Origin of the sequence: Arthrobacter bussei (assembly GCF_009377195.2) — a bacterium.
GTDB lineage: Bacteria > Actinomycetota > Actinomycetes > Actinomycetales > Micrococcaceae > Arthrobacter_D > Arthrobacter_D bussei.
The window spans coordinates 227,115-284,785 of the sequence record NZ_VJXX01000003.1; the positions used below are offsets into that span (position 1 = coordinate 227,115).

Below are 57,671 nucleotides of genomic sequence, written 5' to 3' on the forward strand. Positions count from 1 at the left end.
CGACGCCATGACCTCGATGCCCAAGCCGCTCAGGTAGGCGTGAATGTTCCCTGCAGGGAGGTACAGCGCCTCGCCGGGATGCAGGGAGACGCGGTTCAGCAGCAGGGCGACGAGCACGCCCGGGTCACCCGGGTACTGCGCCGAGAGCTCGGCGATCGTGCCGAGATCGCGGTCCACCGCACCCGCCGGTTCCGCAGGGGATACGGTGCCGGCCACTCGGCGGGCCGACGCGTCTGCGACGTCCCTGACGATCTCTGCGGGAGCTTCGAGGAGCGTGGTGAATGCCGAGCGCAGGGACTCCTCGCCGCCCGCGGCGAGGAGTGCCGAGACGGAGTCGACGAGGTCGTGCGACGGTGAACCCGGCTCGACGGCGGCAGCGAGCACGGTGAAGATCCCGACGGACTCGGGTAGGGGACGGAACCCGCAGAGCGCCTCGAACGGCGAGAGCGCGTAGATCATCTCCGGCTTGTGGTTGCGGTCGCGGTAGTTGCGGTGGGGGGCGTCCGCGGGGATCCCCGCCGCTTCCTCGGCGTCGAACCCTGCTCCTGCCTGCTCCAGGCTCGGATGAACCTGCAGCGACAGGGCGGAACCGGCGGCGAGCACCTTCAGCAGGAAGGGCAGCCTGCCGTCGTAGCGCCCCGCCACGTCGTCGCCCAGCAGCGCCCGGGGATCCTCGCCGATGAGGTGGTCGAGACCGCGGCGCGAGCCGTCCGCCCCGACGACGGCGGAGGGGGAGTCGGGGTGCGCCCCGATCCACAGTTCTGCCTCGGGGCCGCCCGAGGGCGCGCGGCCGAGCAGGTCGGCGATGGCCCGTTCCGAGCCCCAGGCGTAGGGCCGCAGGGTGTTGTCGAGGAGGTGCATCGTCGGGGTCCTTCGGCTGGTGGGTTCTGGCGGCGTCCCGGCGGCTGCGCCGGCTGTCTGGCTGCGGGCTGCGCCGGGTGGTCAGCCGGTCGGGCGGGGGATGCCGCGGCGAGCGGCCGTCATGCGGGGGAACACTGCCCGTTGTCCGAGAGCAGCTCACCCAGCGTGGCGTCGTCGCCGATCGTCGCGAGTTCCTGCAGGTACTCCTCGGTGATGCCGTCGTCGGTGGTCTGGACGGGCACCTGAGCGGGTACCCGGGAGACGGCGCCGGCCCGTTCCAGGGGTAGTGGCGCCGCGGCCGCGGGGTCGGCGCCCTGCGCGACCATGTCCTGCACCCGGCTGTGGATCGCGTCGAAGTCGGGATAGGTCACGAAGTTCTCCGCCGGCGTGCCGAAGTCGGGCGGGCCTATGGTGAGACGCCTCGTCTCCTGGCCCTGGGCCTTGAGCCCCAGGTCCACGAAGCTCGCCAGCTGGTCCTGGGGGATGTCGGTCTCGACGATCTGCGTGCCGGCGGCGGCGATCGACTGGAACCGCGTCAGGACGGTCGCGGGGTCGAGCTGCGCGATCATGGCCTGCTGGACGCACTGCTGGCGGGCGATGCGGTCGTAGTCCGTCACGAACTCCCGCGATCGCGCGTACCAGAGGGCGTGGTAGCCGTCGAGGGTCTGGACACCGGGCTCGATCCAGCCGTCGGGCGGGTAGTGGCGGATCGGATCGGTGCCGGGGATCTCGCCCGCGGTGATCGGGACCCAGCCACCGGCGTCGATCCGGATGCCTCCCATCGCGTCGACGAGTTGCTCGAAGCCGCCCATGTCGACCAGGAGGTATGCCTGGACGTCGATGCCCAGCACGCCGCTCGCGGCGTCCATCATCGCCTCGGCCCCGGGGTCGTCCGCGTCGGGGTAGAGGTCCGTGTAGTTCTGCGCCACCTCGGTGTAGAGGCTGTTGATGATGCAGGGGTCGCCGCAGTTGTACCCGTCCGGGTAAATGTCCCACAGGGGCGAGTCGGCGGAGAACTGGGCGTTCTGGAAGTTGCGCGGGATGCTGAAGGTGACGGTCGATCCGCTCTCGGCGTCGACGCTGATCACCGAGATGCTGTCGGGTCTGCGCCCCGTCCGGTCCTCCCCGGCGTCCCCGCCCATGAGGAGGAAGTTGTACCGGCCGTCCACGGGGTCGAAGGCCGGCCCGGACTGGAAGATGGAGCCGACCGTGGACCGTCCCACGCTGAGGACGTAGGCGCCGTACAGGAGTGAGCCGCTGGTCAGCAGCATCAGGAGCGCCAGGGTGCCGGCGACCAGCGGACGGACCCTCCGCTCGAGCAGGGGCAAGCGGATCAGCCGCAGTGTGTTGACGAACAGGAGCGCCCAGCCGAGGGCGATGCCGAGCAGGACGACGATGAGGACGAGCGACCACCAGCGGTGGGTCACGATCCCGACCACGAGGGTCCGGTCCGTCACCGCGAGCACCAGTCCGAGGACGAGGAGAGCCCAGGCCGCGAAGGTGGTCCTCAGGGAGCGGCGTCCGAGCCGCCGGTCACCGGCGACGATCTGTGCCGAGCCCGGCAGGACGAGGGTCATGGCGAGCAGGACGAACGCCCGCTTGGTGCGGACGGCCGGTGGCGCGGATTGCGGGTACCGCACCGGGTCGGTGAGCTCCCTCGTCCCCGTGCCGAGGGAACCCTGCACGCGCGTGCCGGCAATCATGCGCCGTCCACCGTCGAACCGGCGATCCGGGTCCTGAGCGCGGCGCCCTTCCCCACCGCGGTCAGGCGCAGGGCGTCCGCGAACCGGACGAGCCGGTCACGGAGCGCCAGCGCCTCTGCGTCGGTCCCGGCCGCGAGCATCCGGACGGCGAGGAGCCCGGCGTTGCGGGCCCCGCCGATGGACACGGTGGCCACGGGGACCCCGGCCGGCATCTGCACGATCGAGAGCAGCGAGTCCATACCGTCGAGGTACCGCAGCGGGACGGGGACGCCGATCACGGGCAGGGGAGTGACGGAGGCAAGCATCCCGGGGAGGTGTGCCGCGCCGCCGGCGCCGGCGATGATGACGCGCAGGCCGCGCTCGTGGGCGGTGCGCCCGTACTCGATCATGGCCGTGGGCATGCGGTGCGCGGACACGACGTCGGCCTCGTAGGGGATGCCGAACTCGGCGAGGGCTGCCGCTGCGGCTTCCATGACCGGCCAGTCCGAGTCCGAGCCCATCACGAGTCCTACCTGGGCGTTCGTCACTGCGTTCCCTTCGGTCAATCCTGGTGGGTCGAGGGCGGCGCCGTGCCGTCGCGGAGGATCGCGGCGACCGTCGTGGCCCTCTGGCGGACGGAGGCGAGCGGTTCCCCCGGGCTCGCCAGCGCGTTCACGTGGCCGATCTTGCGGCCCGGACGGACGCCCTTGCCATAGAAGTGCACTTTAGCGGATGGTCCTGAGGAGAGAGCCGAGGCGTAGGCGGCGTAGATGTCCGTGTTCTTCCCGCCCAGGACGTTCTTCATGACGGTGTGCTCCGCCACCGTGTCGGTCGATCCGAGGGGGAGGTCGAGGACGGCGCGGAGGTGCTGCTCGAACTGGCCGGTCAGGGAGCCGTCCATCGTCCAGTGGCCCGAGTTGTGCGGCCGCATGGCGAGCTCGTTGACCAGGAAGCCGGGGCCCGTGCCAGGCGTCTCGAACAGTTCGACCGCCATCACCCCGGTGACCCCCAGCTGCTCCGCGAGCTGGAGCGCCGCCCTGGTGACGGCGTCTGCAACGCCCCGGGGGAGGTGCGGCGCCGGTGCGAGCACCTCGTCGCACACGCTGTCCACCTGGATCGACTCGACGACGGGCCAGGTCACGGCCTCGCCGGAGGGTCGGCGGGCCACGAGGACGGACAGTTCGCGGCTGAAGGGGACGAACTGCTCGACGAGCAGTTCCCCGCCCGTGAACCACGGCTCCGCCGCCGTCAGGGCTTCCTCGTCACGGAGGACCAGCACGCCCTTGCCGTCGTAGCCGCCCCGCGGCGTCTTGAGGACCACGGGCCAGCCGGACTCGGCAGCGAACGCCGCGAGCTCCGCAGTTCCCGACACCGCACGCCAGCGCGGATTCGGCAGCCCGAGCTCCTCGACCGCCCGGCGCATCACGAGCTTGTCCTGCGCGTGCAGGAGCGCGGCAGGTGACGGATGGATCACGACACCCTCTCGCGCGAGCTCCTCGAGGAGCTCCCCCGGGACGTGTTCATGGTCGAAGGTCACGACGTCGACCCCGGCGGCGAAGGAGCGGAGGGCGTCACGGTTCCGGTAGTCGCCGATCTCCGCGCGCGCCACGGCGGCGACGGCGGAGACGTCCGGCCCTTCCGCGAGGACACGCAGTTCGAGGCCGAGTTCTGTGGCGGGGCCTGACATCATGCGCGCGAGTTGGCCGCCGCCCACCACGCCGATCACGGGAAAAGTCACCATCACAGGGTACCCACGCAGTCTTCGGAGGCCGTCATCGGGCGTCCGGCGCGCGCCCCGACGGTAGGCGGCAGCGCGGGCGGGGGCGGAGCGACTCCCGGCGAGCTCCCAGCCGGTGTCCAGCCGATTCCCGACGCGGCGATGCGTTCGTGCCCGTAAAATGGTCCGAAACACGCCATGCAAGGGTCAGCCGGGCGGTCAGCCCAGCCGACCCCCATGTCGGTTGATCCAGTTGAGCGCAGGAGCAGCACGCTTCCGGCGGTGCACGGTGTTCGTCCCCAGACCGCGGAGGTAAGCAGTGGCAGGAATCATGGACAGGATCAGGGGCCTCGCGTCCCTCTTCTGGCGCGAGGTGGCGAAGTTCGGCGCCGTCGGAGGTGTGGCCTTCGTCATCGACAACGGCCTGTACTGGTACCTGATCCACGGGCCGATGAGCGGCAGCGAGGTCAAGGCGCGTTTCGTCTCGGCCGGCGTCGCGACGATGTTCGCGTGGGTGGCCAACCGCTACTGGACCTTCCGTCGGCGGCGCCAGCCGAATGCGGCGCGTGAGCTCGTCATGTTCGTCTTCATCAACGTCATCGGTATGGGCATCGCCGCCGGCTGCGTGGCGATCGCGAAGTACGGCTTCTCGGTGTCGGATACCAGGACCATCTTCGTCGTCGGCATCGCCGGCACGGTCCTCGCGACGCTCGTGCGCTTCGTCGCCTACCGTTTCTGGGTCTTCAACGTCGAACTCGACGAGGAACCCGAGTTCAGTAACGACCAGGAGATCCTGCACCCGCACGCCGCACCTGCCCGGTCCACCCCGGAGGCGACCCGCCAGGGCGATCACCGTCCGGTCAGGAAGGCCCCAGCCGGTCAGTGACCCGCTCGCCGGCGAGCATGCGGTCGGTGACGGGGACGCCGTCCTCCACCAGCACGAGAGTCCCCTCCTCCTGCCATACCGTGAGGGCGACGGCCAGGGTGCGCAGCGGATCGGTCCCGGCTTCGAGCAGCACCGTGGCAGGGCCCGCCGATCCGTCCGCGGCGGGGATGCCGAGCGGTGCCGGCAGTTCCCGGGCCGTGATCGCCCGCCCCCCATGGACGACCAGGACGGGGTCGACGGCGTCGTCATCCTGCGGGGACAGCGGATCCCCGAAGAAGACGTCCCCGTGGGAGCGGACCTCCGCGGCGTAGTCGACCGCTCCGCGGGGGAGCGGCCCGTCCCAGCGCAGGGCGAGCGATCCCAGCGCGACGCAGGCCAGCAGCCTCGGCGGATCGAGCGGCGACCGCTCACGCGAGGTCAGGACGATGTCGGCATCATCCGTGTCACCGCCTGTCGCCGGACCGCCGCCGGGCGCCTCCCCGGCATCGAGGACGACGACGGCCCCGACCTGCCAGCACGCGAACGCCAGTGCCAGCGTCTTCCAGTGGGGAGGGAGGTCGAGGGAGATCCTCGTGGACGCGGTGGCATCGAGCTCATCCACCAGGAGGTTGGCACTCTTGGCCACCCAGTTGTCGAAGACACGGCCCGAGAGCTCGATCCGGCCGTCGGCACCGTGCCAGACGAGCCGGGGTGACGAGGTGCTGACCGACCGCATCCTGGTCAGGACTTCGGCGGGTGTACGTGGCATGAGAGCCTCTTTCGGAAGGGTCGGGCGACGGCGGCGGCCGGCGCCGGGAGGGGCTGGACCGTTCGTCCGACGCGCCCACCAGATCAGGTAGTCGGATCGGCGTGGCGCCCGTGATTCTCCGGATCCGACTCTATAAGATCACCCCCGCCGCTTGACGTGAATCGACTTACACCCGTGTAATTAGACATCGGATTTGTTCCAGCAGCGGGGCGCGAGGGTCGACCCATGCTTGATGTTGGAACGGCAACACCGGGAAGGCTGACCATGGGGCAGGCAGAACGCACTCAGGAACGACCAGACATCGCAGCGCAGGCCTCTGCCCGCTACGGCTCCAGGGGTGTTCCTGCCGACTGGTTCCTCGACCCGGCTGATCCGCTTGCCGGCGAGCGCTACCGGGAGGGCTCGCTGTCCAGGCTCGAGGACCAGGCCACCGCCTTCCTCGCCGCCCACGAGGCGCTCGCCGACCTCCCGGACCTCGAGCAGGGCCCCAGCAGCCTGCTCGTCCTGCCGACCCCGGGTCCCGCCACCTCTCCCGTCCTTCCGGGCGTCCACGAGGACGCCACGCCCTCGGCCGCCCCGGCAGGGCGCCCCACCTGGATCGGGCTTCCCCTCGCACCGGGCAATGTCGACGACGACGGCGAGCTGTCCTGGCAGGCCGACTCGCTGTGCGCGCAGACCGATCCCGAGGCATTCTTTCCCGAGAAGGGCGGCTCCACGCGTGACGCCAAGAAGGTCTGCGGTTCGTGCATGGTGAAGTCCGAGTGCCTGGAGTACGCACTGGAGAACGACGAACGCTTCGGCATCTGGGGCGGTCTCTCGGAGCGCGAGCGCCGCAGGTTGCGGAAGCGAGCGGTCTGATCCGGCACAACCTCCGCGTCACCGCCGTTGTCGTAGCCCACAACGGTGCCGAGTACCTTCCGGAGACCCTGGAGGCACTCGAACGCCAAAGCCGCCCGGCCGACTTCTGCGTCGGCGTCGACGCCGGATCAACGGACCGCTCCGCTTCGATCCTGCAGCTCGACCTGCCGGTCGGGAGCCCCGTGGTCGGCGCGCCTGCCCGGGCGGGCTTCGGCATTGCCGTCCGCTCGGCGGTCGCCGAGATCCCGTCCCGCCCGTCCGGTGTGGAGGCCGACGACGACTGGCTCTGGCTGCTGCACGACGACGCCGCCCCGGAACCGGATGCCCTCGCCGAGATGCTGCTCGCCGTCGAGCGCGCGCCGTCCGTGACGGTGGCGGGAGCGAAGCAGGTCGCCTGGGACGATCGACGCGAGCTGGTCGACGTCGGGCTGTCCATCAGCAGATGGGCGGAGCGCCTGACCCTGATCGACGTGGACGAGCACGACCAGGGCCAGTACGACGCCCGCAGCGACGTCTTCGCGGTGAATTCCGCCGGCATGCTGGTCCGCCGCGACGTCTGGGACGAGCTCGGCGGCTTCGACCCCGCACTCCACGGCGTGGGCGACGACATCGACCTCTGCTGGCGGAACCGCGTCGCCGGTCACCGCGTCGTCGTGGTGCCCTCCGCCACGGTCCGCCATGTCGTCGCAAGGCCCCATCCCGTGTCGACGCCGCGCGCCGCACGCTCGGCCGAGGTGTACCTGAGGCTCAAGCACGCGCGGCTCTGGGCGGTGCCCTTCCTCGCTGTCGGCGCGGTCCTCGGCGGGTCGGGACGATTCCTGCTCAGCCTTGTGGCCAAGGACCCGGCGCACGGCGCAGGGCAGCTGCTGGGCAGCCTCGCCGGCGTCTCGCGGCCCGTCAACCTGTTCCGTTCGAGGCGCTCCGTATCCCGCACGCGGCGTCGGCCCCGTTCCATCGTCAGGCCTCTGATCACTGCGCGTCGCGACGTCTGGTCCCATCGGAGGTCGGTCCTGGACGCCTTCACGTCGCGCGGCTCCGCCGGACAGCAGGGGCCCCAGCACGTGGAGGAGTACGTCCCGTCGGGCGACAGCAATGACGACTTCGCCGCCCTCGCCGCCCCTGCGAGGCTCTGGGTGGGCCTGGGAGCCGTGGCTGCCGTGGTGCTGCTGCTCGCAACAGCCTTCGTGGGCCTGCACAGCCTGATCGGCGCCCCGGCGCTGGCCGGCGGCGCCCTGCTCCCCGTCGCGGCGACACCGGGTGCCGTCTGGGACAGCGCGACGTCGTGGTGGACAGCCCTCGGCACGGGCCTGGCCGCCCACGCGTCGCCCTTCGCCTTCGTCCTGTGGCTGCTGTCCCTGCTCGGTCTCGGTTCCGCCAACGCTGCCGTGGTGGTCCTGGTGGTGTGCGCCCTGCCGCTCGCAGGCCTCTCCGCCTGGTTCGCCGCCGGCGGACTGACGAAGTCCCGCGGGCTCCGGCTGTGGGCGGCGCTGCTCTGGGGCGCCGCACCGACCCTTCAGGTGGCGCTCGGCAGCGGCCGTCTCGGTAGCCTCATCGCGCACATCCTGCTGCCCCTGGCGCTCCTCGGGGCGGTCCGGGCTGTCGGCGCCGCGCTGGGGTCGCGCCCTGTTCCGGACGGCGTCTCCGCACCCGGGACCGGTGGGGTCCGCAGCTGGACCGCCGGAGCCGCGACCGGTCTGCTCCTCGCCCTCGTGACGGCATCCGCCCCTTCACTGTTGCCCTTCGTGGCCGTAGGACTGGCCTCCGCCCTGCTGATCGGACGGCGACGGACCCGCACGCTCTGGTGGGCACTGCTCCCGGTGGTCGCGCTGCACCTGCCGTACGTGCTGTCGGCGATCGGGGATCCTCGGGGGCTGCTCGGTGATCCCGGCGTCCCCAGGCCCTTCGAGGCGGCAGCTCCCTGGCAGCAGCTCCTCGGGTTCCCCGTCGCCTTCGACCCGATGCTGCCGCTCGCCGGAGCGGATCTCCTCGGGGACGGTCCCTGGGCCCTCGTCGCCGCTGTGGTGATCGGCGCACCCGTGGTGCTCCTCGCCGCCGCCGCCCTCTTCCTCCCGGGTGGACGCGGCACGGCGGTGCGGTGGTTCTGGGGCCTCGCCGTGCTGGCCTTCGCGCTCGCGGTGGCCTCGTCCGCGCTTCCCGTGGCCGCCGGCGCGACCAGCCTGATCGGAATCTTCCCCGGGCCGCTGGTCTCCGTCCTGGTCCTGTGCCTGCTCGCTGCGGCCCTGTCGGGGCTGCCCGGGAGGACGGACGACGTCGTCCGTCCACGCCAGGAGCCGGCACGACGACGCCTCGCTATCGTCGCGGGAGGGCTTGCCCTCGCTGTCGGGCCGGCGCTCAGCCTCGCGCTGTGGCTCGCCCCGGAGCTCGCGGGTCCGCCCGCGGGCGTCGTCGAACCCGTCGTCATCCCGGGCAGTCCCACCGAGGCCGCGCCGCTGCCCGGGCCGGGCACCACCGCCTTCGGCACCGCGCTCGGCCTCGAACCCGCAGCCGGACGTCCGCTGCCCGCCACTGCCGCGGACCGCGGGACCGGGGCCGACCGGACGCGCACGCTGGTCATCACGGTCGACGACGACGACACCGTGGGCGCCTCGCTGATGCGTGGTGCCGGGACGACCCTGGACGCGCTCAATCCGCTGTACGCCGCGAGGGACCTGCAGGGTGGTAACCCCGTCGCCGTGCGCGAGGACAGTGCGTCGACACGGATCCTCCGCACGAGCGTCGCCGTGATCGTCGGCGCTACCGGCGCGGATCCACGTGACGACCTGCGGGACCTGGGAGTCGGCTTCGTGGTCCTCCAGCAGTCCGACACCGCAGGAGATTTCCTGAGCGCCCGGATCGACTCCGTGCCCGGCCTCACCGCCGTGGGTGACACGGATTCCGGCCGGCTGTGGCGTGTCACGCCCGCCACGCTCGAGGACGGGACCGAGGATGCCGGCGGCAGCACGGCCCGTGTCAGGGTGCTCGCCGCCGACGGACTCACCCTTACCGCGGTGCCCTCCGGTCCGGTCCAGGCAGAAGGCGTCATCAGTCCCGGGCCCGCGGGCAGGACGCTCGCCATCGCGGAGGAGGCCGATCCGGGGTGGCAGGCGACGCTCGACGGTCGACCGTTGGATCGCGTGTCCGACGGCTGGCGCCAGTCCTTCGCGCTGCCGGCCGAGGGCGGGAACCTCCGGGTGACCTTCGCGAGCCCGTACCAGCCGTGGTCCGAAGCCGTCCAGGCCGTCGTGATCGGACTGACCCTGCTCCTCGCGATCCCGCTCCCGACGAGGCAACCGGTCACGAAGACGCGGAGCGGGCGCGGCGCCCTGAGGACCCCGGTCCGCCCACCGGTGGTCGGACGCTCCGGATCCCGCCCGGCGGAGCGTGACGGCCGGACATCGCATCCGCAGACCGTCGGCGACGGCACGGGACGCGATGACGACAGGGCGCAGCCGGTGACCAGTGGAAGTGGGTCGGTGTGATGTGGGGACGCAAGAGGCAGGCCGCGCCGACCGGTGACGCTCGCCCGGATACAGCTGCGCAGGCTCCTGACGGCGCGGCCGAGGAAGCAGCAGCGGATCGTTCGGCTGCGGGGGCGCCGGCCGCGTCGACGACCCTGTCGACGAACCCATCGACGACTGTTCCGGCGGACGACGACACCGGCACTGACCCTGCGGCCACCTCCCCTGACCTTGTCGCGTCCGGCGCTTCCGATGAATCAGCCGATCGGGCTGATGACGTCGTCGGGCCCGACGCCGAATTTGTCGCCGAGCCCGTGGATCGCGCTGATGACGCCGCCGAGCCCGACGCCGAACCTGTCGCCGGGCCCGTCGATCCCGCTGATGACGCCGCCGAACCTGTCATCGAGCCCGCCCCTGGCGCCCGTGACGCCCCCGATGCCCCCGAGCTCGCCGTCGTCGAGTCCCGCACCGTTGACACCGCCTCCCCATCCATCGACTCCGCGGTGGCCGCGCGCGCCGTCGCCCGGGACAGGGCGGCAGGAACGGGTACCGCTGCCGGTCGCCGGGCCCGACTCGGGGTCGCTGTGGGTGCCGCGACGGGCGTCGTCCTGCTGGCCGCGACCGCTGCCATCGCCTCCGGCGCCGTGGACGATGTGCTTCCGCGTCCCTCCGCCCAGGCCCTGGCCGTCCCGGCCGCGGCGGTGCCCGCAGGTGACTACTCGGCCGTCTGCCCGGCGCCACCCCGTCTCCTCGAGGCGACGGTGGACGGCGGCGATCCGCAGTTCAGTCCGGCATCTTCGACCGCGAAGACCACGGTGTCGGGCCTGGTGCTCAGCGACCTGAGTGCCACCGTGACCGGAAGCGGACTCCTGCCCGTGGGCGGTGAGGAGCCGCTCGCGCTCATCCAGCCGTTCACGTCCGAGTCCTCGCAGGTGGGCGACGCGCCCGCCAGCAGCGGTGAGGACGGACTCACGACCCGGATCGCGGGGACGGTGGACGGGGTGGCGGTCGACGCACCATCGGTCCTCCGGGCCCAGCCGCAGGGCGGGCTCACGCCCGTCGCCGCGGCGACCGCCACCTACTCGGCGAAGGACGGCGACCTGCGCGGCCTCGCAGCCACCGCGTGCCAGGTGCCGTCGAACGATTTCTGGCTCATGGGGGCGTCGACGACGGTGGGGGAGACATCCGTGCTCACCCTCACCAACCCGACGGTGACCCCCGCGACGGTGACTCTCGAGCTGTTCGGGCGGGAGGGCCCCATCGATGCGGCCGGCCTGCGCGGCCAGCTCGTCGCCCCCGGTGAGACACGGCAGATCGTACTCGCGGGACTCGCGGGCAACCAGGACCATGTCGCGCTGCGCGTCCGCAGCGACGGCGGGCGCATCGCCGGTATCATCCAGCAGAGCGTGCTCCGCGGACTCACGCCCGGCGGTGTCGAACTGCTGTCACCGGCCACCACCGCCGGGGTCACGCAGGTGGTACCCGGCGTCGTCGTCCAGGATCCGGACACGGCCCGGCGCATCCGCGACCAGGACGGCTACGCGACCGCCGCCCCTGAGCTCCAGGTGCTCGTCCCGGGGTCGAGCGATGCGGTGCTGGACATCAAGGTGTACGGCCCGGACGGGGAGGTGTCCCTGCCCGACGGTGGTGTCGCCACCGCCGCTGCAGGCTCTGTGACCACGGTCCCGCTCGCCGCGCTGCCGGAGGGCAACTACACGATCGCGGTGACCTCCGACGTCTCGATCGTCGCCGGGGCGAGGGTCACGCGCGGCATCGACGACGGCGAGCCCGTCGACTTCGCGGGAGCACGCTCGGCCGTACGGCTCGGCAGCGACCACGCCGTGGCCCTGGCCGAAGGGGTCGACACGGCTCTGGTGCTGGGGGCACCGACGGGCAGGGGAGAGGTGACACTGACGCCCGTCTCGGCCGACGGCGCGCTCGGTCAGCCGGTCGTCATCGGCATCGCCGGGGGTACCTCGATCACCGTGCCCTCGTCCTCGCTCGGCGCAGCGGCGGCGGGAGTGGTCATCAACGCGACGGGTGACCCGGTGTACGGCGCGCAGGTCATGACGACACCGGGCGCTGGGGCAGGCATCTCGGTCGCGAGCGTCGCCCCGGGTGCCGGCGGAGCGCAGAGCATCCCCGTGGAGCTGGGCTACTGACCCGATCAGCGCGCAGTGGAGCGGTCCGGGCGACGCCTGAAGACGGGGACTCGCGAGCCGACGGCAGCGGTGGCCCTCCGGGGCCTCAGGCCTGAGAGCGTCCGTAGGCCGGGTCGACGGCCTCGGGAGAGAGGCCCATGAGTTCCGCGGTCTGCTCGACCACGACATCGTGCACCAGCTCGTTGACCGGCATGAGCGACTTGGCGGCCATGAGGACCGGGTGCCGGTAGATCGTGATGACGGCGGGCCGGCCGGGAGCGGCGGGTGTGCACGAGCCGAGCAGATCCTTCAGCTCGTCGGCGGTCATCTCCTCGAGGCCGTCCGGGATCTCCTGCACCACGATCTGGAGATCGTGGATGCGCTCGCCCCACAGCCGCTCGAGTCGCTGCGCGGACTCCATCACCCAGTCGTCGAACTGCTCCGACCGGGAGCGTGATCCCGGGAGGTGGGGCGGGAGCAGCGTCCCACGTAGCCCACGGCCCCGCCGGTTGCGGCGGCGTTCGTAGAAGGACCTCGCGGGGCGTCCCTCGGAGGACGACGGATCGGTCAGGTCGACCGAAAAAGTGGACTCATCCTGCATGTAAAGACTCTAAGCCTTCGATCACGGGCCCGCACTCCATCGGTCAACGGACACCGCACGGGTGCGCCGGTGGCGGCCGATCATGTCGCAGGCCGGTAGGCTTGCCGATCGTGGGATCACTCCGTCAATGCTCCAGATCAGCCTGCCAGCGGTCGGCGGTAGCCACTCTGACCTATGTCTACGGTGACTCCACCGCCGTCCTCGGCCCGCTGGCCACCTACGCCGAGCCGCACACCTACGACCTCTGCGCCATCCATGCGGAACGACTGACCGTCCCGCGCGGATGGGAGGTCGTGCGACTGACCCTCCCCGATGCCGTGCCCGAGCACAATTCGGACGATCTGCTGGCGCTCGCGGACGCCGTCCGCGAAGCCGCGGCGGAACCCAGGACCGAGCCGGCCGTACCCCAGCAGCGCGGCAGCAGGGCTCCGATGGAACCGCCCGCAGGCGCCGGTCCCCGCCGCGGCCACCTCAGGATCCTCCGGGAGCCCTGAGGCAGGTCCCGCGGTCGGCGACCAGGAGTCCGTCGATTGAGGCCGTCGGAAGGCCTCGCGGTAGAATCGACGGAGTGTCTCCGTCCCCGAGCGAAAGCTGAACCATGGCGCATCTCCCAGCACAGCTGCTCGACGTCCTCCGGTGTCCCGTGACGGGCGCGAAGCTCATCCAGGATGGCGACGTGCTCAGGTCGGCCTCGCCGGGGCCCGACGGCAAGACCCCCACCTACGGACTGGACGAAGGCATCCCGGTGCTCCTCCGCGCCGAACTACTGGACGGTGCCGCCCGCTCCTGACGACGGGAAGCATCCCCGTGAGCAGTACGGCCCCGCACACTCCGAACCACAGCTAGGAACCGCAGACCATGACGTTCGACTTCAAAGTTGCCGACCTCTCGCTCGCCGAGGCGGGGCGCCACCAGATCCGCCTGGCGGAACACGAGATGCCGGGGCTGATGGCCCTCCGCGAGGAGTTCGCCGACACGCAGCCCCTCGCCGGCGCGCGGATCGCGGGGTCGCTGCACATGACGGTGCAGACCGCCGTCCTCATCGAGACGCTGACCTCCCTCGGTGCCGAGGTCCGCTGGGCCTCGTGCAACATCTTCTCGACGCAGGACGAGGCCGCCGCAGCCGTCGTCGTCGGCACGGGAACCGTGGACGAGCCCGCCGGTGTCCCCGTGTTCGCCTGGAAGAACGAGACCCTCGAGGACTACTGGTGGACCGCCACGCAGATCCTCACCTGGCCCGGCCAGGCCGAGGGACGCGGCCCGAACATGATCCTCGACGACGGCGGCGACGCCACGATGCTGGTGCACAAGGGCGCCGAGTTCGAGGCACTCGGAGCGGTGCCGGCCAACCCGCAGGAGGGCGACGCCGACTACTCCCACGAGTACACCGTCTTCCTCGACACCGTGCGCTCGACCTTCGAGTCGGAGCCGCACAAGTGGACGACGATCGCCGCCGGCATCAAGGGCGTGACCGAGGAGACGACGACGGGCGTGCACCGCCTGTACCAGCTCGCGGCCCAGGGCAAGCTCCTGTTCCCGGCCATCAATGTCAACGACTCCGTGACGAAGTCGAAGTTCGACAACAAGTACGGCATCCGCCACTCCCTGCCCGACGGGCTGAACCGGGCGACGGACGTGCTCATCGGCGGCAAGGTCGCCGTCGTGTGCGGCTACGGCGACGTCGGCAAGGGCGCAGCCGAGGCCCTGCGCGGCCAGGGCGCCCGCGTCATCGTCACGGAGATCGATCCGATCTGCGCACTGCAGGCGGCGATGGACGGCTACCAGGTGACCACGCTCGAGAAGGTCCTCGGCCAGGGCGACATCTTCATCACCACCACGGGCAACAAGGACGTCATCATGGCGCGCCACATGGCGGGCATGAAGCACCAGGCGATCGTCGGCAACATCGGCCACTTCGACAACGAGATCGACATCGCGGGGCTCGCCCGCATCTCCGGGGTCGAGAAGATCGAGATCAAGCCGCAGGTGCACGAGTGGGTCATCCCGGCGAACGAGGCCGAGGGCGTCGAGCAGCACTCGATCATCATGCTCTCGGAGGGTCGCCTGCTGAACCTCGGTAACGCGACCGGGCACCCCTCGTTCGTCATGAGCAACTCTTTCGCCAACCAGACCATCGCGCAGATCGAGCTGTACACGAAGTTCGAGCAGGATGACGCCGAGGGCAATCGCGAGTACGAGAACGAGGTGTACGTCCTGCCGAAGATCCTCGACGAGAAGGTCGCCAGGCTCCACCTCGACGCACTCGGGGTCGAGCTGACGGAACTCACCAAGGGCCAGGCCGAGTACCTGGACATCGATGCCGCCGGGCCGTACAAGCCGGAGCAGTACCGCTACTGATCGCCGGATCCGTCCATCGGACCGACAGGTCGGCCGCTGCCGGAGCCCCAGGGCTCGGGCAGCGGCCGAATCGTTGTCGAAAACGGGCCGGTACCTGCGGAGCCCGGCAGCCGCCGTCGCGTAAAATCGCTGGGGGCAGCTACGGTGAGGGGCACACGCATGCGCATGAAACAGGAGTCCGGCGGGGATGCGGCACGCCGTAAGGGCTGGAAGGTCGCGGCGATCGGCGCTGCCGCGGTCGTGGTGGTCGGAGGTGGCGTGGGAATCGCCAGGGCGTCGCCCTGGGACGACGGGACGTCGTCGTCCTCGTCCGCACCTTCGTCAGCACCGTCGTCGACGTCGCCCACCTCGGCCGGATCCGGTGCTGATCCCACGGCCGGCGCTTCGACGAAACCCGCCGACCCTTCGGTGAGCGCGGCGCCCCCGGCTCCGGACGCCGCGCAGCTCACCGTCGGTCTCACCCCGACCGATCAGGCCTACGCCGTGAATCCGGCCACCGTCGCCGCGATCACCGTCACGGGCGGCACACTGGAGGCGGTCGAGCTCGTCCCACGAGCGGGCGGAATCGCTGTTGCCGGGGAGATCTCCGCGGAGGGCGGAACCTGGACGGCGACGGAGCGCCTCGCATTCAACACCGAGTACCTGTTCTCCTACACGGTCCGCGACTCCGCCGGCCAGTCCCAGCGGCAGACCTCGTCCTTCGTGACCGTCGAACCGGCCAATGAGGCGGACGCCGCGATGTTCCCGCGCGACGGCAGCACCGTCGGGACCGGCCAGCCGCTCGAATTCACCTTCAGCGAGCCCGTCGTGAACCGGGCCGAGGTGGAGAAGGCCATCACCGTGACCAGTACGAGCGGCCAACCGGGCGCCTTCTACTGGATCTCCGACACCAAGGTCCGCTACCGGCCGGAAACCTTCTGGGCCCCGAACAGCACCATCACGGTCACCGCGAACCTCTTCGGCGTCGACCTCGGCAACGGCATGATCGGCAACGGTGACACCGCCATGACGGTGAAGACGCACAACACGCGTCTCGCCGTCGTCGACAACGCCACGAAGACCATGAACGTCTACCTCGACGGGACGCTGGACCGCACCTTCCCCGTGACGCTCGGCACGGAGGACTGGCCGTCCACCGAGGGCTACATGGTGGTCATGGAACACTACGAGTCGACGAGGTTCACGGCCGAGTCGATCGGGCTGAAGCCGGGCGATCCCGCCTACTACCCCCCGACGGTGGTGAACCACGCCAGCAGGCTCAGCCTGGGCGGCGCCTTCGTGCATGAAGCCCTCCCCGCCGCGCAGGTGGCGCTCGGCAGCATCAACGTCTCGCACGGGTGCATCGGCATGTCGCCCGAGGGCGCCGAGTACTTCTACAATACGTTCGGCCCGGGCGACGTGGTGCAGATCCTGAACACCGACTACGGACCCATGTACGTGTGGGACGGGTTCGGCGACTGGAACGTCCCCTGGAACGAGTGGGTCAACCAGCCCTAGGAACCGTCCATGGTTCTGGCGGAGGGCTCCGCGTGCTGGTCGAACGGCAGCGTGTGGAGCCTTCTCGCCGTCGACTCCGCCCGCTCGCGCTGGCGCATCATCGAGGCGTAGTCCCGGTCCCGGCGCGCCGCGATCACGGCGTGCACGAACTCCTCCGGGTGCGTGTCCGACGGCGGTGCGGGGGAGACGTGGTGGCTCGCCTCGGCTGCGAGGTCGAGTGCGAGGGTGTGCCGCGCCTGCGGGGTCAGCTTGGGTGCCTGGGAGAGGAACTGCGACATGCGGCGGGCGAGGGCATCGGGCAGCCGGCCGATGTCCGCGGTCGCGGACCATTCCTGCAGCCGCGGGGGCATGACCGCCAGGGCGCGCGGCCTCGCCACGACCCGCTCCCGCATGGCGTAGGTCCCGGCCAGGAGGTCACCGAGCCGCTTCGAGCGCTCGTTGAACAGCGAGACGAGGAACGCGAGCGAGCCACCGAGCATGTAGATCTCCAGGATCGCGAGCATGCCCCGGATGAATGCATGCCGGAAGCGGATGGCGCCGCCGTCGTCGCGGACGATCCGCAGCCCCATCACCAGGCGACCCAGCGACTTGCCGCGCGTCAGTGTTTCAACGGTCACCGGCACGACGACGAGCAGCATGACCACGAGGACGAGCAGCAGGGCCGTGGTCAGCGCCTCGTCGAGCACACCCCGGAAGACGTTGCCCACCAGGAGGACCAGGAGGATCGCGACGACGAACTGGGCGATGATGTCGATGAGGACGCTCAGTCCCCGCGCCGCGAATCCTGCCGGCTTCAGTTCGAGGACGACGGCCTCCCCCGTGACGACCGAACTCATGACTACCCCCTGATCACCGGCCGCGGACGCGGCGTTCCCACCCAGCCTAGCGGCGTCGCCGACGGCGCCGTCGTGCGCTCGCCGACGCACCCCTGGCCCGCGCGCCCGCGGGCTATAGGGTGGGCGCATGGACGTTGACGCATTCATCGCCGTGCACCGCAGCGACTGGCAACGCCTGGACGACCTCGTGCGTCGCCGGCGGCTCGACGGGGCGGAGTCGGACGAGTTGCTGGTGCTCTACCAGCGCGTGTCGACGCACCTGTCGATCATCCGGTCCGTCGATCCGGAGAGTGCGCTGTCCGGGGCGCTCTCGACCCGGCTCTCGCGGGCCAGGACCCGCTTCACGGGTGCCCGCTCGAACGTCATGGAGGACGTGGCGCAGTTCTTCGTCATCTCCCTGCCTGCTGCCTTCTACCGCATCCGCTGGCTCACCGCTGCGGTGGGCGTGGTCTTCATCGCCGTCACGTGGCTCTATGCCGCCTGGGTGGTGAACACGCCGGGTGTCATCCCCGCGCTCGGGACGGACGAGGACCTCCGACAGTTCGTCGAGGAGGACTTCGTCAACTACTACTCCGAGAACCCGGCGGCCTCGTTCGCCGGGTTGGTCTGGACCAACAACGCCTGGATCGCCCTGCAGGCGGTGGCCTTCGGCGTCACGGGAATCTGGCCCGCCTTCATCCTCTACCAGAACGCCCAGGGCATCGGTCTGGCCGCGGGCATGATGGCCTCCTACGATCGGCTCGACGTCTTCTTCGTCTACATCCTGCCGCACGGATTCATGGAGCTCACGGCCATCTTCATCGCCACCGCCGCGGGCCTCCGGATCTTCTGGGCGTGGGTGGCACCCGGCCGTCGGCCCCGTTCCGCCGCCCTGGCCGAGGAGGGACGCTCCCTGATCACTGTGGCGCTCGGGCTGGTGCTCGTGCTCCTCGTCTCAGGCCTCGTCGAAGGGTTCGTGACACCGAGCCCCCTGCCTGCCTGGCTCCGCCTCGGCATCGGGTTCCTCGTCTTCGCCGCCTACTGGGCGTACACGCTGATCCTGGGACGACGGGCCGTCGCCGCCGGGCACCGCGGGGACCTCGGCGTCGTTGATCGGGGAGACGCCGTCATCACCGCCTGATCCCACCGCAGCGCAGTGCCGGGGAGTCTCCGGGCCGCGTGCAGGCATGCCCGGTATGGTCGGATGACGCCGACCGAGTGCCGGCGGGCATCGAACGAGGAGACAGCGCAGTGGCAGAGACCGAGAGTACCCGAGCAGCGGCCGGCGAGCGGCGACCGGACCACGACGACGCCGGTGCGGGTCTCGGCACCGACGGGGCCTCGTCCGCGGTGGGCGATGACCGCAGCGCCGGTCCCGGTGCCGACGATGCCCCGTCCGCCGGCCGGCGTCCCGGCACCACCGATGCATCGGGTTCCGACTCCGGCGGGATCGCCCAGCGCCACACCCTGCCCATGCGGAGGGCATCGACCGTGCCCGACGTCCCGGGCATCCTTGACGGGGAGGCGGAACGTGAGCGGGCGTCCGGTATGCCTGCCCCGGATGACGCGCCGGCCATGGAGGCGTCGCCGTCGACAGCCGTCACTCCGACCGTCGATCCTGCGGGGCAGGGAACGTCGTCGGATGACGCCTCACGGGAGGGGGCGCCGGCTGACGACCGCCACACCGCCGGCGGGAACGGCCTCGCTCCGACCGCGGCAGGGTCCATGCCAGGGTCCATGCCAGGGCCCATGGCAGGTGCATCGACGGCTTCGGGGTCCTCTGCAATCGGGTCGCCTGCAACCGGGTCGTCTGCTGCGGGGCAAGCCGTGAGCGGCTCGTCCGACACGGTCCGCGCATCGACCGCTGCCGCGCAGCCTGCACCGGATGACTCTCCGGACGGTCGGGAGCTGCACCCGCCCGGGGCCGAGCCCACGACCGACACCGGAGCGCTGTCGGTCCGGCCACCGGACAAGGACGTCGCCCGCCGGGCTGCGGTCCGGGACCAGGCCGTCTCGGCGAAGCCGGCTCTCCCGCGGTTCCTGCAGGTCGTCGTCGCCCTGTTCTTCCCCGTCATCGTCGTCGCTGCCGCCGTCCGCGCCGTCGCGACGTCGTCCTTCCTGTGGCTCGAGTACAACCGGCCGGGGTTCCTCGCCGACCAGTACGGGTTCTCGCTCGACGATCGGATGACGTACGGCTCCTACGCGCTGGACTACGTCCTGAACTTCGCGCCGCCCCGCTACCTCGGCGGACTCGTGACGCCGGAGGGGGAGCCGCTGTTCCTCGAGTCGGAGGTCGGGCACATGGCCGACGTGAAAGGGGTCCTCGGGCTGTCCTTCTTCATCGCGCTGGTGATGTTCGTCCTGGCCGTGGTCGCGTGCGTGTACCTCGCCCGGCGGTACAAGGGCGGCATCAGGCGCGCACTGTTCTCGGGTGCGGTCCTGACGCTGGTCGGGATCGTCGTGCTCACGGTGCTGGCGGTCATCGGGTGGCAGACGTTCTTCACCCAGGTGCACGCCCTGTTCTTCGCGGACGGGACGTGGACGTTCCGGGTCGACGACACCCTCATCCGCCTGTTCCCCGAGCAGTTCTGGACCGATTCGGCGGTGACCATCGCGGTGCTCGTCCTCGCGGCGACGATCCTCACGCTCGTGGCGACGTGGCCGACGAAGGCGCGCCGTGACCGATCGATGCTCGCCCAGGACGCTGCCCAGGCCAGGTACCGTGAGGCGCTGGAGAAGTCCTGACCCGAGGTCCTCCCGGGACGCGCCGCGCCGGGCCTGGCCCGGGTCCGTCGTGGACAGGGCGCACCGCCGCTTCGGGGCCGCGGCCCGAAGGAGGGGTCAGCGCTTCGCGTAGAGCTCGTCGAGGGCCGCTGCGTGGTCGGCGACGACGGCGGCCCGCTTCAGCTTCAGGGTGGGTGTCAGATGTCCCGACTCGACTGTGAACTCCGCCTCCAGGACCGTGAACCGCCGGATCTGCTCGGCACGTGACACCGTCGCATTCGCGGCGTCGACGGCGGTCTGCAGCTCCGCGAGCACCTCGGCGTCCCGTGCGGCGTCCCCGACCGTCAGCCCCTTCCTGCCGTGGCCCGCGGCCCAGCTGTCCAGTGCATCCCGATCGAGGCTGACGAGCGCTCCGATGAAGGGTCTGCCCTCGCCCACCACCACGGCCTGCGCGACCAGCTGGTGCTCCCGGAGCTTCTCCTCCAGCGGACCGGGTGCCACGTTCTTGCCGCCGGCGGTCACCAGCAGGTCCTTCTTGCGGCCCGTGATGGTGAGGAAGCCGTCGTCGTCGAGCGATCCGAGATCACCGGTGCGGAAGTAGCCGTCCTCGGTGAAGGCCTCGGCCGTCGCCTCGTCGTTCCGGAAGTAGCCGGCGAAGATCCCCGCGCCCCGCACCTGCACCTCGCCGTCGTCGTCGAGCCGGACGCTCGTGCCGGGCATCGGGATGCCGACGGACCCGACGCGCGTGAGCGCCACCGTGTTCACGGTGCACGGCGCCGTGCTCTCCGTCAGTCCGTAGCCCTCCTGGATCATGATGCCCGCGCCGCGGAAGAAGTGCGCCAGGTGCTCGCTGAGCGGGCTCGCCCCCGACACGGTGTAGGTGACCTCGCCGCCGAACACGGCGCGAAGCCGCGGGTAGAGGATGCGGTCGAACAGCGCGTGGGAGCCGCGCAGGAGGGGGGAGGGACCGCGACCGCCCCGACCGCGCGCCTCGAGGGCGCGCGAGTAGGCGACGGCGGTGCGCTCCGCCGCAGCGAAGAGCCGGCCCTTGCCGGACTCCTCGGCCCGCTGCGCGGCGGTCGCGTGGATCTTCTCGAAGATGCGGGGGACGGCGAGGAGGAACGTCGGCCTGAACGTCGTCAGGTCCTCGAGCAGCTGGGCGGCCGACCCCGAATGGGCCAGCGTGATACCGCCGGTGAAGCAGACCACCTGGACGGCACGGGCCAGCACGTGCGCGAGTGGCAGGAACATGAGGGTCCGGGCGTTCTCCTGCTTGAGGAACTCCGGCAGGAACTCGAGGGTGTTGACGGCGAAGAGGGCGAAGTTGCCGTGCGTGATGACGCAGCCCTTGGGGCGTCCGGTGGTCCCGGAGGTGTAGACGATCGACGCGGCATCGGCCAGTCCCCGCGAGGAGCGGGCGTCCTCGAGCCGTCCGTCGGCTACCGACGCGCCGTCCGCCATCAGGGTGCCGAGCGTCGGCATGGCAGGACCGACCGGCGCGTCGCCGTCGGCGTCGCACGGATCGACGGCGCCCAGGAGGGTCAGCCGGACGACGGCCGTCGCCTCCGTGCGGCCGCTGCGCGCCGCGGCGTCGAGGACGACGTCCGCCTTGGCCCGGTCTTCCACGAGCACGACGGCGGGCCGGGCGTCCTCGAGGATCCAGGCCACCTGATGCGCTGACGAGGTCTCGTACACGGGGACCGTGACGGCCCCCGCGAACCAGATGGCGACGTCGGCGAGCGTCCACTCGTACCGTGTCCTCGACATGACCGCGACGGCGTCACCCGGCTGGACGCCGTGCGCGATCAGGCCCTTCGCCACCGCGGTGACCTGCTCCAGGAAGGCAGCGGCGGAGACGTCCGTCCACGTGCCACCGGTTCGCTGTGCGTAGAGCGGGCGCTGCGGATCGGCGTCGTGCGTCCTCAGGAGCAGGTCCGTCACGTTGCCGGTCGGGGGGAGGTCGACCAGGAGGTCGGTGATGGCTTCGCGCACCAGGGCTCGCTTTCGTTCCGCAGGCAAGGGGGAGGGTCGGTCCTAGATCCAGCTGGGCAGCCACATGCGTGATCGCCACTGGTCGTAGGGGATGATCTCGGCTGTCCAGATGGGCAGGAAGTAGGCCGACAGCGCGACGGCCGCGGCCAGGAAGACCCCCACCAGCACGATACCCCGGCGGCGTCGGGCCGCGTCTGCTCCCCGTCCCCCCAGGACCAGGCCGAGGCAGTACACGAGCGCCAGGACGAGGAACGGCTCGAAGGCGACCGCGTAGAAGTAGAAGGTGGTGCGCTCCGGATACAGGAACCACGGCAGGTATCCTGCGGCTACGCCCGTCAGGACGGCTGCAGCCCGCCAGTCGCGGCGGCCGATCCAGAAGAAGAGCAGGACCACGAGGGAGAGAGCGGCGCTCCACCAGATCAGCGGGTTGCCGAGCACGGTCACGGCCTGCGAGCAGGAGTCGGTGCCGCATCCGCCGGGCGTCTCGTAGAAGAACGACGTCGGGCGCCCGACCACGAGCCACGACCAGGCGCTCGCCTCGTAGGGGTGGTCGGAGCCGAGGCCCTGATGGAACGTGTAGGCGCTGCGGTGGTACTCGGCGAGGGATCGCAGTCCGTCCGGTACCCAACGCCAGCCATCGGCGGGGTTCGTCGCGGCCCAGGTGCGGTCGTAGGCATCCGTGGAGCGGAACCATCCGGTCCAGGTGGCGAGGTAGGTCAGCAGCGCGACCGGCACGAGCGACACGAAGGCGAGCAGCCCGTCCTTCGACGCCCCGCCGAGCACCCAGTGATGCACTCCGGCGATGCGCCGGGCGCTCATGTCCCAGGCGACGGTCAGGAGGCCGAAGGCCGCGATGAACGGGATGGCCGACCACTTGGTGCCGAGCGCCAGCCCCAGGCAGATACCGGCGGCAACCCGCCAGGGACGCAGCCCGAGGAACGGTCCGTAGGCGAGCTGCCGGGGGGCGGGGACGCCGTCGTCGCGCTGTCCTGCCAGCGAGGCGAGGCGGCGTGCGAGGCGCCGTCGTCCGTCGTCACGGTCCAGCAGGAGCGCGGCGAAGGCGAGCAGGAGCCAGAAGCTCAGGAAGATGTCCAGCAGTGAGGTCCGGGACTCGACGAGATGGTGACCGTCCACGGCGAGCAGCAGCCCCGCTGCGCCGCCGAGCAGGGCCGAGCCGAACATGCGCTGCGCGACGAGGGCGAGCACCAGGACCGAGAGGGTCCCCACGAGGGCGGCCGAGAAGCGCCACCCGAAGGCGTTGTCGGAGCCGAACAGGAGCATCCCGAACGCGATCATCCACTTCCCCACCGGCGGATGGACCACGTAGTTGGGGGAGTCGAGCAGGACGTCGGGGTTCCCTGCGTTGAAGGAGTCGTTGGCGTCCTCGGGCCACGCACGCTCGTAGCCGGACTGCAGCATCGAGTAGGCGTCCTTGACGTAGTACGTCTCGTCGAAGACCAGGGTGCCGGGCTCGCCCAGGCGCACGAACCGGAGGACGCCGCCGAGCAGCGCCATCATCAGGGGCAGGATCCACCGGTGCGCCCCGCCCGGCGCGGCCAGGCCGAGGAGCCGGCTGCTCAGCGCGCCGTGCCCGAAAGCGAGAGCCGGGGACCTGACCCACGAGACGCCGTGGTGCGGAGAGTCCCCTCGGGGACGGACGGCGGTAGGGCTCACCCTGTCATGCTACCGGCGGTGCCTGCACACTCCCGGCAGGTCGGGAGATGCGGAGGACACCGCCGGATCTCCCGTCCTGGTGCGTCCGGTGGCGGCATCTTCAGGGCACACGCGGTGCGGCTAGGCTGGGGCCGTGAACCAGCCATACGACGACTCCGTGTCCGACGTGTCCGACCCGTCCGACGACGCCACCGACGGGATCGCCGCCGGCACCGCCCGGGACGGGACCGAGCAGGAGCCGGCCGGAGTAGGCGCCGACCTGCAGGAGGACGTGCAGGAGGAGCCTCAGGGACAGGACGAGCAGGGACAGGGCGCGCAGGGACAGGGCGCGCAGGGACAGGGCGCGCAGGGACAGGATGCCGACCCGGACGACGATGCGCGGTCCGACACCGGGGCGACCGTGGCCCGCGCGCCCATCACCGCGTATCGCGGTACGGCGGGGGACGGGAGCGGCCGCGGCCGGATCGTGCTGGCCGCGACCCCCATCGGCAACATGGGCGATGCCACGGAGCGCCTGATCGGCCTGCTCCACAGTGCCGATGTCGTCGCCGCCGAGGACACGCGCCGCCTCCACCGGCTCGTCCAGGCGCTCGGTGTGACCGTGACCGGGCGCGTCATCAGCTACCACGAGCACAACGAGGCCGAGCGCACCCCGGAGCTGCTGGACCTCGTGCGCGACGGCGCCACCCTCCTCATGGTCACGGACGCGGGCATGCCCTCCGTCTCCGATCCGGGCTACCGGCTCGTCGAGGCCGCCGTCGCGGAGGGACTGGACCTGACGGCCGTGCCCGGAGCCAGCGCCGTGCTGGCGGCGCTCGCGCTGTCCGGTCTGCCGACGGACCGGTTCTGCTTCGAGGGCTTCCTCCCGCGGAAGCCGGGTGTGCGCGCGGGCCGGCTGGCCGATCTCGCAAGTGAGCGCCGCACCATGGTCTTCTTCGAGGCACCCCACCGGCTCGAACCCATGCTGCGATCCCTGCAGCAGGCCTTCGGATCGGACCGTCGGGCCGCCGTCGCGAGAGAGCTCACCAAGGTGCACGAGCAGGTGGTGCGCGGTCCGCTCCTGGAACTGCTGCAGTGGGCCCAAGCCGGTGAGGTACGCGGGGAGGTCGCCGTCGTCGTGTCCGGCGCTCCCGAGACGGCGCCCACCAGGCCCGAGGACCACGTGGGCAGTGTGAACGCGCTGATCCAGGGCGGGATGCGGCTGAAGGACGCGGTGGCCGCCGTGGCCGCGAACGGACAGGTGAGCAAGCGGGAGCTGTACGCCGCCGTGATCGCCGCACGCTGAGCTCTGTGCACTCGTCCAAAGGAAGTGCCCCAACGGGGTGCAGTCTCCACTGGACACCCCTCCGACGCCAGGTCTAGCGTGAGCGGGCATGCCCCTCGTGGCATGCCCGCCCACCGTCGCGAAGGAGAACCAGCATGGCCGTCACCGCCGACCAGGAGAAGGCAGTACTCGACAAGGTGCCCACGGGGCTCTTCATCGGCGGACAGTGGCGGGACTCCTCGTCCGGGGCCACGTTCGACGTGGAGGACCCGGCGACCGGCAGGACGCTCCTGACGCTGGCCGACGCCACGCCGGAGGACGGCATGGCTGCGCTCGACGCCGCCGTCGCAGCACAGGCCGGGTGGGCACGCACGGCACCCCGTGAGCGCGGCGAGATCCTGCGGCGGGCCTTCGACCTCGTGACCGCGAGGGCGGACGAGTTCGCCCTGCTCATGACACTCGAGATGGGCAAGCCGCTGGCCGAGGCACGCGGTGAGGTGACCTACGGCGCGGAGTTCCTGCGCTGGTTCTCCGAGGAGGCCGTGCGCGCCAGCGGCCGCTACTCGATGGCACCGGACGGCAGGTCGCGCCTGCTGGTCAGCAAGAAGCCGGTGGGCCCATGCCTGCTGATCACCCCCTGGAACTTCCCGCTGGCCATGGCCACGCGCAAGATCTCCCCGGCCATCGCCGCCGGCTGCACCATGGTGCTCAAGCCCGCCAACCTCACGCCGCTGACGTCCTCGCTCTTCGCGACGGTACTGCAGGAAGCCGGGCTCCCGGACGGGGTGCTCAACATCGTGAACACCACCACGGCGGGTGACGTCACCGGGCCGCTCATCGAGGACCCGCGCCTGCGCAAGCTCTCCTTCACCGGGTCCACGCCCGTGGGACGGAGCCTGCTGGCTGCCGCGTCGAAGAACGTGCTCCGGACCTCCATGGAGCTCGGCGGCAACGCCCCGTTCCTGGTGTTCGAGGACGCCGACCTCGACGCCGCGGTGAACGGCGCCATGCTCGCCAAGCTCCGCAACATGGGGGAGGCGTGCACGGCGGCCAACCGCTTCATCGTCCACGAGTCCGTCGCGGACCGCTTCGCCGGGGCGCTGGCCGCGCGCATGGGGGCCGTGACCCCTGCCCGTGGCACGGAGGACGGCTCGACCCTCGGCCCCCTGATCGACCGCAAGAGTCGCGACAAGGTGCACGAGCTCGTGTCCTCCGCCGTCGGCGACGGGGCGACGGCGGTCACCGGGGGCAGCCCGATCACCGGTGACGGCTACTTCTACGAGGCCACCGTCCTCACCAACGTGTCCCGCTCCTCGCGCATCCTGAAGGAGGAGATCTTCGGGCCGGTGGCGCCGATCGTCACCTTCAGCACCGAGGACGAGGCCGTGGAACTGGCGAACGACACCGAATACGGCCTCGTGGCCTACGTGTTCACGAAGGACCTCAACCGCGGACTGCGCATCGGCGAGCGGCTCGACACCGGCATGATGGGCCTCAACGCGGGGGTCGTCTCCAATGCCGCGGCTCCCTTCGGCGGCGTCAAGCAGTCCGGGCTCGGCCGTGAGGGCGGCGCAGAGGGCATCGAGGAGTACCTGTACACCCAGTACGTGGGCATCGCGGACCCGTACGCGTCCTGATCCCGCGTCCTCGGGAGCGTCAGGAGGCCGGCACCCCGAGCGGGGTGCCGGCATCCGTCGTCGGGCCCGATTCCACCCGTCCTTCTCGGCCGGCGATGCGCTGCCGGCGGGCCGGCCGGGCTACCCGCGGCGCGAGCCGGACCGGAAGCGGTTCATCAGTGACTGCGGGAACAGCCGGGCCTTGACCCTCGTGGACCACGGGCTCCCACGTCGCAGCGCACGGGTGACGATATCGACGTCGTCCCAGCGCGCTGCGGAGGGCCGTGCGAGGGTGGCGGAGCCACCGCCGCGAACCGCGCCGCTCCCGCCGCCCGGCCGGACCGGTGGGATCGCACCGTCCGCCGGGATCCGCGCGGCGTACTCCTCGTGCTCGTAGGCGTTCCTGAGCCGGGCCAGCGATTGCGCGGGCTCACCGGCGAGATCCGCCTCGTGGGCCAGGCGGGCTGCGAAGGTGCGCGGGGTGTCGGTCTCGTCCAGCGGGTGTCCGTAGTCGCCGGCGATGTCCGTCGTCTCGGCCCAGGCCGCGGTCGCGGCACCGTCGACGGCGGCCGACACGTCCGCGACGGCGACGGTCCGGCGCCGAGACCGGGTCCTGGCCGTGCGCAGCAGCAGGGGGACGAGGGCGAGCAGGGCGATCCCGCCGAGAGCGGCGGCACCCGCGCCCGGCGACGCCTCGTTCTGCGGTCCGGCACCCTGGCCGCCCGCCGCAGCATCCGAGGCCTCCGCCGACGCGTCGGCCTCTGCTCCGACCCGGGAAAGGCTTCCCGGGTTCAGGGCGTCGGAGTCGTCGGCGCGCGGTCCCACCGGCGAGAAGGCCTGCTGCGCATACGTCGGCACCACGCCGCGGGACGGCGTCGGTTCGAACTGGACCCACCCGACCCCCTCGAAGTACAGCTCGGGCCAGGCGTGCGCGTTGCGCGAGTCGACGACGAACTCGTTGAGCTCGGTGCCGTCGGGACCCTCCTCGCTGTCACCGGTCGGGCTTCCCGGCGTGTAGCCGACGGCCACCCTGCTGGGGATGCCGGCGGCCCGGGCCATCACGGCCATGGTCCCCGCGTAGTGCACGCAGTACCCCGACTTCGATTCGAGGAAGCGGGCCATGACGTCCATGCCGCTGCCGTCGTACCCGCCCTCCACAGGGGCCTCGACCGAGTAGGTGAACTCCGGTCCCCGCAGGTAGTTCTGGATGGCCATCGCCTTGTCGTAGGGGTTCACGTAGTCGCCGGTGATCTCCTCGGTGCTGGTGCGGACGATCTCCGGGGTGTCGTCGGGCAGCTCGGTGAAGATCGCGGGGACGGACTCGCTGTCGGACGGCCCGATCGACCCCAACCCCTCCCGCGTGAGTGACGCGGAGCGGGTCTCCACCAGGTATTCCTGCCGGGCCGTCGACCCGCCGTCGGTCGCGAGGATGGACAGGTTCGCCGGATCCCAGGCCCAGCTGCCCGCGAGGTTCGTTACACCGACGGGCGCGTACGGGGACAGCAACCAGGGGCTCGCATAGCTCTGCGTCGTGATGCGCGTGAACGTCTGCTCGGCCTCGGCGTCCGCAGCCGGTGCTCCCGTCTCCACGCCGATCTCCTCGACACCTGCCTCTCGTTCACCCCTCCGCTCGTCCGGCTCCCAGCGGCGTCCGCTGAAGTCCTCGAGCGTGACCGCCCGCAGGTAGACGGGGGTGTCCGAGTTGGTGGAATAGGCGATGCGCCCGAAGCCCGTCGGGTTCCTGAGGTCGTTGCCGAGGGTGACGGCGGGATTGAGCCCCGTGGCATTGCCCCACAGGTTCAGGCGCGCGCCCTGCGGGAAGGCTCCCGAGGTGAAGCCGGGCACGAACATCGGCAGGACCACGGCAGCGGCCAGGGCTGCGGCCCCGATCATCGCGCTGCGCCCGGCGAAACCCGAGGACGCACGCGCCCCGCCCGATGCGAGCCGGTTCTCCCTCCACTGCGCGACGGCGAGGAGGAGCAGGAACGCGAGGACCGTGGTGATGAAGGCGAACATGCCGACACCGGTCGGCTTCACGACGGCCGGCGAGATCATGACCGTGATCAGGGCCAGGCCGCTGGCGGCGGGCATGCGCAGGGTGGTCGAGAAGAGGTCGACGACGATGGCGATGAGTCCGAGCGCGGCGCAGACGATGAGGAAGATCCCTGCGCTCGGCAGAACGGGAGCCACCTGGGACACCACCGTCTCCTCGGCCTGGGCGAGCAGGCGCTGCAACTCCAACGAGGTGCCCGGCCCGGGCACCACCCCGAGGATGCTCTGGCGGGGGAAGAACTGGGCGGTCAGGGCGCCGATGAGGGCAAGAACCCCCACGAGTGCCGTGATCATGCTGCCGAGGCGGAGCGCCCGCGTGGCGGCCATCGCCACCAGGACCGGGACGAGGGTGCCTACCACGGGCGCGAGCCACGTCCAGGGTTCGACGACACCGTTGAGGCTCGTGGCGGCCGCGAGCACCGCGAGGAGGCAGGCACCCGTCACGGCCCAGTGCCACGGATCGGCCGACGGCGACGGTCGGGGGACGGTCGGCGCGGCCTCGAGGGCCGTCGCGGGGCGGGAGAGAGTCGAGGTCATGCTGGGCCCCTGGAGGTGTCGCGTGCGGGTCGGTGCTGGTCGGACGGGCGGCCGGCGCCTGAGACGGCGCCTCCGCGGGCGGATGCAGGGCCGGTCGGCTGCTCGAGGCCGGCCCAGACGGTGGGGAGGGACGCTACGGGTGACGCCGCGGTCGCATGCCAACCGGCATCGCGCAGGAGCTCGATCTGCTTCCGGGAGTCGACGGGGCGTTCGGTCGCGATGATCGCGTACGACGCGGAACTGCCGTCGGCCGCAGAAGCGAGCGCTCTGGCTTCCTCGGTCGTCAGGACTCCGACGACGGCGATGAGGGGGCCGCGGTGCCGCGTCGCGGCGAGCTTGTCGAGGAGGTCGTCGCCGTATGCCGTGTGCTGGGCGGTCTGGGCAGCTTCCGCCGTCGAGCGCCGGATGCGTCGTGCCGCCACCCGCGCGGCCTCGCCGGCCCGCACCACGCTGCTGCCGGTGTTGTCCTCCGCCGAGGACCGCCGCCCGGCCTCCGGTGCGAGTTCCAGGGCGGCCAGGCCCTCGGCGATGCCGGCGACCGCGCCCTGGCCGTGGTGCTCCTCGTCGGACGGGAACGGTGCGGAGGCGGAGTGCAGCAGCGCAGGCGCCCCGTGGTGGTCGAGGAAGCGCAGCGCGTAGTTGCGCTCGAGGAGGTGCGCACTGATGGACATGACTGCGGTGACCGCCCACTCGAACGTCGGCGACGTCGACAGGCCCGTGCCGTCCCCGCTGCCGAAGGCGGCACTGAACCCCGTGGCGAAAGCGTGGTGCCGCTGGTCCATCAGCAGGGTTGCCTGCGGTGTGGTCACGGACTCCTCCTGCCGGACCATCAGTTCGCTGTGGCGGGCGGTGGCAGCCCAGTGCACCCTTCGCATCGAGTCGCCGTGCCTGTATTCACGCGTCATGACGTCGTCATCGCTGGGGTTGGCCTGCCGCCTGGTCGCGGCCATGCCGTCACTGCCCCGCGAGCCGGACAGCGCGGTGCCGAGCAGGTCCACCGGAGCGGGCGTGACGACGAGCGGATCGCTCCCGCCGAGGACGTGGCGCGAGGTGCACAGTCCGAACGGGTCCGTGAATTCGGCCGTCACGGGTCCGATCCCATACACCCCCCGGGAGGCCGATCTGAGCCGGTACTCGTAGAGGGACACGCCGTCGCGCGTGGGATTGCGTGACGGATAGGTGAAGTGCGGCGCCTGCCCGAAGCGGGCCGGGAGTTGCTCCTCCATGGCGACCGTCGCACCGCCGGCCACCGAGGCGGTCAGCGAGAGGGTCACGGTCGTCGTCGCCCCGATCTCCATGGACTGCGGCTGGAAGCGTCGCGCCACGGTGAAACGCGGCTTGACGATCCGGAGCACGATCAGCGAGGCCAGGGGCAGGGCGAGCAGCAGTACACCCACGTACAGGAGGTCACGCCGGCCCAGGATCTGTGCCGCCAGCAGCGAGACGATCGCCGTGAGGACGAAACCCCAGCCGCGCACGGTCAGGGTGCGCGAGGGCAGCTTGTCGAGGAGGGCCATGGGAGATCCGCCGGACCTAGGCGGGGACCGTGTCGTGGCTCGGACGCGTCATCGCCGCTGCACCTCGCGGGCCACGGGGACGCGCGCGAGGACGTCGGCGACGATGGTGGATGCCGTATCGCCGGCACTCGTGGCCTTGCGGTCGAGCAGGAGGCGGTGGGCGAGGACGGCGTCGGCGATCGCGGCGATGTCGTCGGGCAGGACGAAGTCGCGCCCTTCGAGGGCTGCGCCCGCCTTCGCGGCGCGGAGGAGCTGGAGCAGGGAGCGCGGGCTGGCGCCGAGCCGCAGCCGGGGGTGCTCGCGCGTCGCGCGGCCGATCGAGACGGTGTAGTCCTTGACCGCGGGCGAGACGTAGACGCCGCGCACCTGGCGCATCATGCCCGCGATGTCCGCGACGCTCGCCACCGGCCTGATCGCCTCGAGGGGCGAGACGGACTGGTGGGTCTCGAGCATGTCCGCCTCCGCCCGCGCATCGGGGTAGCCCATGGAGATACGCGCCATGAAACGGTCCCGCTGAGCCTCGGGCAGGGGGTAGGTGCCCTCCATCTCTATCGGGTTCTGCGTGGCGACCACCATGAACGGCGCCCCGAGCGGGTGCGTGTGGCCGTCGACCGTCACCTGATGCTCCTCCATGCACTCGAGCAGGGAGGACTGCGTCTTGGCGGACGCCCTGTTGATCTCGTCGCCGATGACGATGTTCGCGAACACGGGTCCACGCCGGAACTCGAAGCGCCGCGAGTCCTGGTTGAAGATCGAGACGCCCGTGACGTCGGACGGCAGCAGGTCGGGGGTGAACTGGATCCGGTTCACGGTGCAGTCGATCGTCCGCGCCAGGGTCTTCGCCAGCATGGTCTTGCCCACCCCCGGGACGTCCTCGAGGAGCAGATGGCCCTGTGCCAGCAGGACCGTCAGTGCCAGCCGCGCCGCTTCGGGCTTGCCGTCGATCACGGTGTCGATCGCGTCGAGGATGCGGGAGCTGATTTCGTGGAATCCTGCTCCCGGGACGTCCGGAACGTCCAGGGCCACCGATCGTGGAGCGTCGGCGACCTCGGCGATGTTGTGCTGGACGTCCATGGGTACCTTCCACGCGAGAGCCCGCACCGGGGACCGTCGGCCGGGCGGCCGGGATCGACGACACAGGGAACGGCCGCGACCGGTCCGGCGCGGGGCAGGACAGACCGGGCTGATGGATTTAACAGATTACTAGCTCAACTTGTCCCCGGGGAGATAAGTTCCGCGCGCTGGCTAGGCTTGAAGGTATGTGTGACAGTGCGAACGCGGCCGGCCACGGCCTGACCGTCGGCGAGACCCCACCCGCCTATCGGGAGCCGGAGGAAGCCGACGCGTCCAGCTCCGACGAGTCCGCAGGGGAGGTCCGACGGCGACGGAAGGGTGGCTTCCCACCCCTGCCGGAGCCGCTCGCGGTGCCGGTGATCGACAACCACACGCACTTCGATGTCCGGGACGGCGCCGTCCTGGTCCCGATCGGCGAGGCGCTCGACGCGGCCCAGGCGGCCGGGGTCCGCGGGGCGGTCCAGGTGGGGACCGATCTGGAGTCCTCGCGGTTCACGGCCGCCGTCGTCGAGCAGGATCCTCGCCTGCTCGGCGCGGTGGCGCTGCATCCCAACGACGCCCCGCTCCTCGCCGAGGGGGGAACGCTCGACGACGCCCTGTCGGAGATCGAGCAGCTTGCGACGGGTGGCAGGATCCGGGCCCTCGGTGAGACCGGCCTCGACTACTTCCGGACCGGGCAGGAGGGACGCGGGAGCCAGCTGACGTCCTTCCGCGCCCACATCGACATCGCCAAGCGCCTGGGCAAGGCGCTGCAGATCCATGACCGGGAGGCACACGACGACGTCGTCGCCACCCTGCTGTCCGATGGAGCACCCGAGCGCGTGGTGCTGCACTGCTTCTCGGGCGATGCCGCCCTGGCCCGTACCTGTAACGAGCAGGGCTGGTTCATGTCCTTCGCAGGCACCGTCACCTTCAAGAACGCCGCGAACCTGCGGGAGGCCCTGCTCGTCGCGGATCCGGGGCTCGTCCTGGTGGAGACGGATGCTCCGTTCCTGACACCGCATCCCCACCGCGGCCGTCCGAACGCGAGCTACGTCATGCCGAACACCGTGCGGGCGATGGCGGAGGTCGTCGGCTCCGACGTGGACGCCCTGTGCTCCCGGCTCACCGCCAACACCGAAGCGGTGTACGGGAGGTGGGATGCTCCGTGACTGCCACGCTGCTCCGAGCCCGGCCGACGGGTCGCATCACGCCGGAGAAGCCGATGGATGAGCGACGTAAGTAGCCCGATCCGGCGATCCGAGTAGCACCCTGCGGAAGGCGGGTGGGTGGCACTCGTGCCACGCCGCACACGCGCTCCGTAGCCTCGTTGCAGGGACTCCCGCCCGCCTGTGGCAGCACGCCGGCCGGCGGGGATCCCCTCGCCGCCCTTCTTCTGAGACCGGAAGGGCCGGCGCACACGGTGGCCTCCCTTCCCAGCGAGGAGGCCGCCCCCGAGCGGGTCGGCGGCGCCGGGCACCCTCCTGAGACCAGGGTTCCCATCAGGCGTCGCCGACTCCCTCCACCGGATCTCCGCTCACCCACCCTCGACCGTCCGAAGCGGCACCCGCCGCCCGGATCCTGGTACCGGCGGGTGCCGAGGCGGATGACCTCGGCCCGCCGGGCCGTCCGCCGGGCCGGATACGATGGCGGGGTGACTTCGACCCCTGCCGCGGGCCAGCCCGCGCCCCTCCTCGGCGCCGCCGACATCCGCCGACTGGCAGCAGAGGTGGACATCCGCCCCACCAAGACTCTCGGCCAGAACTTCGTGATCGACGGCAACACGATCCGCAGGATCGTCACGGCGGCCCGTCTCGCTCCGGACGAGACGGTGCTCGAGGTGGGGCCGGGGCTCGGATCCCTGACCCTGGGCCTGCTCGACGCCGCAGAACGGGTCGTCGCCGTCGAGATCGATCCGGTGCTGGCAGGCAAGCTCCCCGGGACGATCGCGCAGTGGCGGCCGGACCGCACGGCGGCGCTCGACGTCGTCCTCGAGGACGCCCTGCGTGTCACGGTACTGCCGCACGCGCCGACCGCACTGGTCGCCAACCTGCCCTACAACGTGGCCGTCCCCGTGGTCCTCAACCTCCTCGCGCGCTTCCCCACGCTCCGGCACGGCCTCGTGATGGTGCAGGACGAGGTGGCCGACCGGCTGGCCGCCCCGCCGGGGTCGAAGGTGTACGGCGTGCCCTCGGTCAAGGCGGCGTGGTACTCCAGCATGACGAAGGCGGGGGTGATCGGGATGAACGTCTTCTGGCCGGCGCCGAAGATCGCCTCCGGCCTCGTCCGGTTCACGCGGCGCGAGCCCCCGGTCACGACGGCGAGCCGGGAGCAGGTCTTCGCGGTCATCGACGCGGCGTTCGCGCAGCGGCGCAAGACGCTCCGGGCGGCGCTCGCCGGCTGGGCGGGGTCCCCGGCGCTGGCCGAGCAGGCCCTCCGCGCCGCGGGCGTGGACCCCACCGCGCGGGGCGAGGTGCTCGACATCACCGCTTTCGCGCGCATCGCCGAGGCCAAGGCCGATGCCGGAGCCGGAGCCGGAGCCGGAGCCGGAGCCGATGTGGACGCTGCGTCGACCGTGCCGGCCACGGCCGCTGCAGCCGGTAGCCCGGATACCCCGGATACCCCGGATACCCCGGATACCCCGGATACCCCGCGAAGGGCGGCCCGGCCGGGTCCGTCCACCGAGCCGGGCCCACCAGGGGCGTCCGCTGCCGGCTGACGCCGTCAGCTAGGTTGGTGGACATGGTCTCGGACAGAACTCTCGACATGCGCACGGACTTCGCCCGTGCGCGCTCCGTCCGGGTGAAGGCCCCTGGCAAGATCAACGTCTCGCTCAAGGTGGGCCCGCCCCGGGAGGACGGCTACCACGGCATCGCGAGCGTGTTCCTCGCCGTCTCCCTCTACGAGGAGGTGCTGGCGACCGAGACGCCGGGTCACGGCATCAGTGTCACCGTCAATGGGCAGGGCACGCTGAATCTGCCGGCGGCGAGCATCCCGCTGGATCGCAGTAACCTCGCCGTGCGCGCGGCCGAACTGCTGGCCGAGGTCAGCCCCGGCCACACCGGGGTGCAGCTGGACATCACCAAGCGCGTGCCGATCGCCGGCGGAATGGGCGGCGGATCGGCCGATGCCGCCGCGGCCCTGCTTGCCTGCGACGCCCTGTGGGGCAGCGGATTCTCCCGGGACGAGCTTGCGAAGATCGCCGTGGACCTCGGGGCGGACGTGCCGTTCGCCCTGGTCGGTGGCACCGCCGTCGGCCTCGGGGTGGGGGACCAGCTCACGCCGGCCATCTCCAAGACGCCGCTGCACTGGGTCCTCGTCACCTCCGACTACGGGCTCTCCACGCCGGAGGTCTACCGGACTCTCGACGCGATCCGGCTGCGCGACGGCGTGGAGCCCGACCCCCGGCCCGGCATCGATCCCGCGATCCTCGGCGCCATGCGGGCCGGGGACGCGCTGGGCCTGGCGCCCCTGCTGCACAACGACCTCCAGCAGGCGGCGCTCGAACTCGCCCCCGCCCTGGGAGATATCCTTGAGACCGGCAGGACCGCCGGAGCACTGGCCGGGATCGTGTCAGGATCCGGGCCCACCATCGCCTTCCTCACCCAGAGCTCGGGTCACGCAGCCGAGCTCGAGGTGCTCCTCGCATCGGAGGGGCTGCAGGCGACGTCGGTCCACGGTCCGGCCCACGGGGCCCGCATCTCGCAGGACCCCCAGGGCTGACCTGGGCCACCCCCATATCAGCGCACCACACCGCTCAACCGAAAGCAGCATCTTCTTGGCACACCTCCTCGGCGCGGAATCCCTCAGCGTCGCCTTCGTCACCCGCACCATCCTCGACACCGTGTCCCTCGGGCTCGAGGACGGCGACCGTATCGGCATGGTGGGGCGCAACGGTGACGGCAAGTCCACGCTCATGCGCCTCCTCGCCCAGCGGAGCGCGCCAGATTCCGGTCGCGTCACCAAGCGGCGGGACGTGTCCGTCGGCTACCTCGACCAGTCGGACGTGCTCGACGGCGACCTCGAGGTGGGTCGCGCGATCGTGGGCGACCAGGCGGACCACGAGTGGGCCTCCAATCCGAAGATCCGGGATGTCATGGGCGGTCTCGTCTCGGAGGTCGACTGGCACGCCCGCGTCTCCTCCCTGTCCGGCGGGCAGAAGCGCCGCGTGGCGCTCGCGAAGCTCCTCATCGGCGACGACGACGTCATCATGCTCGACGAGCCCACCAACCACCTCGACGTCGAGGGCGTGGCCTGGCTCGCGAAGCACCTGAAGCAGCGGTGGCGCCCCACCGAGGGCGGGCTCCTCGTCGTGACCCACGACCGCTGGTTCCTCGACGAGATCTGCAACCACACGTGGGAGGTGCACGACGCCGTCGTCGACGACTTCGACGGGGGATACGCCGCCTACGTCCTCGCCCGGGCCGAACGTGACCGCATGGCGTCCGTCGTCGAGTCCAAGCGCGTGCAGCTGGTCAAGAAGGAACTGGCCTGGCTGCGGCGCGGCGCCCCGGCCCGCACAGCCAAGCCGAAGTTCCGGATCGAGGCGGCGAACGAACTGATCGCGGACGTCCCCGAGCCGCGCGACTCCCTGGCCCTGAGCAAGATGGCCATGTCCCGGCTCGGCAAGGACGTGCTGGATCTCGAGGACGTGAGCCTCGCGATCACCGACGGCGAAGGCCGGGACCGGACGCTGTTCGACCGGATCACCCTGCGCCTGGCACCGGGGCAGCGGCTCGGGCTCGTGGGCGTCAACGGTTCGGGCAAGACCACCCTGCTGCGCCTGCTCAACGGCGAACTGCAGCCGACGGCGGGCAAGGTCAAGAAGGGCAAGACCGTCCAGACCGCGGTGCTGTCGCAGGAGGTCCGCGAGCTCGACGACGTGAACGACCTGCGGGTCATCGAGGTCATCGAGTCGGAGAAGCGCGTGTTCGCCGTCGGGGGCAAGGAGGTCTCGGCGAGCCAGCTCGTGGAGCAGCTCGGCTTCACCAACGAGAAGCAGTGGACGCGGGTGAGCGAGCTGTCCGGCGGCGAGCGCCGTCGCCTGCAGCTGCTGCGCCTGCTCGTCGGCGAACCGAACGTCCTCATGCTCGACGAACCGACGAACGACCTCGACACCGACACCCTCTCCGCCATCGAGGACGTCCTCGACGGCTGGCCGGGCACCCTCGTGGTGGTCTCCCACGACCGCTACCTGCTCGAGCGCGTGACCGACTCCCAGATGGCGCTGCTCGGCGACGGGCGCCTGCGCGACCTCCCCGGCGGGGTCGACCAGTACCTCGACCTGCGGAACGCCGCGGGCCCCATGACCGCCACCGGCAGCGCCGCCTCCCCGGCCGTCAGCGGTGGATCGGCAGGGGCGTCCTCCGAAGCGGATCTCCGGCAGGCCCGCAAGGACCTCGCACGGATCGAACGGCAGATCTCCAAGGTCGACGCCCAGAAGGGCAAGCTGCAGGCACAGATGGAGGAGGCCGGGGCGAAGTCCGACGCCGACTTCGGGGTGATCGCGGGCCTCAACACGCGCCTGCAGGAGCTTCAGGCCGAGATCGAGGATCTGGAAGGCCAGTGGATGGAAGCCGCCGAGGTCCTGGGGGAGTAGGCAGGCCTCTCGTTGCCCGTCCGGGACGTTTCCACCGGATGGGCACCGCGTTAACTTCGTGTGACGCATCACGCCGCCCGGCCGGGACCTGAGTAGTCGGCCCCACGTACCCGGCCCGCAGGAGCCACGGGCTCCGGCGTCACCTGCCGTCCTCGGGACGGAGAACCCTCACGATGGTGAAGGCGCAGGTCAGAGGCTGTGCAGGCGAGCCCTGTCCTCTGCACGGGATCCCCTTGATGTCTGCGTGCCCTCCGTGTCGGCCTACCCGCACCCACCCGGGATGTGGGAGCGGAGGGATGCAGGAGGGCCCCTCGGTCCGAGTAGACCCAAGTAGTGCCGCGGTTTTTTCGGGTATGCGCGGACCGGGTGCCTCGTCCTAGCCTCGAAAGGAAGGGTCCTGACGATCGTCGGGAACCCGAGGGCGATCCCGGCCGGGCAGGTGTTCCTGCGAACCGGGTCGGCCCGACGCCCGCCGACGTGCGCACCGACACCCGCTCCAGCCGCCTAGGATCTCGATGCCCCCGATTGTGTTCACCACCGACACCTCCTCCCTCGTGGACGTAGGCCTCGCGGTGCTGCAGGACCGCTTCTCCACCTGGCTCTCCGGGTTCGACCGGACCGACATCAGCGCGTTCTGGGCCGAGGTCACGCCCTACTTCCCGGTCGCCGTCGCCGGTGCGATCGTCTGGGCCCTGTGGCTCTACCGCTTCATCCTCTCGCGCCGGGCGAAGCCCATCGTGACCGACCACCGGACGACGACCTCCGTGGTGGTGCCCTCCTTCCACGAGGATCCGGACATCCTGATGAGCGCCCTCGAGTCCTGGCGCGCCCAGCGGCCGGACGAGATCATCATCGTCCTCGACGTCCTGGACCTCGATGCCTACGCCCGGATCGAGGCGCTGCAGGACCCGACGATCCGGCCCATCCTGTTCCACCACGTGGGCAAGCGCTCGGCGCTCGGTGTCGGGATCCGCCTCGCCCGGTACGAGGTCCTGGTCCTCACCGACTCCGACACCTGGTGGCAGCCCGACCTGCTGCGGAACGTGCAGATGCCCTTCATCGATCCGCTCGTTGGCGCCGTGGGTACCCACCAGAACGTCTACCGGCGCGACACCAGCGTGTGGCGCCGGATCGCCGACTGGCTCGTCAACCTGCGCTACCTCGACTACGTGCCGGCCATGGGTGCGGCCGGGGCCGTTCCCTGCATCTCCGGCCGCACCGCGGTGTACCGGCGGAGCGCCGTCCTGCCCGTCCTCGAACACCTCGAGAACGAGTACTTCCTCGGCAAGCGCTGCATCTCGGGCGACGACGGACGCCTGACCTGGCTGGTGCTCGCCTCCGGCTACAAGACCGTGCACCAGTCCACGGCGCGGGCCCTGTCCATGTTCCCGGCCAGTTTCCGGGCCTTCGTGAAGCAGCGGGTCCGGTGGAGCCGCAACTCGTACCGCTGCTACCTCACGGCGATCGGTACCGGCTGGTTGTGGCGTGTCCCGTTCATCACCAAGGTCACGGTGCTCCAGATCCTGCTGACGCCGGTGACCATGGGACTGACGATGTTCTACCTGCTCTTCAACCGGCTCGATTTCACGGCACTCGGCATCGCCGCCGCCCTGAGCTGGTTGCTGCTCGGCCGCGGCATCCGCGGGATCTCGCACCTGCGCCGTCACCCGAAGGACATCCTCATCCTCCCCGTCCTTGCGTTCGCCGTGATCATGGTGGCGTTGCCCATCAAGCTGTACGCCTTCGCGACGATGAACAAGCAGGGCTGGCTCACCCGCCACGCGGATCAGATCGGCGGGGACGGGCAGGACGCCGTGAGCCTCCAGTCAACGTCCGACGGCGCCGCCCCCGTCCTCGAGGGATCCGTCCGGGATGCACGGGAGGCCGTGGCATGACCGGCCGCAAGCCCCTCCTCCTCGGCCTCGTCGCCCTCCTCGTCGTCGCACTCGCCGGAGTGGCCTTCGTCGCCACCGGCAACCTCTGGCGGGATTCCGAGGTGGACGCCGTCGGACGCAACGAGATCGCCGCGAACGGCAACGTACAGGGGGAGCTGTACCCCGGGGATCCCCGCAGCGAGGCGCGCATCGTACGGAGCGAGGAGGAGCGCCTGGTCTACGTCAGGACCATCGCGTCCGCCGCGCGGTGGCGCGTCGACGGGCTCGAGGGCCCGTACCGCCTGCAGACCGGTGCCACCACCACGCTCGTCTTGCCGGCGAGGACGGACCCCTATACCACGGCAGACCTGCTCACACTCGCCCCCGACACCTTCACGCAGCTCGCATCGTCCACCTTCGTGCTCACCGAGAACATCGTGGTGCTGGCCGGCGCCACCCTGTCCCTGTCCGGGGACGAGGGGACGACGCTCCGGATGCAGAGCGACGAGGACGCCTTCGTCTCCATCGTCGCGCTCGGCGGCTCGCTGTCGATCGCGGGCACTCCCACGTCCGATCTGGACATCACCAGCTGGGACGGCTCGGGCTCCGACGAGGACACCTCCGACGGCAGGGCCTACGTCCGCGTCATCGGCGGGCATGCCTCCTTCGCCCACACCACCGTCTCCTCCCTCGGCTTCTGGAGCGGCAACACCGGTGGGCTCGCCCTCACCGGCACCGACACACCGGGGACCTTCCCCGACGCGGCAGGCACGACGGCCGACGCCGTCGCCCCGGCCGGAGCCCGCCTGCTGCCCGACGAGGACCTCCGGTCCCTCGCCGACCAGACCGACCTCGACTACAGCGTCGTCACCGCGGGGATCGACGGCCTGACGGTCAGGGACAACGCCTTCGGCCTGTTCGTGACCAATGCCCGTGACATCGCCATCCGCGACACCGCGATCAGCGGGAGCCTCGTCGACGGCCTCGTCCTCCACCGGTCGGTGACGGACGCGACCATCACCACCACGACGTCGTCGGACAATGCCGTGGACGGCATCACCGTGGGCCGTTCGAGCACGCGGGTCGACCTGCACGAGGTCACGGCGAGCGGCAACGGCCGGAACGGCATCTCGCTGGACGGCCAGCCCCTGGCCGACGGCCCGAACGCCGTGGGCACCGCCGTCGTCACCTATGGTGGCAACCGCGTGGTGAGAAGCACGGTCGCCGACAACGGACGATACGGCGTCGAGGTCAGCGGAGGAGAGAATCTCCGCCTCACCGGCAACACCATCAGGGGCAACGAGGTGGGTGTCGTCGTCAACTACGGAGCCGAGCGGGTGGGCATCATCGACAACGAGATCCGCGACCAGCGCCTCCAGGGCATCGCCGTCCGCGAACCCGGGGCCCAGGCGGACATCCGGAGGAACACCATCTCCGGCGGCGACACCGGCGTGTACGTCCGGGACGCCACCGCCACCGTCTCGGGCAACACCATGCATTCGCTCTCCGGCCACGGGGTGTCGTTGCTCGGGAACGTGCCGGACACCGAGGTGACGGGCAACGACGTCGGCGGCTACGGCACGGTCGCCATCTGGGACGAGACCTCCACGGGCGCCCTCGTGGAGGAGAACGAACTGCTCGACTGGCACCCCGCGCCCACCGTGCACAGCGTGGTGAACTCCGTGTTCCAGCCCCTGACGTTCGTTTGGCTGGTGCTCGGACTGCTCCTGCTCGCCACAGCCGTGACCCGCAAGCGCCACCTCCGCGTCCGCACCATCCGGAACCCCTACGAGGAGCGGGTGCCGCTCACGGCGCTCAGCCGCGGGATCATCCGTATCGACGACGCCAGGCAGGCACGATGAACCGCCGCGCGAAGCTCGTCGTACTCGTCCTCGCCGTCGTGGCGCTCGCCGTGGCCGCCGTCGTCGTGGTGGTCGGCCTCGAGACGACCACCGGCGGCAAGGGGTCCGCCGGGCGGGAGCGGGAGGCGCAGCCCGGGCCGACGGCCGACGCCGCTCCCGCGCCCGGGCCGGTGGCAACGCCCGTCGAGTGCCCCGAGCCGACCGTCAGGGTGGCCTCGGCCACCGACCTCGAGAACGCGCTCGACGCAGCGCGGCCCGGGACCGTCATCGGCATGGCCGCGGGGACCTATCGAGGCAACTTCACCGCGAGCGCGAACGGCACTGCAGAACAGCCGATCGTTCTCTGCGGTGATGCCGGGAGCGTCCTCGACGGCGGCACCACCGAGGACGGCTACGTCTTCCATCTCGAGGACTCCTCGCACTGGGTGCTGCAGGGCTTCACCGTCCGCAACGGCCAGAAGGGCGTCATGGTGGACCAGACCACCGACACCGTGATCCAGGGCCTGACCGTCACCACCACAGGCGACGAGGCGATCCACCTGCGGAAGTTCAGTACCGACAACCGCGTCATGGGGAACACCATCAGCGACACGGGCCTCCGGAAACCCAAGTTCGGCGAGGGCATCTACATCGGCACCGCGGAGAGCAACTGGTGCGACATCAGCAACTGCGAACCCGACCGCAGCGACCGCAACGAGATCGAGGGCAACACCATCTCCGGGACCACGTCCGAGAACGTCGACATCAAGGAGGGCACCTCGGACGGGGTGCTGCGCGCCAACACCTTCGACGGATCCGGCATCATCGAAGCCGATTCCTGGGTGGACGTGAAGGGACGCGGCTGGGTGATCGACGGCAACACCGGGACGGACTCACCACTCGACGGCTTTCAGACCCACGAGATCGTGGACGGCTGGGGGACCGAGAACGTCTTCCGTGACAATGTCGCGGAGGTCAACGGACCGGGGCTCGGCTACTCGCTGAAGCCGGTCCGCGACAACGTCGTCGAATGCAGCAACTCCGCTTCCGCCGCCGGCGAAGGCCTGTCCAACGAACCCTGCTCCTCCGGCTGACCCGGGCCTCCCGCCTCTTCCTCCACCCTCCGGCACCACCTTCCGAGCTACCCCTTACCCGCTTCCGAGCCACCCCCTACCCGAAATGAGGACACTCCCATGAGCACTCCGCTCCAGAACCACGAACCCGCCCCCAAAGTCACGGTCATCGGCACCGGCTATCTCGGCGCCACCCACGCGGTCTGCATGGCCATCATGGGTTTCGACGTCCTCGGCGTCGACGTCGACCAGCGCAAGATCGACCTGCTGTCCTCGGGCCGGGTTCCCTTCTTCGAGCCGGGCCTGCCGGAGAAGCTCGAGGAAGCCCTTGCCTCGGGCCGCCTGCGCTTCAGCACCGACTTCGACGAGGCCGCCGCCTTCGGTGACGTGCACTTCGTGTGCGTGGGTACCCCGCAGGCCGCCGACTCATCGGCCGCGGACCTGACCTACGTCGACGCCGCCTTCACGGCCCTGGCCACCCGCATCGACCGGAAGGCCCTGCTCGTCGGGAAGTCGACCGTGCCGATCGGCACGGCCGCCCGGATCACCGCCATGGTGCAGTCCGTCTCGCCGCTCGGTGAGGAGCTCGAACTCGCCTGGAACCCCGAATTCCTCCGCGAGGGCTTCGCGGTGCAGGACACGCTGTTCCCGGATCGCCTCGTCTTCGGGGTCAGCTCCCCCTGGGCCGAGCAGCAGCTGCGGCGGGTCTTCGCGCCGATCCTCGATCTCGACACCCCGGCCATCGTCGCGGACCTCGCCACCTCCGAGCTGGTCAAGGTGGCCGCCAACTCCTTCCTGGCCACGAAGATCTCCTTCATCAACGCGATGGCCGAGGTCTGCGAGGCCACCGGAGCCGACGTCAACCACCTGGCGAAGGCCCTCAGCCTCGACGACCGCATCGGGGGGCGCTTCCTGAAGCCCGGCCTCGGGTTCGGCGGCGGCTGCCTGCCGAAGGACATCCGTGCGTTCAAGTACCGGGCCGAGGAACTCGGGGTCGGGCAGGCCGTGAGTTTCCTGGGCGAGGTGGACTCGATCAACAACCGTCGTCGCGTCCGGACCGTGGACCTCATCCGCGAACTCGCCGGCGGTGACCTGGCCGGCGTGCGCGTCGCCGCCCTCGGCGCGGCCTTCAAGCCCAACTCCGACGACGTCCGTGACGCACCGGCGCTCGACGTCGCACGCCTGCTCTACCTCGAGGGCGCCATCGTCTCCGTGTACGATCCCGAGGCCAATGCCAACGCCCACCGTGCCTACCCCGACCTCAACTACGTGGAGTCGATGGCGGAGGCGGTCGAGCAGGCCGACGTCGTCGCGCTGCTCACCGAGTGGGCCGAATTCAGGAACGCCGACCCCGACACGCTCGGCGCCCTCGTGAACCACCGCCGCATCCTCGACGGCCGGCACGCGCTGAACGCGAACGACTACACGTCGAAGGGATGGCAGTACCGCGCACTCGGCCGCCCCGCGCAGGCGGCGACGGTGGAACTCGCGTCCGACCTGCGCGACGAGACGCCGACGCTCGCGGTCTAGCCCGGACTGCACGACCGCGCACACGGGAAGGGCCGGACGGGGAGACCCGTCCGGCCCTTGCTGCGACCACGTCTCGGATGGGACCTAGCGGCAGGCGATGTTGCTGAGACCCTTGGCCGCTCCGCTCGCCTTGCATCCGACGATCGTGCCGAGCGACGGCGACTGCACCCAGACCTCGTACCCGGGGACGCCGTTCTTCACCGTGTTCTCCCGGAAGACGTTGCCGGTGCCCCAGCCCGCCAGGACGGAGTGTACCTGGAAGGCGTCCAGCCTGGTGCCGGAACCGGTGTTGCCCTCCAGCCGGTACCCGTTGCCTTTCACGTCGACCCAGGAGTCCGCGTAGTTGGCACCCGAGGTGCCGGAGTTGGAGAACACGTTGCCCGTGATCAGGCCGCCCGTGGTCCCCTCCTTGATGTCGATGCCCTCCGCCGAGGTGTTGACGATCCGGTTGCCTCGCACCGTGACGCGGTCCGACCGGTCCGGGATCCCGCCCGCCCAGTTGCTCCTGGCACTGCCGAGGTAGATGCCCTCGCCGTACTCGGGCTGCTTCAGCCCCGTGTCGTGGATGACGGAGTCGATGATCCCGCCGTCGCTGCTCCCGGAGCGGAAGTGGACCGCCTCCGCGCCGATCGTGCCGACGTCCACAGAGCTGATCAGCGTGTTCGTCGAACCGTCGAGCACGATCCCCTTCGACGAGGAGGCGACCGAGATGCCGCTGATGCGCCAGTTCGCACCGGTGACGTGGAGGCCGTAGCCCGACGACGTCGAGCCGGAGGAGAGGACGGCGGACCGTGATCCGCGCAGCGTGATGGGCGCCGTCGTCGTGCCGGACGCCGAAGCCTTGAACGAGCCGATGTAGCGCCCATCGGCGAGTTCGATGGTCTGGCCCGGGCGTGCCGTCTGCAGGGCTGACGTCAGCGCGGCAGCCGTGCTGACGCGCAGGACGCCGACTGCGGGCGCTGGTGCCGGGACCGGTACAGGTGCCGGCGCCGTTGGGGCGGGTTTCACGATCGGGTGGGCTCCCGTCGGTGCGACGGTGAAGGTCACCGTGGTCTCCTGACGTCCTGATGGTGCTTCCCACCGGACATTGAGCTTGTGGGCGCCGGGACCCGCGGACACGGGCCAGGCATAGGGAGCGGTGCTGTCCTGACCCAGGTAGGTGCCGTCGAGCTTGAACTTCACCGTGGAGCCTGCAGGTGCACCGACGGTGGCGGTGAAGGTGCCGTCGGGCTGCGCCGTCCCGGCGAGCGCGGCGCCGTCGGCGAGGACGGTGGAAGAGGGCGCGGCGGATGCAGGGAGGGCGAGGGCGGAAGCGGCCACGGCGGCCGCGACGGCACCCGCCGTGGTGCGGGCGAGAGCGCGCAGCATGGAAGAGGGGTACATGCGGGGTTCCTTCTGGTGAGACCTACCCGCGCTTCGCGGGCCAGTGGAGCGAGGCTAACCCGGTGCGTCCCCTCTCAGTGCCCCAAGAACGCGGTCCTTGCAAGAAACTCCACATCCTGTGCGAATGCTTGCAGGTTCTTGCGGCATGTGGTTCCTGCAGCAGGAGTGGGGCCGGCGACGTCCCAGCAGGTATCCGGAGGCGGCAGGGACAAGTAGAGGAGGATCGATTGCGCGTGGTGTTCACGCTCCTGCAGGCGCTTGATCACGCCTAGGGTCAGAGACGACAAACGGCACCAGTCTGTGTGCCGTTGGGTGTACCGGTCCACGCAACGCATCTCAGTGCGGTGTGCCGGGTACGGGATCGACTCAGGGGACATCGATAGTGACCACCAGCAACACCTCCACCTCATCCGTTCGGCTGCCATGGGCCGACGCCACGAGGGCAGCCGGCGTGATCGCCGTGGTGGTCTTCCACGTCCTCATCTGGATCCATGACCCGGTGTTCGGCACCGAGACAGCGGCGGGTCCACTCCTGTCCAGGGTGAACGCACTTCTCGGGACCCTGCGCATGCCCGTCCTGTTCGCTCTGGCGGGCATCCTGGCGTCGCCGTCCCTGATCAGGGGAGGCGATGCGCGCAAAGCCCTGTCGAGGAGCGTCTCGAGCTACTACCTCTATGTCGTCTGGCTTCTCATCTATCTTCTCGTGTTCCTCCTGGTCGGGACCGCCGGCAGCCCGCACTACTTCGACAGCCTGAACGGGTTCCTGACCCAGCTGGTCGTACCGGACACGACGCTGTGGTTCATCTTCGCGTTGGCCGTGTACATCCCGGTCGTCCTCGCGGCGCGCGCCGTCCGTCTTCCTCCACCCGTACTGCTGGTCCTCGCCGTGGTGGTGTGGTTCGTCCTGCAGTCGGAGGGCGACGGCAGCCTCCTCGAACGGTGCGCGGAGCACTTCGTCTTCTTCGCCTCAGGCGTGTTCGGTGCGGCGACCCTCAGGAGAGCCGCAGTAGCCCCGCTCTGGCTGGCGGGGCTGTTCTCTGCGGTGTTCCTGGCGTTGATGGTCCTGCGTACCACGGACATCGGAGCGCAGAATGATGCCCTCGAGTTCCTGAGCTCGCTCGCCTCCATCCCGGCCATGGCTGCCGTGGCGCATCAGTTGTGCCGGATCGCGCCCGTGGCGCGCGCTGCAGGGTTCATCGGTGCACGCACCCTTCCGGTGTACGTGCTCCATCCGGTCGTGATTGTCTGCATCCTCGCCGTCGGGCGCCAGGAAGCGCTGGGACCGTTGGTCGGTTCGTTCGTCGTCGACGCCCTCTACCCCGTCGTCCTCTCGGCAGCGGTCATCATCGTCTGCCTCACCGCCGAGAACCTCCTCGTGCGAATTCCCGGCAATCCGCTGTTCGCCCTGCCCGAGTCCGTCCGGAGGAGGATCGTGCACAGCCATCCACAGAACGGGGATCAGAGGTCCTCAACATCCGGGACGCAGTCCAGGAACCCCCGAGGGAGAGCTATTTCGCCTCTGAGGCGTCCACGTAGCTGATGAATAGTTCTCGAGTGGTTGTCTCTGGCAGAGGGGTCCGTCCCACGGTCGTCAGTTCGTCCATTACCGCCTACTTTCACTATGAGGTGTCCATTGTTCGGTCAAAGCCCCGTGCGTGTCTCGGCGCTAGCTAGCCAGGTCTCAAGGAGCGAAAGTGTCAGTCCGCCCGGTATCCGGTCCACAGGCGTCCTTGCGTAGCCGATCATCGGGCTACGTGCCCTCCCTCGACGGACTCAGGGCTGTCGGGATCATTCTTGTGTTCGTACACCACTTGATCACGCCGCTACCGTTCGGAGGCGCAGTGGGGGTGGACATATTCTTCGTTCTATCGGGCTATCTCATCACGTCGATCCTCCTACGGGAGTATGACCGTCTTGGGCGGATCAGTTTGAGGAGGTTCTACCTGCGGCGGGCGGCGCGGCTCTATCCCGCGCTACTGACAGTCATGGTGATCCTTTTCGTGCCCGGTCTCCTGTTCGCCCCTTCGATAAAGGCGTATCTCATCGAGAACGCCTTGGCGGCTACCTACACGACGCCGATCGCACTCCAGGTGTCCGACACTGCGGCGTGGGCTTGGCGGCACACCTGGAGCCTCGGAATTGAGGAGATGTTCTATCTACTCTGGCCCGTCCTCCTGATCGGGGTGCTCACCCAGAAGCGTGTGCGCGCGCACGCCGTGCTCGGCGTCACTTGCATCGGCCTGATCCTGCTGGCAGCCGGAGTCGCCCTTGAAGCTGCTGGAGAGCCGGAGTCGCTCCTTCTGCGATCAGGAGGGCTTTTTCTCGGGTGCGCATTGGCGCTCAGGACGATGCGAAGCTCAGGACGTGCTGGTGGCTGGGTCTCCTCCTCCAAGACTGCTTGGATCGGAGCGTCGATCATTCTGGGGGCGGTCGTTCTGGCGTCGATGGATGGGGTCCTCGCCCTTCCTGTGCTGCTGACAGTGCTTGGGAGCACTGCAATACTCGCGCACATCACATCCGGCTCGCACGGTCAACTCGCCCGCCTTCTGTCATGGGCTCCGCTGACGTATACGGGAAAGATCAGCTATGAGCTCTACCTGTGGCACTATCCGCTACTGATAATTTCGAGTTGGGCTCTGGATGCAGATCCTCTCTCCGTGGCGATCGTTGTGGGCCCACTGTCGATCGTGGCGGCCGCCACGACGCATCATGTCCTGACACCTTGGGTCGAGCGGCTCAAGAGCCGCGCCTCCGCCTGACCAACAGTGAGCAGGATGTCGCTCGCTCGAGAGAACGTGCAACAGGGTAGAAGGCTGGATCGTGGCCCAAGTGATTGGCTCGCCGAAGGGTGCGGGGCGTGGCAAACTAGATAACCGTGCGCAGGTGCCCCGCGCCGGGGTCCAGCTGCCGCATGGTCCGCCCTGGTGTAACGGCAGCACCCCAGCCTTTGGAGCTGTGGAGTATAGGTTCGAATCCTATGGGCGGAACGGCGCAAGCCCCGGTACCGGTCCCTTGCGGACGGCGGATCCGGCCACGACACCACAGGTAGGAGTGCCCGCTTCGTGAGCCCCCAGAGTGAAGAGACGGCGACGCCGTCGGCGTCCACCTCCCAGCAGCCGGCGGCGGTCATCGTCCTCGCCGCGGGAGCCGGGACCCGCATGAAGTCCCGCACCCCGAAGATCCTCCACCCGTTGGGCGGTCGGTCGATGATCGGTCACGCGCTCGCCGCGGCGCGGGGGCTGGACCCCCGTCACCTCGCCGTCGTCGTCCGGCACGAGCGTGAGCTCGTCGCTGCGCACGTCGAGGGTGTCGATCCCGCGGCCCTGCTGGTCGATCAGGACGACGTCCCGGGGACCGGCCGCGCGGTGCAGGTGGCCCTCGACGCCCTCGACGCGAGGCAGGGCACCATCCGGGGTACCGTGGTGGTGACCTACGGCGACGTACCCCTGCTCGAGGCTGCGACACTGAAGGACCTCGTCGGGGTGCACGTCCGGGACGGGAACGCCGTCACCGTGCTCACTGCCGAGCTCGACGACGCCACCGGCTACGGGCGCATCGTCCGGAGTCCGGACGGCACGGTACTCGGCATCGTGGAGCACAAGGATGCCTCCGAGGAGCAGCGGGCCATCAGCGAGGTGAACTCGGGGATCTACGCGTTCGACGCAGACGTCCTGCGCAGCGCGCTCGGCCGGATCGACACCGGCAATGCACAGGGCGAGCTCTACCTGACCGATGTGCTCGGCATCGCACGGAACGACGGCGGCAGGGTGGCAGGCCTGATCGTGCAGGATCGCTGGCAGGTCGAGGGCGCCAATGACCGGGTCCAGCTCGCCCACCTGGCGGGCGAACTGAATCGCCGGATCCTGGAGCGGTGGATGCGCGCAGGCGTCAGCATCGTCGACCCCGGCAGCACGTGGGTCGATGTGCACGTGGAGCTGGCCGAGGATGTCACGGTGCTGCCGGGAACGCTGCTGCACGGCACCACCACGATCGCCAGGGACGCCGTCGTCGGTCCTGATACCTCCTTGACGGACGTGGCTGTCGGGCAGGGCGCCCACGTGACCCGGACCCACGGCAGCGGAGCCAGGATCGGCGACGGGGCCAGCGTGGGACCCTTCACCTATCTCCGGCCGGGAACCGTGCTGGGCGAAGACGGCAAGATCGGCGCGTTCTACGAGACCAAGAACGTGGTGGTGGGCCGCGGCTCAAAACTCTCGCATCTCGGCTACGCAGGGGATGCGGAGATCGGCGAATATACCAACATCGGCTGCGGCAACATCACCGCCAACTACGACGGTGTCGACAAGCACCGCACCGTCATCGGGTCCCACGTCCGCACCAGCTCCAATACGGTCTTCGTCGCGCCGGTCACTGTGGGCGACGGTGCCTACACCGGTGCCGGTGCGGTCATCCGTAAGGACGTCCCGGCCGGGGCTCTCGGCCTGAGCGCCGTGGCGCAGCGCAACGTGCCGGGCTGGACCTCGGAGAAGCGACCCGGCACCGCCGCGGACGAGGCGGCGCGCGCGAGCGTGGCCAGAACCGTCACATCAGGCCCCCAGGCATCCACGGAACCACAGGAAAGCGGTCAGTCATGAGCGAGATCACGGCACGCGGCGAGAAGAAACTGGTGCTCGCCTCCGGGCGCGCACACCCCGAACTGGCCGAGGAGATCGCGTCCTGGCTCGGTACCGAACTGCTGCCGGTCTCCGCCTACGACTTCGCCAACGGTGAGATCTACGTGCGCTCGGGCGAGAGCGTCCGCGGCACCGACGTCTTCGTCATCCAGGCCCACCCGGCGCCCCTGAACAACTGGCTCATGGAACAGCTCATCATGGTGGATTCGCTCAAACGGGCCTCGGCCAAGCGGATCACCGTCGTCTCGCCGTTCTACCCCTACGCACGTCAGGACAAGAAGGGGCGCGGCCGTGAACCGATCTCGGCCCGCCTCGTCGCTGACCTGTACAAGACGGCGGGCGCGAACCGTCTGATGTCCGTGGATCTGCACACCTCCCAGATCCAGGGGTTCTTCGACGGCCCTGTGGACCACCTGATGGCGATCCCGCTCCTGGCCGACTACATCCGGACGAGGGTCGACGCCGACAATGTCACCGTCGTCTCGCCCGACACCGGACGGGTGCGCGTCGCCGAGCAGTGGGCCGAGCGGCTCGGGGGAGCGCCGCTCGCGTTCGTGCACAAGAGCCGCGATCTCACCGTGCCGAACCAGGCCGTGTCCAAGCAGGTCGTGGGCCAGGTCGAGGGCCGCACCTGCGTGCTCATCGACGACATGATCGACACCGGAGGCACCATCTCGGGAGCTGTGCAGGTGCTGAAGAACGCCGGGGCGAAGGACGTCATCATCGCAGCGACCCATGCGGTGTTCTCCGATCCAGCGGCACGTCGACTGGCCGAGTCCGGGGCCCGCGAAGTTGTCGTGACGAACACTCTGCCGATACCATCCGAGAAGCGCTTCCCCCAGCTCACCGTCCTGTCGATCGCACCCCTGATCGCCCGTGCGATCCGAGAGGTGTTCGACGACGGATCGGTGACGAGCCTCTTCGATGGGAACGCCTGAACCGAGGCCGTGCCTCATGGCGGTCCCAGGGTAGGCGTCGAGAACCCGGATGCCCCTACGCGCAAGGCCGACAAGGCTGGGCGCGTAGGGAAATGACGGAACTCGAGTAGTGTTCCGTCGGCGTACGTGGAAAAAACAAGTAAGAATGCTGACGATTCCGTAGCAGCCACTCGTGCTGGCCCCTTCCTCCCTTTCTAGGCTGAGTTTCAGACACCTGTCACAAGCTGGGAAGAAGTAGGTCTTTCATGCGGTCTCACAGTCTCGTTCACACCCTTGTCCCTCCACCTCCTGCAGCCAGGGCGACCAGGAGGAGCCCGGTGCAGGCGCCACCCGGGTACCCGGTGCGCTTCATCGGACGGGCGGCCGAGACGGAGTCGGCCCTGCAGACCGTCATTGATCCGGACTCGTCGGGTGCTGTGGTCGTTGGCGCCCCTGGCGTCGGCAAGACCGCCCTGCTGCATCAGGTGTTGCGCTCCCTACCCGGCAGCTACGTGGTCCGCGTCCGCGGGCTCCGTTCAAGCGCGTCCTTCCCCTACCGCGCGCTCAGTTTCCTGCTCTCCGAGGTACCGGGCACCGTGACGCATCCGGCGCTCGTCCTCTCGGCGGTCTCGGCACATCTGCGCGAGGAGGCGGGGGGCCGGCCCATTGTCTTCGCCATCGACAACGCGGAGCACCTCGACAAGGCATCCTCCACACTGATCGGTCAGCTCCTCTCCGGTGACAGTGCCTCCGCCGTCCTGACCGTGACCGATTTCGCCCAGGCGGACCCGGTGTTCATGAGCCTCTGGCGGGCCGGCTCACTGCGCCGGATCGACCTGAGGCCGCTCTCCTTCGAGGACACGGTGCTCTTCGTCGCCTCGGAACTCGGAACTCCCGTCAGTCGCGAGGGCGTGGAGGCGCTGTGGTCCGTGGCCGGTGGGAATGCGCAGGGCACCCGCGCGGCCCTGCAGGGTTTCGTGCAGCGCGGCGTGCTGGCGCGGCGCGGTGAGGCGTGGGTCCTCTTGCCCGAGCGGAAGGGAATCGGACATGACGTGGTGAGCACCTCGCCACTCCTGCGCACCCTCACCCGCAACCAGCGGCGAATCGTCGATCTCGTGTCGCTGGCCGGCGGGCTGCCATGGAAGGATGCCGCTCGGCTTGTCGATCCGTCAGAGCTCGACGCGCTGCAGGACGCAGGCGTCCTCGTGGTGCTGGCGGATCCCGAACCCCGTGTGAGGCTCGCCGCCGATGGCCTGGCGGATGCCGTGGCGGAACAGGTCCCCGAGGACGAGGCGGCCCGTTTGTACCAGGATCTCCGATCGCGGCCTGCAGCTGCCCGGCATCTTGCCGGCGATCCGGCCCGCGAGGTGGGCTGGCTTCTTCAGGCCGGACTGTCGGTCGACGCTCAGCTGGGTGTCACTGCGGTCCAGACCCTGAACCGGAGCGGGCACCACCGGCGAGCGGCTGATCTCATCCGCAGGATCACCACCCGCCAGCAGTCACCTGATCTCGCCCTCGAGGCGATGATCGCTGCCCTCGGTCAAGGACATCTCAAGGACGCCACCGCCGCATCCGCGACGCTCTCTGCTTCCGAGGTCGAACTCGACCGGGAGGTGGTGATCCGGCACCTGGTCGAGGAGAGCCGCCTGCGTCGGCTCCAGGCCGTCGGCGATCCGGCCTCGCCGCTCGATCGGGCCGACGAGTGGCTCGCGTCCTGGGGGCTCGACCCGGGCGGTCAGCCCCCGGCAGATGCACAGGAACGCTCGGAGTCCGTGAGTCTCGGCCGACGTGTTCGCGTCGCCCGTGCCGAACTGGCGTCCTTCGAGGGTCGGTACCGAGACAATCTGTCCGACCTCGAGGGGATGCACCAGGCGGAGCTGTCGCCGTCCAGCGATCGCGAGGAGTGCGAGTCGCAGGTAGCCCTGCAATCCCTGCTCCTCGAGGCCATGGTGCTTCAGGAGCCGACGGAGAACGCACTCCGACTCGCCGAGGTCCTGGCTCGTAACCTGGCGCATCCCGAGGTGTCGCACCAGGCGGCGGATGCCGCTCTCCTGCGGGTGGAGGTGGCGTTCCTCATCGCCGGCAACTGGGCCGCGGGGCGGATGATCTTCTCGGGCTTCCGACCCTCCTCCAGTTCGTGGTCGCTCCACCGGGGTTCCCTCGCCGATGTGGCCGGGGCGCTGGATCTCATCGCGCGCGAGCGCGTGCGGGACGCGACCGCGCTGCTCAAACCCGTCGTCGAGCAGCTACGCGTCGCCGATCGCTACGGGCTGCTGCCCTTGGCCGGAGCTGTCCTCACCTACTGCCATGCCCTGACCCGACCGATGGACCGTGGGGTGGCGCACCTCCCGCTGGCTGGTCACGCCGAGGGCAGCCCCTGGATGGTTCGGCGGGCAACGCGGCACTACCAGGTGCTGTCGCAGGCCCTGACAGGTGGCCGCGCCGAGGTGGCCCTGCAACTCCAGGAGCGGGTCCCGAGCGATCTTCGCCGAGGAGCGACGATGTGGGCCGTCATCAGCCTCATGTCCGCCCTGCGGCTCGGAAGCCGACCGGCCGCCAAGGAGCTCAAGGCGTTGTCCGAGAATCTCGAGGCTCCTCTGGCGGAGGTATGCCTGCTCTATGCAGAGGCACTTCTCGAGGCGGACACCGGTCTGCTCATCCGGGCCGTGGAAACAGCGGCCGCGTCAGGTGACTATCGTCTGGCCGCAGACATGGCCAGGTCGGGTATCGATCAGGCTCTGGCCGATGATGACCGGACGGCCTATCGCCTGATCCACCGCAGGCTGAGGGAGGTGCTTCCCGAACGGCTCAAGGACGGGCTCGGCGTCGCAACCCTCGGCCTGCTCACCGCACGCGAGCGGGAGATCGCCGTGCTCGCGGCCACGGGACGCAGCAATCGTGCCATCGCCCAGCACATGTACGTGTCGGTCCGGACTGTCGAGGGGCACCTCTATCAGGTGTACTCCAAGCTCAGTGTCAACACCCGGGCCGAACTCGCCGAGCTGTTTCCCGCGGAGATCGATTCCTGATGTTCTCGGCGCTGTCCGGTGACGTACCGCTCGTCGGCCGGAAGGCGCTCATCACCGGTATCGAGCAGGCCGTTCGCGAGGCGGATGTCTACGGCGCTTTCGTGTACGGCGAGATCGGGACGGGCAAGAGTGCGATGGCCCGCCATCTGCTGGCGCGGCTACAGGGCGAGTTCGTGCCGTTCCTGCTGTCGCCCGCCCCGGCGCTGGTCACCATCCCGTACGGAGCGCTCGCCCCCTTCCTCGTCGAGGCATCGGCCGAGGACATGGCCTCGCCCCTCGCAGTCCTGCGCCGGGTCATGGCCTTCCTCCGCACCAGGGCGGCGGGTCGTCGTGTCCTCGTCCTCGTCGACGACGTCCACCTGCTGGATGATGACAGCAGTCACCTCCTGGCCCAGCTCGTCACATCCCGGACCATAGCCCTCGCAGCATTCGCCCGCCCGATCACGCCGGTCTCCGACGAACTCGCATCGCTGTGCCGGGATGGCCTCCTCGAGCGATTCGAGGTCGGTCCCCTCGAATCGGCCGACGCCCTGGAACTGTGCCGCCAGGTCCTCGGCGGCACGATCGTCAGGGGTGCGAGCGAGCGTCTCTGCGACGAGGCGTCCGGCAATCCGCTGTTCCTCAAGGCGATCCTCGACGAGGCCCTGGCCCGGGGGAGCCTCATCCGTCCGGACGGCGTATGGACGCTCGACGCGGAGGAGGTCGCCCTTCCCGCCTCACTCGTCGATCTGGTCCGCTCGATCGCCCTCGGGTTGAACGAGATCGAACGCAAGGCCTTCGATCTCGTGGCGCTCGCCGGTGTGGTCGCCTTCCACGATCTGGTCCGTCTCACCAGCGAGGCGGCTGTGTCCTCCTTGCTGGACGAAGGGCTCATCAGGAGCGTGCGGGAAGACCCTGCCTATGCGACGCAGGCGTACTCGCTCTACGGCCGGATCGGACGGTCCCTCGTTCCCGTCGGTCGCAGCAGCAGTCTGCACGATGAACTGCGATCCGTCGTCGGCCCCGACGGAGACCTGCCCGCATCGGCCGTGATCCGGGACGTCCTCTGGCGGCTCGACTGCGGGGAGCAGGTGCCCGATGACCACCTCCTTCAGACGGCGGAGTCGGCGCTGGCCGGCCTCGACGCGCGCGCAGCCCTCCGCTGCGTCAGTGCCGTGCGGAACGAGCATCTCCTCGGACTCGCCGGCATCCATCGTGCTTCGGCGCTGATGGAACTCGGCCGACGGACCGAGTCCCGTAGCGCTGCGGATAGATGCCCGGAGGCGACCGTCGGACCGAAACAGGTCGCGGCCGCAGGGATCCTGGCGGTCCGCCAGGTGGTCGCGGACGGGGAGGACCCCGTCGCCCTGACGGACGTGCTCGATTGGTGGTCCTCCTGTATCCGCTCCTGGAAGGAGGGCTCACGGCCTGCGGAAGGGGACATGCCGGCAGGGCAGGACCCGGCGCCGACGACCCTCTGGACGGGGGAGGAACCGCCCTCGGCTGATGCGGTGCGGGAGTGCGAGCATCACCTCGTGGTTGCTCGAGCCTTCGCATGGAACATCCTGGGCGAGTACACCAGGACGGTCGATGTTCTCGCCGGCTTCGTGACGGAGGGGCACGCGAATCCACGCGTCACGGTCCTCGCCGAGGCCACTCTGGCCGAGGCCCTCGGCGCACTCGGACGCGGAGTGGAGGGGCAACGGCACAGCCTCGCGGCCGTGGCTGCAGCCGGACGACATCAGCAGCCCATCCGTGACCTGCACCGTGTCGCCTTCCTCCGCCACGTGAGCCTGCTGGTGCACAGCGGTGACTTCAGGGCAGCGGAGGAGGCTCTCGCGACCTACTCTCCGGGCGAGACCCGGGACTACTTCTTCATCGGCGGCGGCCTCGCTGTGCTCGACGCAGTTCTCGATGCGCGGCGCGGCTTCTTCCGCGAGGCACTCGCCAAACTTCGTCCAGCCCTCGCCTCGCTGAGAGTGTCGGACCAGGAGTCCCTCCTGCCGTACGCGCTCGGGGTGACCGCGTGGACGGCGGCCGCACTCGGTGAGACCAGTGTCGCGGCCCAGTGTTCGAGGGAACTCGCAGGACTGCGGCGCCGGGGTAGCCGCCAGTACGAGCTCCTCGGTCGCGCCTTCGACGCAGCTGCCCGTGCCCTGCCCCGAGCGGATGCGAGCGTCCACACGCTGTCGGAACTCGCCCCTGCCGCTCATCGGAACGGATGGTCCAGTGCCGAGAAGGACATCCTCGAACTGGCGACCGCGCTCGGCGACGACCAGGCGCCCCACCAGCTCCGGGACGTGACCCTTGCCCTCGAGGGCGCGGAGGCGGAGGTCCTGAACCACTACGCATCGGCTCTCGTCCGACGCGATGCCGAGGCGCTCGTCGTCGCCGGCGACCGTGCCGAAGTCCTGCAGAAGTACCTGCTCGCGACCGATGCCTGTCGCAGGGCCATGGATGTGTATGGGACGGAGGGCGACGCTCGGTCGAAGCGAGCCCTGGCAGCAGTTCTCCGACGGCGACAGAGCCACATCGACGGCGGCTTGGCGGAGGAATCCTACGACTCCGACGGCACCACGCCGCTCACCTCGCGGGAGAGGGAGATCGCTCTCCTGGCCGTCGAGGGCCTGTCCAATCGGGAGATCGCGCGCGCCCTGACCGTGTCCACACGGACGGTCGAAGGCCACCTCTATCGCATCTACGTCAAGCTGGGCATCAGTCGGCGGGACGAGCTGACGGCGGAACTCGAGACCGTCCTGCGGGCCACTTAGACCACGTGGTCGGCGCAGGTAATTCCCAGGACTGATCTGAGTAGTTCGGCGATTGATTAGGGTCTGCACTACTCGTGATCGCGATTCTCCACGGACCTAGAGTAGGAGGTGTTGGACAGGACGTCATCGGATGACCCGAGTGTCCTGGACGGCCCACGTTCTGGGTCGGCGGCGTAGGAGTTCTCTTGAGACCAGGACTTCGTCCCCAGCCGCCGCCGACCCTCAGTCTCACCCTATCGTCGGCTCCCGCTCCTAGCGAGGCCTGAAGATAACGAATTGACCCCCTATTCACGAATAGGGGGTTTTTCGTTGTCTTTCGTTTTTCGTTGTCTTTCTGGGCCCGGTCCTGCCTGCATCAGCTTGTTGCGTCGTCGTCGCCGTGGCTGACCGCCTGAACGACGGACGACGAACAAGGCCCCGGGTCCTCACCCGGGGCCTTGTTCGTCCGGACGTTCGTCCGAAGGGCGGCCTGTCAGGCCTCGGAAGGCTTTCCGCGGCGACGGGAGGAGACAACGGCGATGGTGCCCACGGTCAGGACGCCGAGGCCGGCAGCTCCCCATAGGGCCGTGGAGGATTCGAGGCCGGTGTTGGCCAGCCCCTGCGCCGACACCGCGGCCTGCGTGGTCACCTGGCCGGTCACCGTGACCTGGGCGGTCGCGGTTGCGCCGGAACCCGCGCCGACAGCCGTCAGCGTGCACACCCCGGGCGTCTCCATGACGGCCGTGTACGTGAAGGCACCCTGTCCGTCGGCGATCACGACGGCCGAGCTCGTCGTCGCAGCTCCCTGGCCGGGAGTGCAGGTGATCGTGATGGTCACGGACTCGCCGGGGGTCATGCCTGAACCGGTGAACGTGGGTGAGCCGCCCGGACTGACGGTGCCTGTGTCGACGCCGCCGCGGGAGGGGGCCGCAGGGTATTCGAGGGCCGCTGCGGCCGTCGCGCCGGAGAGTGCGAGTGCTCCGGCAAGGGCTGCCGTCGCCAGAATGCGCT

39 protein-coding genes, 1 tRNA gene and 1 pseudogene (2 of these 41 cut by a window edge) are annotated in these 57,671 nt (G+C 70.1%); 27 read left to right on the top strand and 14 right to left on the bottom strand.

The window, feature by feature from the left end; translation table 11 throughout:
- The 4 genes from manA to FNH21_RS11755 form a co-directional block, all read right to left on the bottom strand.
- Positions 1-861, bottom strand: the 5' portion of a protein-coding gene (gene manA / locus FNH21_RS11740) for a mannose-6-phosphate isomerase, class I (protein WP_152815734.1). It extends 501 nt beyond the left edge of the window; 861 of the gene's 1,362 nt are visible here — the first part of the coding sequence; its start codon is at positions 859-861; its stop codon lies off the left edge, out of view.
- Between the two features lie 119 nt (positions 862-980).
- The gene (locus FNH21_RS11745; protein WP_152815737.1) at positions 981-2,564 is read right to left on the bottom strand and encodes an LCP family protein; all 1,584 of its coding nucleotides are present in this window, start codon (positions 2,562-2,564) and stop codon (positions 981-983) included.
- The gene (purE, locus tag FNH21_RS11750) at positions 2,561-3,064 is read right to left on the bottom strand and encodes a 5-(carboxyamino)imidazole ribonucleotide mutase (RefSeq protein WP_152815952.1); all 504 of its coding nucleotides are present in this window, start codon (positions 3,062-3,064) and stop codon (positions 2,561-2,563) included. The genes FNH21_RS11745 and purE overlap by 4 nt, the downstream gene beginning before the upstream one ends.
- Before the next feature lie 41 nt (positions 3,065-3,105).
- A complete protein-coding gene (locus tag FNH21_RS11755; RefSeq protein ID WP_338403263.1) occupies positions 3,106-4,281 on the bottom strand; it encodes a 5-(carboxyamino)imidazole ribonucleotide synthase in 1,176 nt (391 codons plus the stop codon).
- A 310-nt stretch (positions 4,282-4,591) separates the two neighbouring features.
- Here FNH21_RS11755 and FNH21_RS11760 point away from each other — a divergent pair, with 310 nt between their 5' ends.
- Positions 4,592-5,146 (top strand): GtrA family protein, encoded by a 555-nt coding sequence (locus FNH21_RS11760; protein ID WP_152815743.1) that lies wholly within the window; start codon positions 4,592-4,594, stop codon positions 5,144-5,146.
- On the opposite strand, the gene FNH21_RS11765 is transcribed toward FNH21_RS11760, so the two are convergent.
- Positions 5,121-5,894 carry a TIGR03089 family protein gene (locus FNH21_RS11765; protein ID WP_152815745.1) on the bottom strand — a complete coding sequence of 258 codons (774 nt, stop codon included), beginning with the start codon at positions 5,892-5,894 and terminating at the stop codon, positions 5,121-5,123. The genes FNH21_RS11760 and FNH21_RS11765 overlap by 26 nt on opposite strands.
- Before the next feature lie 264 nt (positions 5,895-6,158).
- Between FNH21_RS11765 and FNH21_RS11770 the strand changes: the two genes are divergently transcribed.
- The 3 genes from FNH21_RS11770 to FNH21_RS11780 all read left to right on the top strand — a co-directional run bounded on the left by FNH21_RS11770 (position 6,159) and on the right by FNH21_RS11780 (position 12,372).
- Positions 6,159-6,752, top strand: coding sequence for a WhiB family transcriptional regulator (locus FNH21_RS11770; protein ID WP_152815748.1), 594 nt, complete (start codon positions 6,159-6,161; stop codon positions 6,750-6,752).
- Complete coding sequence (locus tag FNH21_RS11775; protein WP_479682156.1) at positions 6,752-10,231, top strand: glycosyltransferase; 3,480 nt, start codon at positions 6,752-6,754, stop codon at positions 10,229-10,231. Before FNH21_RS11770 ends, FNH21_RS11775 begins: the two co-directional genes overlap by 1 nt.
- Positions 10,232-10,524: 293 nt before the next feature.
- A complete protein-coding gene (locus tag FNH21_RS11780) occupies positions 10,525-12,372 on the top strand; it encodes a DUF5719 family protein (RefSeq protein WP_206687059.1) in 1,848 nt (615 codons plus the stop codon).
- An 85-nt stretch (positions 12,373-12,457) separates the two neighbouring features.
- On the opposite strand, the gene FNH21_RS11785 is transcribed toward FNH21_RS11780, so the two are convergent.
- Positions 12,458-12,952, bottom strand: a complete 495-nt coding sequence (locus tag FNH21_RS11785) for a metallopeptidase family protein (RefSeq protein WP_152815751.1) — start codon at positions 12,950-12,952, stop codon at positions 12,458-12,460.
- 110 nt (positions 12,953-13,062) lie between these two features.
- Between FNH21_RS11785 and FNH21_RS11790 the strand changes: the two genes are divergently transcribed.
- The 4 genes from FNH21_RS11790 (at position 13,063) to FNH21_RS11805 (ending at position 16,807) form a co-directional block, all read left to right on the top strand.
- Positions 13,063-13,446: a DUF3499 family protein gene (locus tag FNH21_RS11790; RefSeq protein WP_191931903.1), complete on the top strand. Its 384-nt coding sequence runs from the start codon at positions 13,063-13,065 to the stop codon at positions 13,444-13,446.
- Positions 13,447-13,550: 104 nt separating this feature from the next.
- Positions 13,551-13,742: a Trm112 family protein gene (locus FNH21_RS11795; protein WP_152815758.1), complete on the top strand. Its 192-nt coding sequence runs from the start codon at positions 13,551-13,553 to the stop codon at positions 13,740-13,742.
- Positions 13,743-13,810: 68 nt separating this feature from the next.
- Positions 13,811-15,310 carry an adenosylhomocysteinase gene (ahcY, locus tag FNH21_RS11800; protein ID WP_152815761.1) on the top strand — a complete coding sequence of 500 codons (1,500 nt, stop codon included), beginning with the start codon at positions 13,811-13,813 and terminating at the stop codon, positions 15,308-15,310.
- A gap of 159 nt (positions 15,311-15,469) precedes the next feature.
- The gene (locus FNH21_RS11805) at positions 15,470-16,807 is read left to right on the top strand and encodes a L,D-transpeptidase (protein ID WP_241743208.1); all 1,338 of its coding nucleotides are present in this window, start codon (positions 15,470-15,472) and stop codon (positions 16,805-16,807) included.
- Here FNH21_RS11805 and FNH21_RS11810 read toward each other — a convergent pair.
- Positions 16,804-17,643, bottom strand: coding sequence for an RDD family protein (locus FNH21_RS11810; protein WP_152815767.1), 840 nt, complete (start codon positions 17,641-17,643; stop codon positions 16,804-16,806). The two genes, FNH21_RS11805 and FNH21_RS11810, sit on opposite strands and share 4 nt — an antisense overlap.
- A gap of 127 nt (positions 17,644-17,770) precedes the next feature.
- Here FNH21_RS11810 and FNH21_RS11815 point away from each other — a divergent pair, with 127 nt between their 5' ends.
- Together FNH21_RS11815 and FNH21_RS11820 are read left to right on the top strand one after the other, a co-directional pair.
- On the top strand, positions 17,771-18,763 hold the full coding sequence (locus FNH21_RS11815) for a stage II sporulation protein M (RefSeq protein WP_152815770.1): 993 nt from the start codon (positions 17,771-17,773) through the stop codon (positions 18,761-18,763).
- A 110-nt stretch (positions 18,764-18,873) separates the two neighbouring features.
- A complete protein-coding gene (locus tag FNH21_RS11820; protein WP_338403265.1) occupies positions 18,874-20,367 on the top strand; it encodes a TIGR01906 family membrane protein in 1,494 nt (497 codons plus the stop codon).
- Between the two features lie 96 nt (positions 20,368-20,463).
- Here FNH21_RS11820 and FNH21_RS11825 read toward each other — a convergent pair whose 3' ends face one another.
- Both FNH21_RS11825 and FNH21_RS11830 read right to left on the bottom strand, forming a co-directional pair.
- The gene (locus FNH21_RS11825; protein ID WP_191931904.1) at positions 20,464-22,338 is read right to left on the bottom strand and encodes an AMP-binding protein; all 1,875 of its coding nucleotides are present in this window, start codon (positions 22,336-22,338) and stop codon (positions 20,464-20,466) included.
- A gap of 42 nt (positions 22,339-22,380) precedes the next feature.
- Positions 22,381-24,012: a dolichyl-phosphate-mannose--protein mannosyltransferase gene (locus FNH21_RS11830; RefSeq protein ID WP_422108774.1), complete on the bottom strand. Its 1,632-nt coding sequence runs from the start codon at positions 24,010-24,012 to the stop codon at positions 22,381-22,383.
- A 493-nt stretch (positions 24,013-24,505) separates the two neighbouring features.
- On the opposite strand from FNH21_RS11830, the gene rsmI reads away from it, so the two are divergent.
- Both rsmI and FNH21_RS11840 read left to right on the top strand, forming a co-directional pair.
- Entirely contained in the window at positions 24,506-25,297 is a 792-nt protein-coding gene (rsmI, locus tag FNH21_RS11835) for a 16S rRNA (cytidine(1402)-2'-O)-methyltransferase (RefSeq protein WP_152815967.1), read from the top strand.
- Positions 25,298-25,431: 134 nt separating this feature from the next.
- Entirely contained in the window at positions 25,432-26,913 is a 1,482-nt protein-coding gene (locus tag FNH21_RS11840; RefSeq protein ID WP_152815773.1) for an NAD-dependent succinate-semialdehyde dehydrogenase, read from the top strand.
- Positions 26,914-27,033: 120 nt separating this feature from the next.
- On the opposite strand, the gene FNH21_RS11845 is transcribed toward FNH21_RS11840, so the two are convergent.
- The 3 genes from FNH21_RS11845 to FNH21_RS11855 are packed head-to-tail and all read right to left on the bottom strand — an operon-like array spanning position 27,034 to position 32,072.
- Positions 27,034-29,481 carry a transglutaminase TgpA family protein gene (locus tag FNH21_RS11845; RefSeq protein WP_152815777.1) on the bottom strand — a complete coding sequence of 816 codons (2,448 nt, stop codon included), beginning with the start codon at positions 29,479-29,481 and terminating at the stop codon, positions 27,034-27,036.
- On the bottom strand, positions 29,478-30,998 hold the full coding sequence (locus tag FNH21_RS11850; protein WP_152815780.1) for a DUF58 domain-containing protein: 1,521 nt from the start codon (positions 30,996-30,998) through the stop codon (positions 29,478-29,480). Before FNH21_RS11850 ends, FNH21_RS11845 begins: the two co-directional genes overlap by 4 nt.
- 48 nt (positions 30,999-31,046) lie before the next feature.
- Positions 31,047-32,072, bottom strand: coding sequence for an AAA family ATPase (locus FNH21_RS11855; protein ID WP_152815782.1), 1,026 nt, complete (start codon positions 32,070-32,072; stop codon positions 31,047-31,049).
- Positions 32,073-32,257: 185 nt separating this feature from the next.
- On the opposite strand from FNH21_RS11855, the gene FNH21_RS11860 reads away from it, so the two are divergent.
- From FNH21_RS11860 to FNH21_RS11895, 8 genes and pseudogenes are all read left to right on the top strand, one after another.
- Positions 32,258-33,223, top strand: coding sequence for a TatD family hydrolase (locus FNH21_RS11860; RefSeq protein WP_152815784.1), 966 nt, complete (start codon positions 32,258-32,260; stop codon positions 33,221-33,223).
- A 434-nt stretch (positions 33,224-33,657) separates the two neighbouring features.
- A pseudogene (gene rsmA / locus FNH21_RS11865) lies at positions 33,658-34,566 on the top strand (16S rRNA (adenine(1518)-N(6)/adenine(1519)-N(6))-dimethyltransferase RsmA); the annotation flags it as partial.
- Positions 34,567-34,793: 227 nt separating this feature from the next.
- Positions 34,794-35,774: a 4-(cytidine 5'-diphospho)-2-C-methyl-D-erythritol kinase gene (locus tag FNH21_RS11870; protein ID WP_241743209.1), complete on the top strand. Its 981-nt coding sequence runs from the start codon at positions 34,794-34,796 to the stop codon at positions 35,772-35,774.
- Positions 35,775-35,829: 55 nt separating this feature from the next.
- Entirely contained in the window at positions 35,830-37,650 is a 1,821-nt protein-coding gene (locus FNH21_RS11875; protein WP_152815786.1) for an ABC-F family ATP-binding cassette domain-containing protein, read from the top strand.
- A 515-nt stretch (positions 37,651-38,165) separates the two neighbouring features.
- A complete protein-coding gene (locus tag FNH21_RS11880) occupies positions 38,166-39,545 on the top strand; it encodes a glycosyltransferase (protein ID WP_152815788.1) in 1,380 nt (459 codons plus the stop codon).
- On the top strand, positions 39,542-41,386 hold the full coding sequence (locus FNH21_RS11885; protein WP_152815790.1) for a right-handed parallel beta-helix repeat-containing protein: 1,845 nt from the start codon (positions 39,542-39,544) through the stop codon (positions 41,384-41,386). Before FNH21_RS11880 ends, FNH21_RS11885 begins: the two co-directional genes overlap by 4 nt.
- Complete coding sequence (locus tag FNH21_RS11890; protein WP_152815792.1) at positions 41,383-42,459, top strand: right-handed parallel beta-helix repeat-containing protein; 1,077 nt, start codon at positions 41,383-41,385, stop codon at positions 42,457-42,459. The genes FNH21_RS11885 and FNH21_RS11890 overlap by 4 nt, the downstream gene beginning before the upstream one ends.
- Positions 42,460-42,558: 99 nt before the next feature.
- A complete protein-coding gene (locus FNH21_RS11895; protein ID WP_152815795.1) occupies positions 42,559-43,968 on the top strand; it encodes a UDP-glucose dehydrogenase family protein in 1,410 nt (469 codons plus the stop codon).
- An 84-nt stretch (positions 43,969-44,052) separates the two neighbouring features.
- On the opposite strand, the gene FNH21_RS11900 is transcribed toward FNH21_RS11895, so the two are convergent.
- On the bottom strand, positions 44,053-45,351 hold the full coding sequence (locus tag FNH21_RS11900) for a right-handed parallel beta-helix repeat-containing protein (protein WP_152815798.1): 1,299 nt from the start codon (positions 45,349-45,351) through the stop codon (positions 44,053-44,055).
- A gap of 382 nt (positions 45,352-45,733) precedes the next feature.
- Here FNH21_RS11900 and FNH21_RS11905 point away from each other — a divergent pair, with 382 nt between their 5' ends.
- From FNH21_RS11905 to FNH21_RS11935, 7 genes are all read left to right on the top strand, one after another.
- Positions 45,734-46,891 (top strand): acyltransferase family protein, encoded by a 1,158-nt coding sequence (locus tag FNH21_RS11905; RefSeq protein ID WP_191931905.1) that lies wholly within the window; start codon positions 45,734-45,736, stop codon positions 46,889-46,891.
- A 214-nt stretch (positions 46,892-47,105) separates the two neighbouring features.
- The gene (locus FNH21_RS11910; protein WP_191931906.1) at positions 47,106-48,110 is read left to right on the top strand and encodes an acyltransferase family protein; all 1,005 of its coding nucleotides are present in this window, start codon (positions 47,106-47,108) and stop codon (positions 48,108-48,110) included.
- 156 nt (positions 48,111-48,266) lie between these two features.
- Positions 48,267-48,338, top strand: a tRNA-Gln gene (locus FNH21_RS11915).
- A 75-nt stretch (positions 48,339-48,413) separates the two neighbouring features.
- Positions 48,414-49,946, top strand: coding sequence for a bifunctional UDP-N-acetylglucosamine diphosphorylase/glucosamine-1-phosphate N-acetyltransferase GlmU (gene glmU, locus FNH21_RS11920; protein ID WP_191931907.1), 1,533 nt, complete (start codon positions 48,414-48,416; stop codon positions 49,944-49,946).
- Positions 49,943-50,923: a ribose-phosphate diphosphokinase gene (locus tag FNH21_RS11925; protein ID WP_055770265.1), complete on the top strand. Its 981-nt coding sequence runs from the start codon at positions 49,943-49,945 to the stop codon at positions 50,921-50,923. Before glmU ends, FNH21_RS11925 begins: the two co-directional genes overlap by 4 nt.
- Positions 50,924-51,240: 317 nt before the next feature.
- Positions 51,241-53,931: a LuxR C-terminal-related transcriptional regulator gene (locus tag FNH21_RS11930; protein ID WP_191931908.1), complete on the top strand. Its 2,691-nt coding sequence runs from the start codon at positions 51,241-51,243 to the stop codon at positions 53,929-53,931.
- Positions 53,931-56,681 (top strand): helix-turn-helix transcriptional regulator, encoded by a 2,751-nt coding sequence (locus tag FNH21_RS11935; RefSeq protein WP_152815810.1) that lies wholly within the window; start codon positions 53,931-53,933, stop codon positions 56,679-56,681. Before FNH21_RS11930 ends, FNH21_RS11935 begins: the two co-directional genes overlap by 1 nt.
- A 472-nt stretch (positions 56,682-57,153) precedes the next feature.
- Here the strand turns inward: FNH21_RS11935 and FNH21_RS11940 are convergent, their stop codons facing one another.
- Positions 57,154-57,671, bottom strand: partial view of an LPXTG cell wall anchor domain-containing protein gene (locus tag FNH21_RS11940; RefSeq protein WP_152815813.1) — the 3' portion only. The gene runs 4 nt beyond the window's last position; only the last 518 of its 522 coding nucleotides appear in the window; the start codon falls outside the window, past its right edge; its stop codon occupies positions 57,154-57,156.

Bases quoted from the DNA above. Each gene is read 5' to 3' on its own strand.
- FNH21_RS11745 (WP_152815737.1), bottom strand. From the start codon at position 2,564: ATGATTGCCGGCACGCGCGTGCAGGGTTCCCTCGGCACGGGGACGAGG.
- purE (WP_152815952.1), bottom strand. From the start codon at position 3,064: ATGGGCTCGGACTCGGACTGGCCGGTCATGGAAGCCGCAGCGGCAGCC.
- FNH21_RS11760 (WP_152815743.1), top strand. From the start codon at position 4,592: ATGGACAGGATCAGGGGCCTCGCGTCCCTCTTCTGGCGCGAGGTGGCG.
- FNH21_RS11765 (WP_152815745.1), bottom strand. From the start codon at position 5,894: ATGCCACGTACACCCGCCGAAGTCCTGACCAGGATGCGGTCGGTCAGC.
- FNH21_RS11770 (WP_152815748.1), top strand. From the start codon at position 6,159: ATGGGGCAGGCAGAACGCACTCAGGAACGACCAGACATCGCAGCGCAG.
- FNH21_RS11785 (WP_152815751.1), bottom strand. From the start codon at position 12,952: ATGCAGGATGAGTCCACTTTTTCGGTCGACCTGACCGATCCGTCGTCC.
- FNH21_RS11795 (WP_152815758.1), top strand. From the start codon at position 13,551: ATGGCGCATCTCCCAGCACAGCTGCTCGACGTCCTCCGGTGTCCCGTG.
- ahcY (WP_152815761.1), top strand. From the start codon at position 13,811: ATGACGTTCGACTTCAAAGTTGCCGACCTCTCGCTCGCCGAGGCGGGG.
- FNH21_RS11805 (WP_241743208.1), top strand. From the start codon at position 15,470: ATGCGCATGAAACAGGAGTCCGGCGGGGATGCGGCACGCCGTAAGGGC.
- FNH21_RS11810 (WP_152815767.1), bottom strand. From the start codon at position 17,643: ATGAGTTCGGTCGTCACGGGGGAGGCCGTCGTCCTCGAACTGAAGCCG.
- FNH21_RS11815 (WP_152815770.1), top strand. From the start codon at position 17,771: ATGGACGTTGACGCATTCATCGCCGTGCACCGCAGCGACTGGCAACGC.
- rsmI (WP_152815967.1), top strand. From the start codon at position 24,506: ATGGGCGATGCCACGGAGCGCCTGATCGGCCTGCTCCACAGTGCCGAT.
- FNH21_RS11840 (WP_152815773.1), top strand. From the start codon at position 25,432: ATGGCCGTCACCGCCGACCAGGAGAAGGCAGTACTCGACAAGGTGCCC.
- FNH21_RS11845 (WP_152815777.1), bottom strand. From the start codon at position 29,481: ATGACCTCGACTCTCTCCCGCCCCGCGACGGCCCTCGAGGCCGCGCCG.
- FNH21_RS11850 (WP_152815780.1), bottom strand. From the start codon at position 30,998: ATGGCCCTCCTCGACAAGCTGCCCTCGCGCACCCTGACCGTGCGCGGC.
- FNH21_RS11855 (WP_152815782.1), bottom strand. From the start codon at position 32,072: ATGGACGTCCAGCACAACATCGCCGAGGTCGCCGACGCTCCACGATCG.
- FNH21_RS11860 (WP_152815784.1), top strand. From the start codon at position 32,258: ATGTGTGACAGTGCGAACGCGGCCGGCCACGGCCTGACCGTCGGCGAG.
- FNH21_RS11870 (WP_241743209.1), top strand. From the start codon at position 34,794: ATGGTCTCGGACAGAACTCTCGACATGCGCACGGACTTCGCCCGTGCG.
- FNH21_RS11880 (WP_152815788.1), top strand. From the start codon at position 38,166: ATGCCCCCGATTGTGTTCACCACCGACACCTCCTCCCTCGTGGACGTA.
- FNH21_RS11885 (WP_152815790.1), top strand. From the start codon at position 39,542: ATGACCGGCCGCAAGCCCCTCCTCCTCGGCCTCGTCGCCCTCCTCGTC.
- FNH21_RS11890 (WP_152815792.1), top strand. From the start codon at position 41,383: ATGAACCGCCGCGCGAAGCTCGTCGTACTCGTCCTCGCCGTCGTGGCG.
- FNH21_RS11895 (WP_152815795.1), top strand. From the start codon at position 42,559: ATGAGCACTCCGCTCCAGAACCACGAACCCGCCCCCAAAGTCACGGTC.
- FNH21_RS11900 (WP_152815798.1), bottom strand. From the start codon at position 45,351: ATGTACCCCTCTTCCATGCTGCGCGCTCTCGCCCGCACCACGGCGGGT.
- FNH21_RS11925 (WP_055770265.1), top strand. From the start codon at position 49,943: ATGAGCGAGATCACGGCACGCGGCGAGAAGAAACTGGTGCTCGCCTCC.
- FNH21_RS11935 (WP_152815810.1), top strand. From the start codon at position 53,931: ATGTTCTCGGCGCTGTCCGGTGACGTACCGCTCGTCGGCCGGAAGGCG.